The sequence below is a fragment of the Natrinema sp. CRL1 genome (assembly GCF_059162405.1).
In genome coordinates this window covers 1-56,102 of sequence record NZ_JBLVOY010000005.1, presented here as the reverse complement: position 1 = coordinate 56,102, position 56,102 = coordinate 1, and the positions used below count along the sequence as shown (strand labels likewise).

Here is a 56,102-nt window from a genome sequence, read left to right as displayed (position 1 = left end):
ATGCAGCGCAGGATATCATTGAGCGACTCGACTCCTATACGGAAATCTCCCCATCGGGAACTGGGTTTCATGTGCTCATCGAGGGAGAGCTCCCAGACGGCCGGAACCGGCGTGGAAGTATCGAACTGTACGACACGGCCCGGTTTTTCACCGTGACTGGTGACTCCCTCGAGGAGATGCCCGATTGCGTTGCTCGTCGACAGGATGCACTCGAGGCGATTCATCGTGAATACGTCCAAGACAGTGAGAGCAAGCAGCAATCCGAATCAGGCCAACATGAGGTGACTGACGAGCAGGCTTCGACCGGCACAGCAGTCGATACCAACGTTGACCTCGAGGACGAGAAACTGCTCGAGAAGGCCCGAAACGCGTCAAACGGATCAAAGTTCGAGCGCCTCTGGAAGGGGAACATTGCTGGATACGACAGCCAGTCGGAAGCGGATATGGCGCTGTGCTGTCTGCTGGCGTTCTGGACCGGCGGCGACCATACTCGAATGGATCGACTCTTCCGCCAGTCAGGGCTTCTCCGCGAAAAATGGGACGACGTCCACTACGCCGATGGATCGACGTACGGCGAAAAGACCATCGAACGAGCGATTACAAGCACGTCTGAGTTCTACGATCCGGACGCTCGAGACAACTCGAGTGACGCGAATTCCAGACAGAGCGAGTCGTCGACCGCCGGCAGTCGTGACGAACCAGCGGAAAATCATGCATATCTGGTCGAGAAGAATCGACTGTTGACTGACCGCGTCGACGACCTCGAGACAACGCTCGAGGAGAAAAACGAACGCATCGATGCACTCGAGGCGACCAACGAAGCGCTTCGAGAACAACTCAGAGACTGTCAGGAGAGACTCGAGCGTCGTGATCAGGCTTCGAACCCCGAGATGGATGAGGCCAGTGCTAATGAAGGCGACTCGATCTGGGGCCGTGCACGGCGGTTCGTCGGGGATGACAACTGAAGTCCGTTCCAAAGCACTCTGACGGGTTTATCGACTCCCGGAGGGGTGAGGAGTTCAACGATGACTGCAACCAACCAGACAGATGACCACGGCATTGTGTGGTTAGACGAACCACTCGAGGAGTGCAGGCATGATCCGATTCCAGCAACGATTGGTTCAACTGGATCACCAATCGACTGCTCGAGATGCGGTGCATCAGGAATATTAGTCGATTAGGGAGCATACATTGGTGTAGTGGACGATCAGCTTGCCTCCGGAACAACGCGTTCCTTCTGCACGACAGCACCAACGAACTCAGCAATGTGACTGAGAAGCAACCGTTTTGCTCTGTCAGTATTCCCCTTTCAGCCTCGAGTGAACGAGCAGTTCCTCGATTGGAGCGACGGAAGTCTGAAGTACATGAACTTCGAACTAGTGACTATGCCCACCGATCACGATCGTATTCGTCCAGACGGAGGGATCGACGCGCTAGATCCGCCACCAATGGATGTGATTGACGAAGAAACGCTCGAGCCCGAGACGCTGGCACAGAACGCACCCCGATTAGAAACCGTCGTGCAACTGCTTAATCGGCCAGCGCTAGCTCGCGTCTACGTGTACGTCTGCTATTGGGGGCCAGTTGCCCCGCCGGAGATCATGGATACCCTCGAGCTTTCGAAATCGACCACGTACGAGTATGTCGAGACGCTGGTTGACCTTGGGCTGGTCGACCGCGACGATTCGACGCGGCCCCAGCAGCTGACCGCTGATCCGATCATCATCGTCGAACAATACGTCCCAATCGTCATCACGCCGACTGTCCTCCACGCGCTTGCACTCCAAGCGATCGACGAGGATGTCGAGTACTTCCTCGACCGGTACGGTATCGGTAAACTGATTGCCGCGTTGCGCGGTGCCGGACTGCACTTTGCAGGGAAGACAACTCAGCGAATGGTCGCATCCGACATCGACGTTCGCGACACCGAAGCGATGATGATCATCTCTGCGCTTAAGCCCGTGCTAGCCGTCGGTCGGGAACACGATCCGTTCTTTGAGCACCTCTTTCCGGACGTGTACGACGAGATGGAACTCCCCGATATTGACGAGCAGGCAGGTTCTCCCTCGAGCTCGCCGGATGTTGACGGGTGACTCGGTTGGATGAGTCGAAATCCGCTGTTAGCAGCTGATCAAGACGTCCTCGTTGATGCGAACATTTTCTATGCGATCGGGCATCCCACAAATCCACAATACCGTCGGTTTCGAAGTGCAGTCCAGAATGCAGGGGTCGTTTGCAACCTTCCCCGACGTGTAATCGGCGAACTTGGGGGACCAGAGACGGACCGTGTTCGAACGGCACTCGACGAAGGATGGGCCGAGATCATTGATGCCCCGTCACCGACTGATGGGGATGCTGTCGCTGCGAGCGATATTGCCAAGCGGACCATTGCGAATGAAACTGGCCAGGCCGAACACGAGGTCGAAAAGACCGATGCGATTCTTGCCGGATTAGCCATTCAGTATGTCAGAGACCGCTCATCGGAAGGCATCATTGTGCTCACTGACGATAAGCCGGCTCGGAAGGGTATCGAGAACGCAGTCCGAGAACAGGGCTACACGGATACGATAACCGTATATGGATTAGCAGACATCATCGGAGACGACTCCGGTGATTCGATGCAGTTGATTTAGATGGCACTCATGTGGTTCGCATACCAATTGAGCATTTCTTGGAAAGGCTGCAGAGCGGACTTGGTGTCGATCGCTGGGAAATAACGGAGATTCTCACTGAGACCGGTGTCGAGGTTTGCCTTGGCCCATAGATTAGAGGGATAAACTCAAGGAGGAGATTGAGACAGTACCCGACACCGAATGAGCAGTTATCCGTTGTAGTTTTACCATGATCCAAGAGGGTGTCATAGAACTCTTCGCAAACCGTGGGCAGTAGTTGAGCGAGCGACGATTACCAAGCAATCGTTCCAAGTTGTAGGTCCTCTTCATCGAGATTGTCAACGAGTGCATGGTCGAGATCCACCCTCTAACCAACCACGTTCTCTGAAGAAATCAGGCAAGTCCCGGTGGTGATACGGAATAAAAGGCAGTCTCAGAAATCATCGAGTGACGTTGTCCGTGGCTCCGAACCAATCGAGGTCTGTCCCCGTTCGATAGCTGTCGTTGAGTCACTTTCATCTGTACGAGTTTGTTTTTCGCCGCCGAACGCCTCGAGGAACTCCCGTCCAGATGCGGTGAACGGCGGCCGAGCTGGCACCGTTGTATCGCTACCGATCCAGTCTTCGATTGCTTGGACAACTGTTGGAGCGGTTTGTGAACCGATACCCTCAGCGTTGCTGACCAGCCGTTGTTCGAAGCGAACTGAGTTTTCATACTGGACCGCTAACTTCTCGATCGTCGGATGTGACAAATCAATAGTATCAGTCTCCTCACCAAAGTTTTGCCAAGCGTTTCGGATTCGATCGTCGAGGATGATTACTCGCCCTCGAGCAATGCCCTGATAACTCGTCAGATGGAGGTCTTCAGCAGTGACGCCGGTATCCATCTGTCGGGCCATCGTCTCTAGCCACTGTGGTGGCGTATGCGACGTTGCTGTGTACAGTTCGGCAAGCGGCCGAATCGCCTCTGCCAATTGGCTTCCGGTCCGCGAGACGTATGACACATCGATATCGAGTGTTAACTGGATTAGTTCGACGTCGATCCCTTCGGCCCAGAGCCAACACATTACACCTGCTGTGACGCCTGCCTCATCAGTTCCCAGATCATGGCGTTCGAGGAGTTCGAGAAACTCTGGACTCTCATCGTCAGTGACAGTCTCGCTGAGATTGCACTGGTAGAACATCTCAGCCAATTCAGCGACGATCGTCTCTGGATCAGTCGGGGCAGTCGCCTCCAGTGTTTCGACCAACGATTTGATGGTGACGGGCGGACAGTCAAGCCGTATTGCATGATCGTACTCGAACGCAGCCGTCCCGAGATCGGTCGTTCCAAGCATCGACTCTGAAACCATCTCGATGAAGCCATTCTCGACGAGTTCGGTGAGGACGTCACGAACCCGATCGCTGATTTCGTCGCGACCGCTCTGTGCTTCGCCACCAATCATCGGATTTTCCCTAAGCGAGAGTCGGTCCCGAAGCGCGTAGTGGCCGTACAAAGTCGACGAAATGAACTCCATCAGGGCGTCGACGGAATCCCAGCCGTTCTCGACTAACTCGATCAGGAGCCACTCGAGGTTCGTCTTTGCGCTCTCGAGATTCGTCGTGTAGTCGGCGTCCGAGTCCAACCCCTTCGGGTGGCCGAAATGCGATCCGATTGACTCGAGCGACTTCTCCTCAACAGGCGTATCGAACTGGAAAACATTAGCAGCGTCTTCGCGACTGTAGATCGGGTAGGCGTAAGCTTCCTCCATGTCCGATTCCCGACCAGCACGTCCAATCCACTGGATGTACTCCCATCGCCCGACGAAGTTCCCAAAGCGGGTGAGATCGGCAACGATCACTGCCTGGACGGGGCTGTCAAAGCCGTAAGCGAGCGTCGTAGTACACGAAATTGCCTGAATTTCGCCGTCTTTGACGCCCTTTTCGACGATCTGCTTGATGTCGTTCTCGAGTGCTGAATAGTGGAACCCGACTCCTTGTTCCAGGCACGTGATCAGATCCTGATGTGTGTCCGTCAGCGTCGTGTCGATCGCATTCTCGATCTTCTCCCGGTAGTCGGTCTCCGGCCGTTTGAAATCTGAATGAGAGGCAATCTGGACCGCTCGCGAGCGAGTGTGATCGGTCGTGAAGTTAAAGACCATAAACGGCGCTTCATCAAGCCGTTCGGCCATGTGGTCGGCGATAAATACGCCGTAGGTCTTGTTCCCACTTTTCTCGAGTGGTCGCTCGACGATGGGGACACCACGGTCTTCGGGGCTGATGATTAGCTCGGCATCGAGCCACTGGGCGATTTCGTCGGGGTTGCCGATCGTCGCCGACATTGCACAGACTTCGACGTCCCGGCCCATGGCCATCGCGAGACTTTTTTCGATGGTTGGCCCCCGAAAGCCCGAGTACAACTCGTGGAAGTCGTCGTACACGAGGACATCGATCCGTGAATCAACGCCCCGGATTGCAGCCTCGAAGTGCGAATCGAACGTCGCGACAATCACATCAGCATACTGGTAGCCGGCCTCATCGCCCCAGGTTGCGTTTGTCAGCGTATATCGGTCTGTATCGATCCACTGGTTGAGACTGCTGTATTTCCCGTTCGTCAACTGAACACTCGGAACGAGATAACCGACGGTCTGTCCTCGTTCGAGCGCTCGTTTAATGACTGCCTCAGCACAGAACGTTTTGCCGTTGCCGGTCTCAGCGACCAAGAGTGTATTCGACTCCTCGAGGCCGCCTTGCTCGAAAAAGGCACGTTGGGTTTCGTTGATTTCGTCAAACGGTTTTGCCTCGAGGAGGTCTTCGATACAGTGAGTCTCTGTCGCTGACAATGAGTCTGGAAGCTCCGCCATTGTGGGGTCTCGTTCTAGTTCCTGATTTTTCAGTCTGCCATCAAAAATATATTGGATAGGCAATGGTCACGGAGTTTGATCAGTGAGAGAATACTGATGACAGCGAACTCAACTATTAACCAACAGAAAGTAGGTATATGGAGCCGCTGTTGGTTAACGTCTCAAGAAGGGAGACAAGGCGATCAGTCAGCAGCCTCGTCAGAAAACGATGGCTCCAGACCAAACGTCAGCAGTCGCTCTACTTGAGATGCATCGTAACAGTCGCAATCACAACTGTCATATCCTGTGTGCAGTGGCACGCTCGTCACAGCGGGCCACGAAAAAGTATCGGGGAAACTGTAAATATCAAGACCGCAGCGACCGTGGTGGAAACGTCAACATCACCGGGAAAGGTACGTTGGCTGGTTAGCTGCTGCGGGTGCTGCTTGGGCATCTATACTCCAGAAATATTCGTTTTTCGAGGAGACGAGAGAGATGTGCTCTCTCGAACCATCCAAGATATCTGCGCTCGGACACTCCACCTCGCGATTGCTTTGGCTTAGAGGTCGCTGACATCCGACCGTGTCGACGACCTTGAGGCAACACTCGAGGAAAAAGACGAACGTATTGCCGACCTCGAGGCGACCAACAAAGCGCTTCGAGAACAACTCAGAGACTGTCAGGAGACACTCGAGCGTCGTGATCAGGCTTCGAACCCCGAGATGGATGAGGCCAGTGCTAATGAAGGCGACTCGATCTGGGGCCGTGCAAAGCAATTCGTTGGGGACGGCGACTGAAACCCGATTCATCGCTCCCCGCCGGGTTTATCGACTCCCGGAGGGGTGAGGAGTTCAACGATGACTGTAATCAACCAGGGAGACGAACAACGCATTGCGTGGTTGTACGGACCGGTTGTGAGGTGTGGCCATAATCTGATTTCAGCAATCTCGACGGTACTGTTTTGTGTATGTACTACGAACGTACAAGCGTATGTCCGAAGCTGAAACCAACAATGGTGATCCTGAGATTGAACGAATCAACCTTCGGATTTCCCAGTCTTTCCGCGAGGTCGTTGATGAGACGTGGCGCGAGCGGGGATTCAATAGCCGAAGTGAGTTTATTCGCTACGCACTGCGAGAGTCAGTGAATCATCCGGAGGGTGCTGGGTTCTGGAAGGACCTTGCAATTAGTGAAGCACAGTTTGATGACGGTGAGAGCCGCTCGAGCGAGGAAATCAAAGCAGCATATGGGTCCGACGACGAATGACGACGATTGGGAGTGGGAATTTTCGTCTCGAGCAGAAAACCAACTTGCGCAGTTACCTACAGAAACACAGGACCGAATCATCACGAAACTCGATGATGTCGTGTCCTCAGAGTGGCGCGAGCCAGCTGACTTCCTTGAGCCATTGACTAATTCGCCGTACAAGAAGTTACGAGTTGGGACCTATCGACTGGGGTGTCGGCTTCGATTGGAAGAACGCATCGTACGCGTGGAGAGCGTTCGGAAGCGAGACGGAGCATATTCAACGGATGATTGATAAGTTGTTGAGACTCATAGTGTGGAGAGTTCAACAATAATACCTGAATGAAACGTTCTAATGGCTACTATAGTCCTCGCTTCTTGGATCGATAGCTGAGTTGGGCACTCGTAGTATGGAGTGGCAGCCTCTCGAAACACACTCGTTACTGGCATATTCAGGAATTGCCAGTCAACTCAAATCGACGACGTCAGACGAGGACACACTAATGACGCTGCCGCTCGAGTACACACCTATAACCCATGACAACTGATCGTTGCAGCCCCATATCGACCATACTGAGGAGTTCGCCACTACTATCGGGCTCTACGTGCTCGGTGAAATCTCCCTAGGGAAGGCTGCAGAGCGAGCTGGTATCACCCGCTGGGAGATGACAGAGATTCTCACTGCAGCCGGTGTTGAGATTCGACTTGGCCCACAGACCATGGACGATCTCAAGGACGAGCTCGAGACAGCGCTCGACATCGAATGAGCGAGTCGTCCGCTGTGGTTTTGTCAAGATCTGAGACTCGCTTCTCACGTACATGCTATCCCTGAATCACGTTTTCTTTCACCAGTTCTCGGAACGCTTATAGCTCTATACTCAATAATTTCGATATGTACGATTTGACTGCCTTTCAGCGTGATGTCCTGTATGTAATCGCCGGCCAAGACGAGCCCCACGGGCTTGCGATCAAAGACGAACTCGAGAATTACTACGAAACGGAGATCCATCACGGTCGGCTGTATCCCAATCTCGACGAGGTCGTCGACAAGGGTCTCGTCGAGAAAGGCACACTCGACAAGCGAACGAACTACTACACGATCACTGCCCGCGGCCAGCGCGAGCTCGAGGCCCGTCGCGAATGGGAAGACCAGTACGTTGATGGATTTACCTCGAGCGACGTGTAGTTAGTTCGGCCAGCTATCGGCGGATACAACGTGGCAACTGTGAATAGGCTTACAAACTGGGGAGAGATAGCTATTTCCTGTCAATAGATTTGTCTATTTTGGTTACTGATCGTAGTGAAATTTTGCCCGAATAGGTCGTGAAAGTCACGGAAAGTGAAGAAGAAGTGATACGTACACTCAGCCACCTCTACTGAGAAAACTATTCCTCGAAGTAAGAATTATATCGGTAGCCACGCAAGATCGAGCATGGCCAATACAGAGTCTCCAGATGATCCCCCATCGTTTGAGGATGCGTTTCGTGACGATGACGTTGAACAGCGCATCTATGGGACAATCCTTCAGACTCGCGAGCCTGCAACAGCGAGCGCTATCGCAGAGCAAGCCGAGTGCGATCCAAAGACAGCTCGAAAATATCTAGGCTGGTTCAGCGACCTCGGAATCGTCACCCGCCACGATGGCCATCCGACGACCTACGAGCGCAATGATGCATACTTCCAGTGGCGGCGCATCAACCAACTTGCTGCCGAGCACACCGTCGACGAACTCCAAAAGTACGTCCGCAACCTCACGACACGGATCACCGAGTACGAAGAAATGTACGATGCCATAACGCCGGCAGCCGTCGACGCCGTCGATGCTGCAGAAGCGAGCGACGAACGGACAATCGACGATGTGTATAGCGACCTTGCCGACTGGGCGACCGCACGAGATGAGCGCAAGCACTACGAACGCGCCCGTCAGCAACGTGCTAGCGCCAAGACCGACCAAGCATCCGGGTAATCCCATCGATGACGCCGCCTGAAAGAGATGGACGAAGCCCCGCGCCTATCGACCGCCCAGTTCTCGAGTTTCTCCAGACACGCCTCCAAGCCACTGCTCAGGTCGGTCGAGCGACTATCACGGATACGGGTAGACATCTCGGGCTCCGTGTGACACTTGCACCATCGTACTATCCCGAAACCGTAGAGGAGGCGAGTATCACTGTTCGCTGGTACACGAACGACGATTTCAAAATTCATTACCGAGAGGTGCATCCGGGTCACGCCTGGGAGTGCCGGTGGGACCGGCATCCGAATCCTCACAATACGCGAGACCACTTTCATCCTCCGCCCACTGCCCCGACACCCGGCGAGGACGAATCATGGCCAAGCGATCATCGGGATATACTGCGGCTCGTCCTCGATACTATCGAAGAACGAATTACCAGGTTATGGGATGAGTAAGCAATCAGTGATGGCAGTTTTTCTGCACCAACGTGGACTCCTACCCGCTTCCAACGTGACCTGTTGTATGTGATCGCGGGCGCTGACGACAATCTGGACAGGATGTCAAGGATAAAATCGAGCGTACTATAGTTCAGGGATCAATCATAGTCGGCTGTATCCCAATCTCGACGAGGTCGTCGACAAGGGTCTCGTCGAGAAAGGCCAACTCGACAAGCGAACGAACTACTACACGATCACGGCCCGCGGCCAGCGCGAGCTCGAGGCCCGTCGCGAATGGGAAGACCAGTACGTCGGTGGATTCACCTCAAGCGACGAGTAACTAGTTCGACCGGATATCGGAGGACGGACCCTCCCTCGTACGAATACGCTGTTTCCTCGGGTGCTGCGCTTGGTCGAATCGAACAGATTCTCCCGTCTCGAGTCTTATTGTGACGCTCCTCGAGTCGCTCGCATCACTTGCTCGCTATGCTCGCAGCGGTGGGGACGGACTGCGGGCGTCTCACGGATGAGTTTCGGCATGCCCTGCCGAGTGCTACGGTGAACGTAATTCGCCTACCTCCCGTCGTTTTTCGCTCGAGATGGTTTGTCGCCCCCAGAACGGGTGCGGGGGCCCGACTGAAGCCCGCCGCAGCAATCCATGCGAACAACTGATGGAGCAACAGCGTCGCCAGACGCGGAGACAGCTCAGTTCCTGAAGCGAGGTCTCACCAGATGACCAACTCCAACGCGTGTCGAATGCTGATCTGTTCGGTACTCAGTCGTGACCAGGCAGGATACACTGGCCGGTTCTGCTAGAGCTACTGTGTGGCCCGGTACGACTACCAGCAGGCGGATGCTCGAGACGCGGGTCAGGAGGCTGGGTCTTGATGCTCGAGCAGATCGACCACCGTGGCAAGCATTTCACGATCGATGGCAATGATGTCGCCAACGAAAGAATCGACCCCTGTCGTCGGACAGAGACCCTCGAACGGTAGGTCCAGCGAGAGCGCCGCGAACTCGAGCCTGCGAAAGCGGTCGCTGATCCAACTGGTACGGATCCCGATGGTGAGGTGCTCGACCGATAACACCAGACAAGTCCGATCCCAAGATGTCCCTGAGTTCGACCACGTTCTCGATGTCGACGATCCGGTTCCCGACTCGGTGTACCTAGGGGCATCACCCAGAACATGGTGCCGTGGATGGCGGTCTGATTTCCGTCGACGATCTGCATAAGGCAGTTCTCGAGACGGCTTTGTTGAAATTCTATTTCCAGACATATTCCAGCATGAAACACACGCTCACGACACATGCGAACTGAACAGTCTAGTTCCCGAAAGCACTTGTAGTACTTGTTAATTGAGATGAACATGAAACGACGCCATTTTTGTTCATCTGTTGTCACAGCGAGTATCGCTGGCTGTCTCAATACCACACCGGGTTCGGAATCTCCTACAACAAATTCTGAGAGTTCCATAACGGAACTCAAAAACAGTGAGTACGTCTGGAGACACGAAATCCCTGGTGACAGTATGACTATATCCGGTGGAAGGGTATTCGGAGACGAAAAAGTTCCACGTACAGACCAGCATGGTCTGGATATTTCTGGAGGTGTTTTTTCACTTGATGTTCAGACGGGTGAACATCACTGGACGTATGGATCCTCTGATGAATCGATGTCAGGGTATCGGACGCCGATCGTGAAGGACGCTGTTTATGTTGAGAAGCAAAATGATGTCACCAGTTGGCCTTGCGCAATTGAACTTGATGGAACAGAGCGCTGGTCCAGTTCGGAGGGAGCGGAAGGCCCGCTTAGTGGTAAACTCAGTCATGTTACCAATGGACTTGTCTATCTTGTAGATGGTTCCGAACTCAGAGCGATTGATGCTGTAACTGGAGAACAGGTGTGGGCCGCTCAGGGATCATCTGCCGAATTAGATACTGCTGTTTCGGATGGCCATGAGACGATCTACGTGGGTGGAGATGAATTCATTGCCCGAAATACGGACGACGGGAGTGTACAATGGCGATATGAACACAGTGGTGAGCAAAGCGATGTCGAGTTCGTTTCTGACGGTATAGCGTATGCGACAGTTGATCGTGAGCATGTTATCGCAGTCGCCGATGGTGAACTACTCCAGCAGACTGATTCGCTCTTCCAAGCATACATTCATGCGTTTAATGCTACCGGCCAGCAGTGGAGCCAAGAGATGACTGGCAGGATCTGCGTGCATAACGACAGGGTGTATGTCGGTAAATCAGGAAGCACGGGAAAGCTGTCTACCGTTTCTGCCTTCGCACTGAACGATGGAACCGAGATTTGGTCGATTGAACTCGGAGAGGAGGATGATTACTCACCACTTCAGATAGAAGCGATCGGCAAGGAAAATGGAACATCTGAACCATCACTCTTTGTTAAAATAGGTCGAAATAAACTCCATAGAATAAATCGAGCCGGTGATGTGACTCAGACTTGGACCGCTGAAAGTTGGCTCCACGACTGTATCGTAGATGAATTTCTTATCATCTCGGCAGATTCGGGGATTTACGCGCTGAAGCCATAGTAAGTGCCTTCCCTGTATCTGTCTCTGCCACACCGTCACACAATTCCCAGTCCGTTTGCTAGCGCAAGGCTAGCGATGGCCGCAGTTCCGCCCGCTACCAGTCCATACTTCAGAATCTGGTAGGGAAGACTACGGCTGAATTCATCAAACCCTTGATCGGAAAGCACCAGCGGTTCTTTGTCACTTCCCTGGAGCACGGGAGTACCTTGCTCCATGGAAATTTCTCCGCAGACCGCCAGCATCTCGCCGTCGAGAATGACTCTCGCCTCAAAAAACTCGTCGTCGGGAATCTCTTCGGGTGCATCCACATCGAAGATGTACGCCATAATGGGAATGGGGTTGACAGTCCAATGTTCATCCAGCTGGATGTACGTCGATCTCCAACTACGCTTCGACAGCCCGGTCGATACCGTCCAATCAGGAGACACTGTTGTGATGTCGGCGCTGTCGTGGGTCTCAGTCAACCAGTCTGTGTCGATCCGAATCTCGCGCCGACCGTCGTCAACGGTAAACGTCCCGGACTCAATCCCGGATGCATACGTAATCATCTGCATATCCGCTCCAGGCTCTTCGGCATCGAGATTGTAGTTATACGACTGGTACTCCTTGAGCCGCCACACGTACGCACCGACGGACTCTTCCTCATCGATAGACAGAGAGTCGCTTAGTGGCGGTGGATCTTTGACATTCACCATCCCCTTTATCGCGACTTTCTCACCACCGACGAGCGTTGACGGGCTTCTGTTTCCGGACGTTGACACCGACCGGTAGAGCCTTCCGGTAATAATCGCTCGGTGAACGCACCACAGAGAGCTAGCAAGTAAACCTAGCCCGATGAGAGTACGTACCGCGTCAACCATATTCATCTGAACAGTTTGAATGGCTCTGTTGAAATCCTATTGATTCGTCACTATCACTGCTGGAACAACCGTTAGGTAGGTGTACGTACTGAACACTGAGTTCCACAAAGCACTTACTTTCAATCAGGAGATTACTTTTCAATGAAGTCTAAAACACTTCTGATAGTTTCATTCGGCGTTACGGTTCTCCTCACAGGTGCAATCTTCTATCCCGGTGCCCTTACAGAACCATATGGTCCTGATGAGTATGATCAAATGACTTATTCGGTTGCACATGAATCGACAGAGGCTTTTAATAAAACTGTACGTGAGAAATCTCTTAACACGGAGGCAGCCATCCCTGTAGAAGAACTATCTGAGAGCCAACAAAGAGCATTTCAGGAAGCGAAAGACCAACCACAAGAAATCAGACATAATGCCTCTGGGAGACAATATTTAGAGATACGAACCTGTGATCCCGCACTTATCCTCTGTGATGAATATAGCGAACTTCCAAACCCGTCCAATTCTGGCAGTGAGCATACACTGATAGATGATTCTGATGGAGAACTATATCTCGTAGAAGCACGCTCATTTTATACAGCGGGTCCAAGTTGGAACGGATTTTCCCGTATAGTTGAGCAGGGTGCCAGATTGTTGATCCTTAGTCCATATGTTCTCTTCCTTGCTTATCGAGCGTGGACATCCAGCCCACCCGACCCAACACTCTCATCAGTAGGCTACGGAGCTACTCTCCTCGCAATAGTGCTTGGATATCCATATTTCCTGATGTTCACAGATATCTCATTCTCGTCGCGGCACATTCCTGCCCTAATCGTGATAACATGGTGTGTAATACTCGTTGAGATATGGCGGGGGCGTAACGGAACTCAAACAAAGTCAGGGTAAATCTTCAATGACAACATGGGAGAAGTACTGTTCCACGAATACCACTCTTTTTACACGCTCCGTGTTCAGTACTTTCCCTGCACTGAACGGCAACTACGTATACGAGTTGTTCAGTTTGGGGTTTCAGCTGGTATGTTGAATAAGGCGACGAGAGTGAGACCGAGATAGAAACCAGTTCCGTGAATAAGCGTTTGGGTGAGGAGTTCTTCTGGTGTGCTAATTCCGATAATATGGGTGAGCCACAGATCACTGAGAGATGTAAGAATCGCGAGGGAGTAAGTGAACACCGTCCGGCGAATACTGAAGAGAGGGCTTGCCTGTAGTTGTTCAAGCACATTGTCGAATCTTCATCGGAGCGGTATAGTCTTTCTCTGTACTGAATGCAGGGGTTATGAATATATCACTATTTGAATATCTCAACAGAGCCACTAAGACTGACCAGGCGCCGAGAAAGATCGATGAACAACTTACCGACCAATTCTGAGCAACGCAATGGTGGGGACTAAGTCACTGTGCATAGGTAGTCGCTCGTCAGAGGTAGATCCCGGTATCCCGAATTTGTGTTCTCTTCTGCAGTAGTGAACTTGTCTTAACCAACGTCCCCGAGGATGAACTCAAATTGTTGGTTAAGACTCCCAAAGCTTGGGACCTACTTCACTATCCCACCAGCTACTAACGGTGAGTCTGTCGGCGCCATAAGGCGCGAGGCGCGCTCTCACGTGCCTAGCGCGATTCACTATGCCTGATCCAAATCCTCGCAACGACACAAGTTCCGACTACGAACAGTTCGAGAAAGCGCTTCTCACCCAAGATCGTGATGCCGCCAGCGTTGTGACGGCGGACATCGACGACGCGACGGCCCGCAATCTGGTCAGTGATCTCGTCGACACGGATGTCGTCACACCTGTTCCTGAGAGCCGAGTCCTCGCCCACGAGCCGAGCGGTACCACCTTTGACTCGATCACTCAACTAGCTGTCTTCCACCGCGGCTGGACGGCTGCCCGCGACGCCGACGCGGAGGACGAGTGACGTACGAACCCTCGTTGGCTGTGCCTTCTGTGACGCTCCGCCTGGCGCCGAGACTGGCGAGGCGCACACTTGGGGCTAGGATGAGCGGTCACCCGTGACCTTGACCCGGTGGGATGGCCCAACCGAGTCCGACGCGGGACCGGCGCTATTGGGTGATCGACGAGAAGGTCGAATCGAAAGAGATCGAGTTGCCAGCAACAGTCTACGAAGACTGTAGAGGACCGAATGCTTATCCATCCACCACCCATGCACACGACCAATGAGTACCGAGACCGATCGGAACGGTAACCATAAGGTCCGGACTACGATCACGCTCACCAACGATGGTGAGTGGTGGGTCGCAAAAGACGAGGAAACAGGCGTGTCCAGTCAGGGGACGACCCGGATCGAAGCGCTCGAGAACCTCGATGAGGCTGTCGCTGGCTATAATGGAGAGGGGAAGGGAGCCCACCGAGGAAGAACTCCGAGAGATCGGCATTAATCCCGAGAACAACATCTCCGGAGAGTCGCTCCCCAACGAGTTTCAGTAGAGTTCGTTTCTCGAAATGGCTCGACGGACGCAGGTGGTTTCTTTCCAGATCCACTGTGGTGAACTGTATCAACAATCTACTACGGAAGAGAGTGTGAAAATAATAAATAGAGAAATAGCATTACCAGACGCTGAGACGACGCAGGTTCTGAATTGAGGCATCGCCAGATGATCAGCCACAACGAGTGTCGATTATCGACCTGTTCAAGACTCGCTCGCGATCGAGCAGACTCCTCGCTATCGCTGTAACAAACATCCCAAACAGATATGGATCAACGGCACCAACATCAATCTATGTCGAGCGGCACCATCGATATCGACGAGTTCGAGAACGCCGACGACGACGAATTCGAGGATCGAAACGACACCGAGCGGATCGTGCTGTTCCTCGACGAGAACGACGACCGGGCGTGGAAAGCAGCGACGATTGCCGACCAACTCGAACTGGATACGGACGCCGTCAGTGCGATCCTCTCGCGACTAAAGGAGCGAGGTCTTGTACGGCACAAGCGCCCGTACTGGGCAATTACGGATGACGAGGATCGGCTCCGAACCGCCTACCGACTTCACCAGCACCACCAGACTGCAGACGAACAGTACGGCGAAGAGCATCTCGAGGAGTTGAAAACTGACAAGATGGAGGAAGTGCGGTGACGGCATTCGATGAACTGGAACGCGGCGACATCATCTGGGGACCGATCCGCTCTCGGACAAAGGTCGTCCAATGCTCGTTCTGGGAACACCTCGGTTCCCGAACCACGGTATACAGCTCATCACCGTCCTAATATCCACGAGGGCGTATCATGAAGAATCACTCACGCTCCGCGACGATGACTATGAGGGCGACCCACTCGGAGAACGGAGTCACGTGCTTCTGTGGTCGCTTGTGACTCTCAATAGTGCTGTAGAAGTGGAATTCCATATGACTGCCCCCACCGACAAACGCATCGCGGATGTGACGACACAATCGATCGGCTACATCTCCTCCTAAGGGAACTTGCTGCCATCAACGATCGTACCGGAACCACATGAACTGCTCTGCCAAGGGCTGGGGAACGCTCCGCAGCAAGTACAAGCAGTTTATCAAGACCCGTGCGTCGCTACTAGACTCACAATATTAACGGGTTTCTGGCTGACGAGTTCCCGGGGGAGCAGAATTTTTCCGGTGATCGAGACGGTCTCGCCCTCTTTGAGTCCGCTAGGCATCGGTTGTGTGGCCGAGCGTCGAATCCGGATAGACAGTGTTTCTCAACGGCTCGCCCCGCTCGCCGCTGCCGCCTGCCGGTGAGCAAAGCTCACCGACGTCTCGTTCGCTTCGCTCACAAGACCTCCGCGTCGCTCGCGACCGACCATTCCGGGCTGCCTGCCTGCAGTCGCGGGCGGGCTGCCGGGCTAAAATGCATGTGCCCTCGGCGCCAGCACCAAGCGCGCTTTCGGTTGCGTCTCTCTCGCTCCTGACGTCGCTCGCTCGACGGACACGAAACCGGCTTGTGTGCTGGCCGCTCGCTCCGGGCGGACGGCGCGCGGTGCTGGTTGGGTAGCCTCCCTGAGGCGCGCTCTCGCTCGCGCCCAATAGGGCGCTCGCGAAGGCGCGAGCGAGAGCGCGCAGATGGGTCTGTCGGTCGGTGTCGTCGGAAAACCGCGATGTAGTAGCATCGCGGTGGCAGGCGCTGAGCGCCTTCGGATCTGTGTGATCCAATGTCTAGTAACAACTCGAGTAGCAAGGTCGTTACGGTCGATGAACAGGCACTCAAACAGGCGGACGAGCAGGCAGTCGATGACGAGAGCTTCCCGGTCGTCGACGAGACGCCGGCATTCGAGGCAACGGTCAAGCAAGAAGTCCAAGCAAAGGTAGATGCGAACCACCCGGACGGGATCGTCGATACAAACGACGACCGGATTCACGGCGTGACCCTCGAGCAAGAAGAGCGGATTCGGGCTCGAGAGGAGGAACTCGAGCGGATCAGTGCACAGGCCGAGTTCGGACACCAGCAGGGACGAGCGAAGCGGGCGCGAGACATCGCTGCACGACGAAGTGCGGAGCGGCGTGAACGGTTCCAGAAGCGGGCAGCGAGCGTGGACCCAAGAGCAGACCCAGAGCGACCGGATCCCCGGACAAATCTCACACACTCGGAGCTGGCTGCTGTGAACGAGCAGTCGATGCGGTTAGCCGAACAGCTCGATGGCTGGTCTCGAGCGGCGATCAGTCGGCGGCTGGCCGAGGCGGTCGTCGACGGGCAGGATCTCACGAGTGCGGTCGTCAGCGTGTTCGAGGAGTTGCAGACAGCACCAGGACAGATCGTGCCGATCGGGACACTCGAAGAGGTGAACCGACAGAAGGTGAGCATCGAAGGGCGTGTCGAAACGCTCTGGGATCCATCGCATCCAAGCATCGCACAGGTCGGACTCATCGCAGACGACAGTGGCCAGACTCGAGTGACGATCTGGGAGAAATCAGGCGCGCCGTGGATCAAGGAAGGCGAACGAGTGCGCATTCGTGGGGCTGCACGGAACTGGTACGAGGGACGTGTCTCCTTGGCCGTCATCGGATGGTCGACTGTTAATTTCCCTGAACGCGGTCGGTGGTGGGAGTAGCCGGTCACTACGACCTTCTTTTTTGCTACGTGCCGCCCGACCCAGATCCCTCCTCCCCACCCTCCGCTCCGTGCTCGCTACGCTGCGCGCGCAGCCACAACCTCCAAGAAGTTAATTAACCACGTCTATGGTCAGTACTATTAGAGTTTGCGCAGTCCTAGCTGATTGGCTTCAAACTAGACCATTTTCGGATCAAACCCTGCAGCGCCCATTCGTTTTCTGGATGGTTGGAATCCAAAGGTCGGCAGCAGCCGGTTTATAACGGAGTCGCTATGCACACTGTCGAGTTCGTTCGTTTGTCGAATGGGGTCGTCGAGCGCAATGACCTCACACTCGAGCAACACCGGAAGATCGCCGAGACGCTGTCGACGCAAGCGGTGACCTTCGAGGCCAGTACCAGGATCGTCACCAAAACCGCGTGAGTGTTTCCCTCAGAACTGGTCGCCAGCTATGGGTAAGCGTACCGCTAGGGGTTCGATGTCTCGAGAAACGCCGGCCAGAGACCGGCATTAGAGCCCCATCTTGCAAGTGGTGTGTCAATTGAGGGGAATCTGCCTAAAATCAGGTATCGATATCACGGATTCTTCTACTGACTCTGGAATCGACTAGTGGTGTTTATTGCCCCAGAAGCAGTGAAGGGGCTGATCAGTTGTCCCTTCGGAGTTATCGATGGCAACGAGAGACATTTCCACGACTGCGTTTGACGAAGACGTCCAGACGACTGCAACTGACTGCCCCGACTGTGGCGGCAGCGTTCGAACAACTAATTGCGAGACGATCTGTGAGGACTGTGGACGTATCCTCGAGGAGACCCAGATAGACCGAGGACCAAACTGGGGTCGAAGTGACGAGCAAGGATCCAATAGACGAACCGGCGCACCGCTGACACCCACACGCCACGATCGCGGCCTCTCCACTGAAATCGGATACAAGCGAGACGCGAACGGAAACACCCTCTCGAGTAGGAAGCGCCGACACCTGAACCGACTGCGTCGCGAACAGTCCCGTGCTCGGTGGCAGTCAAAAGCCGAACGGAATCTCGCGTATGGATTCAGTGAAATCCGGCGAATTGTTGCGAGTCTCGGCCTCGCACAGAGTATCCGGGATCAGGCGTGTTCGCTCTTCCGAACGGCACAGTCCGAACAGTTCTGTCGCGGACGATCACTCGAGGCGGTGGCCGCAGCCAGTGTCTACGCAACAGTTCGGTGTAACGGACTCGGACGATCACGGGCAGAAGTCGCAGCCTGTGCACGCTGTGATCAGCAGAGACTCACCACTGCCTACAACGCGATGAACGTCGAACTCGAGTTACCGGCACAGCCGATTGCAGCAGCAGATCGCATTCCGAGGCTTGCGACAGAACTCGAGGTTCCGAACTACGTGCGTCGACGGGCACTCGAACTCGCACAGCAGGCACGCGAACGTGGACTAACGATCGGCTGTCGGCCGAGTGGCGTCGCAGCGGGCTGTCTCTATCTCGCTGCCCAGCGAGTCGGCTTATGTCTCTCGCAACAGCAGATTGCTGATATCGCAGGAACATCCCCGAACACGCTCCGTAGTCGCCGGGACGAGTTACTCGAGATCGAAGCCGAAGCCTGATCGGAGCAAACCAGATGGGGCGCTTGTACCCAGTAGCTGGTAGCTCAGTTCCTTTATTCAGAATTCAAATCGGAAATAAAGTAGATGATTCAATAACTACATATGTGGACTGGTCGCTGAGAGTATTGATGACTCCCGTATGGTTTTTGCCCTCTCAGAAATCGACGCCATGGAAGCTATATACTGAAATTTATTCGTCTTGTGTCGTCCACTGGATATCGATACGGGACATGTTGGTGTCGCACTGTTTGAAGTGAATCACGATAGGGAACAACCCGTGAGGGTCTTTCGTATTTCAAACTGGTCTGTTACAGAATCGACGTTGAAAATCCATCTCCGTGATTCCGGTTCACGAGAAACGACTCCAGAACTCGTGCCTGGCCGCGGCGAATCGTCTCGCTCGCCGTCGATTTATCTACGTCCAGTTCCATCGCAAGCTCTGCCAGCGTACACTCCCGTGGCACCTCGAAGTATCCCCGTCGCAGAGCAGCTTGGAGGCACTCTCGCTGGCGCTTGGTGAGCAAACTATCGTCTTCGTCGGTGTGGACCAGCGAGAGCAACTCGTACTGGCGGTCACGCTCGTCGAGTGCCGTGCCAAAGGCCTCGAACTGCGCCTGTGTGGCGGTCAAGTCGAACTCCATGACCCCGTCCTCAACGACGATGGGGAACTCCGGTGGGAGCGAGGACTCCCAGAGGAACTCGTAGAGGCTCTTCTCGTCGGCCTCGTACTGGGCAATTGCGCGCCGATCGCTTACGAACACCTCGTCGTACGCGGTGATATCGGGGTGGTCTCGAATCGCGTCCGTGACCTCTGTCGGTCGGTCGGTGCGTATCTCACCGAGTTCCAGCGCCCGGTCGCCCTTCGGGACACCGGTCAGCAGTCGGAACGTCGCCCCAGGAAAGGTCGTGGACAACTCGTTGATCCAGATAGTCTCGACCAGACTCATCCGGAAGCGCGCTCGAATCACGGCCATTGCCTCCGGTCTACGTGTTGCTGTACTAGCATCATACCTGCGTATCTCGTCGCTGACTTCGATAAAAGCGTCGGGGCCGTAGACTTCGTCAGTCATCCCGTTCCTTCGGAGACCTCTCGACGGAACGGTTCGACGGCTCGTTCTCGGAATCCGGATCGTCACGGTACCAGAGGACTGCTCCATACACTGAACCGACGACGACCGAACCGATGAGCGCAAGGACAATGGCGAACGCGACGTACCCGAATAGGGGATTGGTGTAGGGGACCATCACGTCCTGTGGCGGTTCAACGGCCCACGGGCTGATGTGGAAGTACGCCAGCATGGCGGCGCTGAACGCAAAAAAGCCAGCCCAGTAGCGCGCAGTGACCCGTCTGGTCAACGTCAAATAGAGACTGATTCCGAGCAGGGGATAGATAGCCAGACTGTAAGTGAAAGGATTTACCTCAGCTGTGATCGGCCACCCGACGTGGTTTCCGCGGATGATATGATCGACGTGGTGAGCAATCCCCAATACCGTCGGAATCAAGACGAACAGGTAGAATAGCGGAGTCAGGTTGCTGTTCTCGGTGGGAAGTTCGACTGGAAGTCGATCGTCGATTGCCATATCAGGGGATAGCAGGCTACCGCTGTCAGCGTTTACCCAACATGTTGGAAACAATGCTGCGACTCTACGCGACAGGCCGTCAGGCCGAGGGATAGTCGCGAGCGGGTTGCAGTACTTCGGGGCAGGTACCGACGGCGTCAGTCGCCGTTGAACGTGATCGAATCATCGTGCTGCCCAGATGACTCTGTTTCGAGGAGTCGTTCGACACGCTGTTCGAACTCGGTCTCTGAGAGGTCGCCCTGTGCATATCTCCTTCTGAGTGTCTCTAATGCAGCATCCTCGTCATGCGCTGTTCGTGTCTGCGTGTTCGTGCGCGCATCGGCGTGTCGGTCTGTCGTGTGGATGTACAATCTGATCCCGACCGCAGTCGGAAGGACGGCGCCGAAGCCGAGCGGGAATGCGATCCAAAAGTAATCGAACCCGACCGCCATGAGCGTGAACGCAACGAGCAGTGTTGCCGCCGAGACACCTCCCGGGAGGAGTGTCAGCATCGGATCGGTAGGGACTCGATTATCGGTCAACCGTTTCATCGGAATCATACGCCAGTGTTGTCCTGACGAGGGGAGGAGTTTTTTCCAACATGTTGGGCCAGCGGCCGCTGCTGACGTGAAGAGGCCATATTCTGTCGCTCACTTGAGCACAATGTATCGAAGCGAAGCCTGTCTGAGTATGGCGGGATACTCACACAAAACCCGATGCTGTTGCGCCGAACTCGTCCGAGATGGACATTCTAAGTCTTGCACGGCAATCCCGATAACATTCTTATAAGAAGTACATCTCGCCGGTCACTCCTTGGCCTGTACGTAACATGACTTTCGTGCGCCCCTCTGAAGAAAGAAAGCGGGCAACTATCTACTGTAACGGAGTGGCTCAAGCACGCCCTCGAGTGTGTTTTTCTTCCCCCGAAGGGGTGAGGGGCGTTCCAGAATGGAGCGTCTGTCGTCACAAATGATGACTCCGAGTGACTGTTCGCAGGTGTCCTTCGACGATTCGGACACCAGACGTGAGGAGATGCAACGTACGATGGAAACATGGGTCGAAGACCTCGTCGCCGAGGTTGACGACGCCGTCTCGAGCGACGAGTTTCAGCGATGGCTCGATGTGCAGAGCCGCTTTCACGACTATTCACATCGAAATACACTGCTGATCACTCGCCAGTATCCAAATGCGACCCGGGTCGCCGGCTATCGGACGTGGCAAAACGAATTCGACCGTCATGTGAAAGAAGGCGAGAGCGCGATTTGGATCTGGGCACCGGTCATCGCGAAGCAGTGTCCCGTGTGTGAGAACTCACCGTCGTACCACGATCGAAGTGACTGCGAATACAACGAGACACCGCCCGAGGAGTGGTCAAAAGGACTCGTCGGCTTTCGGCCAGCGCCAGTCTTCGATATTTCGCAGACGGACGGGGAACCACTGCCCGAACTCGAGACCGAAGCGGCTGGAACTGCCGATGAGCTACTGCCAGCGCTGCTCGAGGCAGCCTCGTCACTCACCGTGGAGGTAGATATCGTTTCTCGAGACAACTGGCCTCACGGCGATGCCAAGGGCGTCTGTCAGTACCGATCGCCTGCAGAACGACCACTCGTCGAAGCACGTGACCGTGAGAACAGCGCCGATCTCGCTGTGACGCTCGTCCACGAGTACGCTCACGCGCTGTTACACAGTGGCGTCGACGACGAGACTGAACGGTCAAAACGTGAACTCGAGGCGGAAGCAGTCGGCTACATCGTTGGACGATACTTCGGACTCGATACGAGCGGCTCGGCGTTCTATCTCGCTGCGTGGCAGGGCGAAGAGCCGGAAGTGATTTTTGACCGACTCGAGCGGATCAGTTCGACAGCAGCGGAGATTATCGACACCGTCGACGAGGTGATCCCAAATGAGTGATCAGGAGCTCCTCTTCGAAATCGTCGACACGCTCGAAATGGCGGGCCTCGATCGTGACGAGTACCAACTCCACCGGGTGCTCGACATCGAAGCACTCGAGCAACTCGTGAACTCAGCGAACGATGACCTCGAGATTAGATTCTCGGTCGGAGAGTTTCGTGTCCTCGTCACGCAGTCCGATGTACGGGTCCTCACGGATCCGTAGCTTCAAAACGGCGACACTGATATGGATGCGTTCCGTGTCGTGTTGCTATTAGTAGAAATCCCTATAGTATAAGTGTCTGCCAACTCACAATCAGTATGGAAGCCGCGTTCCACCTCGTCGCGGGGGCATGCGTTGAAATGCCCCGGGTGCTGGAACACCCGAGACGTGGCTTCCAAACACGAACCGTTTGCAAGCCATGTTTCGCTTACTTCTAACGGGATATAAACGTCCCGCACGAGAGTCGTATCGCACTCGAGTAGCCGTCGGTCCAGACAGTCGCCGCTCGAGGTGGCTATGAGCGAGAAGCGACGGTCGGGAGAGGAGGACTGGTCGCTGCCGCCGTGTCCGCACTGTGGGAAAGTAGTGATTCTGATACACACGCGCGGTCCGATGGAGCATATTGCGGCACCGTGTGGTTGTCACGTCGCGTCGCCTGACCTCTGAAGAAGACGCAATCGGTGACGCGATTGAGACCACCAGTACCACATCTTTTGAAGTGGTGTGATCAACGCGGGTTTGACCCGTATTCAGACGTTAGTCTTCTGGCGTCGTCACACGGAGGTCGCCGTCAACTTCGTAGAAGTAGCCTCGATCGATCAACCGGGAGAGTGCATGGGTCGCGTCCTCGGGTTCGAGGGCCAATTCATCGGTACTGTGGAGAACCTCGAGCGCTTGCTCTCGCGGAATCGACTGGATGTCTTCTGTCTCAACCGAGTTACGACTGTGAGTACAGAGGACATCGTACGCGTCCAGGATCCACTCTGGAAGCGGTGGCCGTGGATCAGAGAGATCGTTCATCTCGACGTCGTACCCCCATTCTTTGCTATCGGCTTGCTTAAGCGTATTCCTCAGCGAGGAACAGGTCTGACTCGTGAGGAACCACCAGTCTCGGGGACTCCGTCGAACAAACGGAGACTGAGAACCCTGATCAGAATCAGCTCCTCACAACCGATTCCCTGACTTGAAATCTGAGTTGTTTTTCGCGCTTGACGGGTGAGGCGCGACGATGTGTGCCTCGAGAGTACCCATGAGTACAGATCAACCGATCCATCGCGAGCAGCAGCAACCCCACCATGACCGCAGTAACACAAATGACCGAGAGCAAAGGTATTCCGGAGACATTGCTCGACTAAACGGGCACGAACTCATCGCAATCGATGAGTGGCTCCCAGGAAGGGAACCGACACAATACGATCTCGATCTCACCGATAGCGGCGAGTATCGCACACGCTACTGGCGCTGCCGGAACTGTGGCCAAGAACGCAATCGTCGCGAGGAGTTTAGAGGCCAGTGTGAAACACCAGCACCACCGACCCCACTCGAGGCGGAAGGGTACTCGATCGACGACGTGCGAACACGCTGCGCACTGAGCGAGGAGATGGACGTCCGCTTCACCGCGGCGGGACCGGTCTACAAAGTCGATAGTGAGAGCGGGAACACATACGAGATCAATATCGAGGCAGAGACCTATAACTGTCCAGACTTCGAACAGCGCCAGCCAGAGAGTGGCTGTAAGCATCTTCGGCGTGTCAATCTCGAGATTCGAACCGGGCTCGTTCCTGCTCCGGATGGGACATTCGTTCGATAAGAGAGGGACTCGCTCATTCGAGACAGTTTCTCTCCCCCAGAGGGGTGCAGGGGACGCGAACACAGTCCACTGTACAATGCATGAAATCAAGATTCACAGCAACAGCGCCCGGCAGCGCTGAGACGGTTCAATTCCTGAAACGAGGTCTCACCAGATGACTGACCGCGACGAGTACCGACCTGTACGAGACTTGCCCGTGATCAGGCAGGGTACGCTGGCCGCTTCTGTTCGAACAGGTGTGAGATCCGCTATGAACACCTCCAAGCGGACGCTCGAGACGCCGCTCAGGAGGATGCATACTAATGCTCGAGCAGATCGATCACCGAGGCAACCGTTTCACGATCAGTGACGATGACGTCGTTGCCGACGGGAGAATCGACCGCTGCCGTCGGGCGGTTGCCCTCGAACGGCAGGCCCAGCGAGAGCGTCACAACTCGAGCGTGCGAAAGCGGTCGCTGGTCCAACGGTACAAATCCCGATGTCGAAGTGCTCAAACGATAATGCCGAATGAGCCTAATCCATAGGACATCCCAGAGTTTGACATGCTCTCGGTATCGGTGATCTAGTTCCCGACTCGGAGTACGATAATCAGAGGTATCGCCCAGAACGTGGCGCCATGGATAGCAGTCAGATTATCATCGACGATCGGTATGAGGACTCCTTGAGGCCGAACAGGCCCTGCGAGAGATCGACAAAGCTTCTCGAGTGCTGATTCTCAACGGGTCACTCACTGAACTACGCGCCACTGCAGACGCGTATGCTTGGCTTGATTCTGAGCACCGCAATGGATTCGACAGTTCTGAGAAGCGCACGACTGTCTTAACCAACAAAACTATGGATTGGCGTTCCATGTTGGTTAACACAGAGTAGCCGATGTCCTACGAACCCCCGACCCCACCGGTAAGTTTCCCGACGGATTTAGTCAATACGCTCAATGAATCCACTCCGGATCGCCTCCATGACGTTGCTACGTACGCCGAAGAGCTAGCCGAACACAAGGAACGTGAGGCTCGTTTTGAGGGGGATTCAGCCAACGCCGACATCAAGGAGCGGTCCGATGATCTCCCGGACGGTGTCCCGGCGAAGGCGACGATCACGATCAAGGAAATCAACGACAACCGCTACTATTACTGGCAGTGGAGGGATGGAGACAAAATCAAGTCCAAGTATAAGGGACCAGTCAGCCCCGACGAGTAGGAGGGGTAGCTGGCGTGGTTTCAGAAAATCACCCCGTGTGCGAAGTGAATTGGCCAAGGAGCGTCACGTCAGCACACTCCGTGTGCGAAATGAATCCGTTGGCGACGTTGAGGATTATTCTAGTTAGTTTCCCTCGAAGAAATCATCTATCTGGGCGTTGACAACAGATTGGATTAAATCTCCGTCATGTTCTATCTCTTCGAGTCGAATGTCGGTTTGAAGCGTCTCGGCAACCACTTCTGGATCATCAACGAAAGTATATTCTTTGTGGACACCACTCCCGTAGCCTCGCCCTCGTTTCTCCGACGTAACGAAGTTGTAGGTTTCGGCCTCACTCATGTACCGTAGATAGGAGTCTCGTGACTTCTCGTCTGCATCCAGCAGGTCGGAGAGGTACTGATATACACGGTATGCAACCGTACTGGGAACAGCGTTCAGGTTGCGTTTGGAGTAGACAGGGACGATCGCGGTAGCGTAAAGTGAGAGCTTCTTTTGCGTCGATAGCCCCTGCATTTGGGTTAGCGTTCGGTCACGTTCGGCTTCTTTCTGGGCATCACGAACATGCTCTTCACAAATAGTGTCTTCACCAGCTCGATCCGCGATCTCACCGGCTTTCCTGAACAGATCAATTGCTTTTCGAGCATCGCCATGATCCTGAGCGGCAAATGCGGCACTGAGTGGAATGATACCGTCCTCTAGAACATCGTCTTGATATGCGTCACGACGTCGCTCGAGAATCGACTGCAATTGGTTCGCGTCATAGTCCGGGAAAACGACATCCTGAGGATTGAACGAACTCTCAGCCCGCCCGTCGAGATCTTCCATAAACCGGGGATCGTTTGTGAGTGCAGCAACAGACACGTGTCCCTCAATCCGACTGAGTTGTGACGCCCGAGACAGCTGGTAGAGTAGTTTTCAATACGCCGGCTCGTCGTTTGGATCTCGCTGCCGGCCTACTATAGAAGATCAACATTATCCAGAAGATAATGACTGAGTCGAAGTTGTTGCTCAGTATGTCGGCATCGACACCGGCTTTGTCAACTGCATTCTGTTGTCGCAGAAACGATCGATGCGCTCGAAACCGAAGAATCGGTGTTCTTTGTGACATCGACGTTGAGGAAACGCTCAAAAGAATCCCAGACGTGACGCTGTCGGACTACCTCGAGTCCGAACGAGAGTAGTCAACCCGGTATCGCACACACCCCACGGTGCCGATGTAAGTCCGCCGAAAGCGACCGGAAGACAGATTCTCCCCGTAAAACACCAAATTCTAGCTACTGATTCATAACCCATCCACCAAAGAGTATAAATAACATACCTACATTATCGGTCATACGGGAGTCACAGTAACTAGTTAGTGACCTCGGTCACGGTATGCGCAGTTGAACTGCATGTGACCGCGATTTCTCTCTTCCGGTTGGTTTGTCGATTCTGGATTTGTCTTTCCAGCGTTTCACGTCCACACTCTCGGAGCATTTACATCGGCACTCCGAGGGGGGTGTGTCTGTGCCAATCTTTCTCGGACTGAATCCAACTACATCGGCACTCCGGGGTGTGCCTACTCGCTTTTTCTCGCTTATCGAGTCCATCTACATCGGCACCGTGGGGTGTGACTTAACGGCGAAAATCGAATTACATCGGCACCTTGGTGTGGTTACATCGGTTCTCCAGGGTATAGATATGCCGTAGAAAGGTCCTCTATCTCCAAAATAAGGATTTTACATCGGAGCTCCAGGGTATCTACATCGGAATTGAGGCGGTACTATTAAGTAGAATGTCCGACATTCCTGACGTATGTCTGGCACGGAGTCCTTTTTCAATAACCAAAACCACATCTTTGCAAATAAGGACTTACTACGGATCTCCCACCTTGTCGACGGTGACCGAATCATCGGCAGACAGGACGAACTCAGCAATCTTGCACAGGCTCTCAAAGATGCAGTGCATGGACAGACGCCGAACCACGTCCTGATCTACGGCAAGACCGGGACGGGAAAATCTCTCTGTTCGAAGTACATCACGGAGGATCTCCGGACAAGCGCTGCGGAGAATGATGTCACGATTGGCGCAGCCTATATCGACTGTCTCCAACACGGGACTGAAACGCAGGCTGTCCGTGCGATCGCCCGCGATCTCAACGATGAATCCGAGACGGGTGTCTCGATTCCATCCACTGGGCTGAGTACGGGCGAATATTATCGCCGGCTCTGGAACGTCCTCGATAGCCGGTATGATGTTGGAATCATCATCCTCGATGAAGTGGACAAGATCGGCGACGACAACGTCTTGATGCAACTCTCTCGAGCGGTCGAATCCGGGAAACTCGAGGATAGCACGCTCGGGATTATTGGGATCAGCAACAAGATCAGATACAAAGACGAACTGAACGAGCGGGTCAAATCCAGTCTGAGCGAGCGAGATTATGTCTTCCCCCCGTACGATGCGACTCAACTCCGGGATATTCTCGAGTCACGGACAGACGCCTTTCAAGATGGCGTACTCGAGGACTCGGTTATTCCGAGAGTTGCAGCGCTCGCCGCAAAAGAACACGGTGACGCACGCAAGGCGATTGACATTCTCCGGTATGCCGGCGAAATAGCTGACGAGGACGGTTCGGAAACCGTCACTGAAGAACACGTAAACCAAGCGCATACGCGAGAAGAACAGAACCGACTCGCAGAACTCATTTCGAAACAGCCGCCACACTCGAAGCTACTCCTGCAGGCGCTCGCGTTCCAGGTCCAGCAGTCCTCCGACAAAAACCCAGCAATCCCAACCTCAGAAATTTACTCGACGTACGAGGTTCTCTGCAATCAGGAGGGAGTCGATCCACTTCGGATTCGTCGCGTCCGGGAACTACTGAGCGAACTGGCGTTTCTATCGATCATCGAGCAAACGCGGAAAGGCCGAGGCCACGGAAAGGGGGCGCATACGATTCATGAATTGGTTGATGACCCGGAACTGGTAATCAAAGCCTGCAAATCGGTCTGAATACCCCGTAATGCGAGTCTTCATCTGCTGAATACCTTCTACAGTAGCTGCCTCTCGCCACCTTGCCAGTCCGTCTCTTTATGGATGGATCGTGACCACTGAACGGTCGTCCACAAAGAGAGGTATGTATCGCCTGGCTGCGTCCACATTAACCAGGCTGAGTGCCTGTTTTCGCTCGCCCAACCGTGGCTGCGAAAGTTCCGCGGCCTGTCCAAGCAGAGCTTGGAACAGACCGCTTACACGTTCGGCCTCATTCGATTGTTGAATTTGAACGACCGATGTGAAATATCTGGCACCAGCTATTCTCTGGAGTGTGTAACCACACCCGGCTCTGTTGAAATCCTCAGAGGGTTACAAGTTGTCCCGGTAGTCTAACCGGATGGAAGCCCTCCCGAAGTCGCGGTTACTCCGGTTCGTTGAGCAAGCGATGCACTTGTCTCGGCGAGCTGTCGCTCGTTACTCCTCGAAGTTCTCAAAACGGCGGTACACACTTCATCAGCACATTGTCCTGTTGTGTCTCAAGGTGCGGAAGAATACGACGTACCGGACGCTTCTTGACGAACTTATCGAGATGCCTCGTATTCGAAGAGCAATCGGCCTTGAGGAGCTTCCCTCTCCTTCGACGTTGTGTAAGGCGTTCAATCGACTCGATATGGCGGTTTGGCGCGTTCTGCTCAACCTTTCGGTCAAACTCCTCCCAACTAACGGTGTCGTCGGGATCGACGCCTCCGGATTCGACCGTAGTCACGCGTCGAAGCACTACACGAAGCGAACGAAGTTGACGATTCAGCAGCTGAAAGTCACTCTCCTCGTAGACACGAGGTCGAACACGATTATCGACTTACACGTAACGACGACACGAAAACACGACTCAAAAATTGCGCCGTCACTCATCAAGCGGAATTCCGGGAAAGTAGCTGTTCTTCTTGGCGACAAGGGATACGACGACTAGAAGGTTCGCGCGTTAGCCCGTGAGACTGGTGTCCGACCGCTCATCAAGCACCGCGAGTTTTCGTCGCTTCACAAGGCGTGGAACGCTCGACTGGACGCCGACCTCTACGGTCAACTGACTTGTCTTCCGAAGGTGAAGCGAGAATCCAATCCCAGAACGAGTCGGCTTAAGACAGTTTCGGGTGCGTCACGACTCGAAGTTGTCACAGACGAAGCGAATCCGGATCGCTCGGAATCGGCCTCCGGAACCGTTCCCCTCGGGCCTAGCCCTGAACGCCTGTTGATGCAACGCGGGACGAACGCTGAGAGGTCCATACTCGACGTTAATGCCACTCTCGTTGCGCTCAAGCAACTCGAACGCGAATGCTACCAGAAGGCTCCTGCTGGTGACACTGGTTGACCAGTCGCTGGGGCCGACTCCCATCTGGACGTATCGAAAAGCAGGGACCGTAGTCTGGATGGGGTCCCCGAGATATCTTTCAAGCGTTGACAGGTAATCTGCTAAGCGAACCTGCTACCTACATTGACTTGAACCAGTCCTACGCTCGATCAAATCCGCCAATCCGCAACAGACGGTTTGTAATGATTTGCTGTTCAGCACGCACCCCACCTAACAGCTGTTTCAGCGGGAAAGTTATCGAGATAATAGGATTTCAACAGGGCCTAACCGCTGTAACCCATTTAGCGATCCCAGCCTACCTGATCCACGCCTCAAACAATCTTTTCCACACAGCGATCGTGGAAGGCATATTCACCAGTGAAACCGTGATCGTGATCGTATTGGTCGGATCGTTGCTTGGAGGTGGATCACTCTGGGAAAATCTGATTCGAAAACTCCAATAACAACGTCAAGATCTCTGTTCAAGGGCAAATCCAAGTACTTCCAATGGTAACACTTGTCTCAACTAGCCATGAGTGAGGATGAGCCTCCAGAAGACGCGGACATCATTACAGCTGAGGAACTGGAAAAGCAGTTCCAAGAGCGCCGAGAGCAGAACTTAGATCAGATCGAGTTCGGGAAATGCCGTCAGGCAAGAGAAGCTGGTCAAGTATTTGAATCGTCAATTGAAGAGGCTCCCGTTGATGCAGTAGAGCAAGTAGCCAGTGAACTCGAGGTTGATAAGGAGATGTCCCGAGAACTGCTGTCGATTTATACAGTAGTATACGTAGAAGGAGCAGGACGTGAAGTTGGTTCGCGATCGGCAGAGATTGGTCGAGACTACTTTATCGGATCATCTATTGAGGAACTGGCTCAGGAATACGAGCGTACACAGGAAGAGATCCAAAGAGATATTCGAGCATTCGTAGGTTCCAGGCTACGTGAGACGGACCTGGAAGATGTTGATCTGAGTCAGGAGTTGCCAGAGGTTCCACCAGATCCGATGGTTGAGGCGATGAAGGAAATCGATTTCGAGCCCCAGTTACAGAAGGTTGCTGCACTACTCAACCCTAAAACCAACCCCGAGATACAGTCCGCTCTCTCGCGTTTGACATCCGATTTGAAGGCGGCGAACATGGTGGCAGCGTAGATTGCACCGTTCAAGGCGATGCAAGAACAGTATCAAGAGCAATTAACTGGGTTGAACGCTCTTTTTAAGACTAATCTTGAGCCGTTTCTCGAGCTGAAACAGCAGTACGATGAGATCAGGGAATCTGATTTCGAGTTCAAATGGCTGCGGGATGTGCGGCATGGCACGTTCATGGAGCTGTATGAGGTCTACAAAGAACATGGGAACGAAGCCGCTGGTAAGGTACTGGCAGCACAGCTTAGGGACGAGGAGGACATTGAGGATTTCAAAGAGTTCTTCGCTTCGTTCGACGAGTATTCTGACCGACAATCGATCGTCGATGAAGCATTAGATGCACACGTTGAGGGACGGTACGCTCTTTCTATCCCTGCGTTGCTCTCCCAGTTGGACGGAATCTTCATTGACATAGCACTGGAACTCGGTTTGTACACTGAGGACGACGACCCAACAGGAGTCCAGATCGTAAACAAAGGTGAGGGAAGCCCGCAACACATTCCTGAGATTCAGGACGAGTATAGACGGTACTACGCCAGCCAGCTATGGGGAAGACGAGTCGAAATACTGCACGGGAAGGACACCGACTTTTCTGACAACGAACTTCTCTCAGCCAAACTGATCTGGTTCTTCTTCCAGACCCTGCACACTGTCGAGAACATCCGCTCTGCAGAGGACATTGGAGACTACCATATCATTCGGGTGATCCGCCAACAGGACGGGTGTAGCTTAGAAACAGTTGCTGACGAACTACCATACCAGGAAGAGTACGTAGAAAGCCGGGTAGAGGTGCTGCAAAGGATCGAAGTTGTGGAACAGGTTCCGGAAGAACAGTACACAGTGACTGAGCAAGGAGTGGAGTACCTGGAAGGCGAGCGAAGCCTGGATTACGAGGAGGTGTAGCTTATAAAAACCCGTCGGCCAGCGTGTACGGAGCCTGCCGGTGCAACGGTCTCTCGCGGTTGCTGGGCGAGGTCAGCGAGCTGGCCCGCGTCGCGGAGTCACGGGTCACGAACGCGTACAAGACGCTGAACGAAGAGCTGGGGCTCCCCGCTGAGCCCGTCTCCCCCAGTATGTTCGTGCCGCGCCTGGCCTCGGACCTCGAGTGCCCGGACGAGATCCAACAGCGTGCCCGAACCCTCGCAGAGCAGGCCGAGGAGCGCGGCGTCACGACGGGCGTCCATCCGGCCGGGTTCGCAGCGGCCTGTCTCTACAAAGCGGGGCAGGAACAGGGAAAGTGGGTGACGCAAAGTGACGTCGCGGAGACCGGGAACGTCACGCCAACGACTGTCCGGACGCATCACGAGACGTTAGAGGAACAGGTAGTCTGACAACGCTCGCCGACAAGCACCGCCATTAGATAATTTCCTCAGGAAACTATTTGTTCTCTGACTGCGTAACACCCAGTATGACCGAGACGTGGGATGACGTCAACGAACAGGTCAAGACGGACTGGAAAGACGACACCACACCGTTCGAGCGGGTGTACGAAATCATCGAACAGACACACGATGGGCAGTCGGCCGCCGAGATCGCCGACCGCGCCCTTGTGAGCGAGCCGACAGCGCGCCGCCACTGCAAGACGCTCGTGAACACCGGGTTCGCCGAGACGGAACAGGACGGCCAAACGACGCTGTACAAGCGCAACAGCGACCGGGTCTTGATGTCCCGGATCCGCGAGCTACGTGAGGAAGTCGATCGTCCAGAGTTGCTTGACAGCATCCAGGACATGAAAGCTGAGGTCCGGCGTTACGAAGACCGCTACGACGTGGTGTCACCAGAGGAACTCGTCCAGCAACTTGACGCCGACGAGACGGAGGGCTGGGACGACCTCACGGCGTGGCGAACGACGCGGCAGAATCTCGCCGTCGCGCAAGCCGCACTCGCCTACGACGAGGCCAGCCACCAGCTTGCCGTATGAACGACGACGACCGTGCCGGCGAGTTCGGGCCGATCTATCTTCCGGCCCTCCAGCGGATACGTGACCTCTGGCTCGAACTCGAGCCGCTCGTCGACGAAACAGGGTACGACGATGTCGTCGCCCCCACGGAACTGCAGATCAGTCTCAGCGATGGGTTGGGCGATGCCGAGAGCGCTCGGCTCGATATCCAGTGGAGCGAACTGGGGATGTATTCGTTCCACTACGTCGATAGCGACGACGTCAACTGGCGCTTCGATCGCCACCCGAATACGCACTCGCCCGAGATCCACTTTCACCCTCCGCCCGAGGCCGCGACGACGGCCGCCGAGCCGTCCTGTATCAACGTGACCGAGGTCTCACTCGTGACGCGTGCCGTCCATGCGATGTGGCGGGCAGCGTACGAGGATGATGCACTGGATCGGCTGAATAGTGCGTCAAACCCACCGTAAGGATGGACGCAACCGAGGACGCAGTTCGGGACATCTGCACGGACGCAGTCTTCAAACGGGGCGAACGATATCGTGCTGAGGGACGTATCCGCGAGATTCACCGCGTCGACAGCACCGTCACCGCCGTCGTGAGTGGCAGCCGTCAGTACGATGTTCGTGTTGACCTCACCACTGACGGGTTTTCCCCGTGGTGCGATTGTCCATACGACAGGCCGGGAGCATGCAAGCACGTCGTCGCCGTGTTGCTTCGGTGTGTTGACGACCCACCGCCAGACGACGGCGATCAACTCGACGCCGCACTCGACTGCGCCGACGCCGACGACCTCCACGCGTTCCTGCGTGACGAACTCGCGACCAATACGGATCTCCGTGATCGGTTTCTTGCCCGCGTTGGCGAGCCGACGAGACAGTCGGTCGACGAGTTTCGCACCGCGATCGATCGGCGGTTCGAAGAGACGAACCCTGAGTATTACGTCGTCTTCGAGCCGATCGACTTCACGCAGTGGTTCGATCTCGCGAACGAGTACCGCGAGCAGGGGCGGGCCGCGTCGGCGGCGACCGTCTATCGGGCTCTCGTCGAGTCGCTCGACGACAACATGGAGCGCGTCGACAGCGCGTACGACCACTTCTCGCGTGCGTTCAGTCAGGCACTCGACGGATATGTCGACTGTGTTGCGACCGCGGAGCGCGACGCTGATGCGATCATTGACGCCGTCGCGTTCCTCAACGAGCGGGCGACATCGGGCACGCCGTTCCTCGCGGAACACTTCGAGAAGGCCGCGGTCGAACTCCAGGAACAGGGAGCCGAGCAGTCTCGCGAGTAGCTGTGTCGACCTCGCTAACGCCCGCACGTTCACAGATTACGAAAATTAGTTTCTCACACGGTCAGCCACGGTGACCCGCTGTTCGCGAGCGGCTTCGACGTCGGAGTAGAGCGCCAATGCGTGCTTGATTAAGCGGCGGTCTTCCAAGTTTTCCTCCCAGCGCGTAATCACGTCATGGCGGTCGCGGAGCTCAGCACTTGCGAGGTCACCGTCGGCGAGCGACTGTTCGAGTTCCTCCCACGTCTCAACGTCGTAGGTGGCCTGCCACTCCTCTATCTCGTCGGTGATCGCCGCCAGTTCATTGCGTAGCTCCTCGCGCGTGTTTTCCTCGATGAGCGTGCGGATCTCCTCGAAGAGCAGTCGCGTGTAGTCCGGCTGGTAGCGCGTCGTCTCGCCAGTCTCGACGCGGCGCAGCTGGCCCTGGTCGACGAGATCTTGGAGCTCCTCGTTGGTCGTGCTCCAGGCGGCGTCAGCCTGCTCACTGATCCAGTTGACCGACCGCGGTTCGCGAAGTCACTTTTGTGTCGAATTACGCACCCTCTATGCATCGGTGCATTGTCAGACGTCGTTGTCGTTGCTCATCGTCAGATATCGCCGTTGATGATGTCCGCGACCCGCTGGCGGTCGAACAGTTGCTCGTCTTCGGGCACGTCCAGTGGCGCGTCGAGGTCGAGTTCCCCGAACTTCTCGGGGAAGAAGAGCCGGGCGATCAGTTCTGTCTGGAAGGCGTTGACCAGCGGGCCCTGCTCCGCAGTGGGACCGGGCAGCACGCGCCCTTCCTTCACCGCCGTCAGTTCACTGCCAACGTCGTGGTTCTCCATGGGCTCGACGAACTGCGAGCGGAACTGCTCGGCGTCGAACGCGCCGTCGCCGTCGAACGTGACCGAGCCGGTCGTGATGCCCCAGTGGACGATGATGATATCCGGGTCGACTTCGAGCATCGTCTCGTAGTCGGTCAGTCCGTACTGCCCAGTCTCGACGCCGGCGAAGGCGTCGTTGTCGACGAGTCCGAGGTCGCGATACGGCTTCATCTCGTAGCCGTCGTCCTCCAGAGAGAGGGCGTAAAACTCGCCTGTATCCGGGGTGGAGCCGCTGTTGATGAGTCCGATAGACGGGGTGTCCCCGTCCGACGGGAGCCGCGACTGGAGCTCCGACTGCAGTTCCTTGTGGAGGGCGAGCCACGCCTCGGTCCGCTCCCGTTCGTCGAGAACGGTGCCGACTTTGTCAAAGGCTTCGAGCATCGACGGTGCGTTCCCGGGGTAGCCGAGTTCTCGTTGCCACTGGCCGCGGATCCGGCGATTGTGACAGCCGAAAAATGGGCCGACGCCGGTCGCGATCTCCTCGGTATCGTCCTCGCTCCAGTTGTCGTCCCAGTTGGTCAGGAGGTTCGGATCGATGAGGAATACGTCCGAGTCTCGCTCGTAGAACGTCTCCTTGGACCAGCCGCCGTCCTGCCACAGCGCCGGATAGTCGTTGTCGTAGTCGATGTTGAATCGGTCGTAAAACAGGGACGGTGCCGTGTACCGGTTCGTCTGTAGTTTCTCGGCCTGACCTAGGGAGACGACCATGTCCGCCCATCCCATATTATAGGTTGTGACCGAGTCGGGGGCAGCGCCGAACTCGACTTCTCCGACTGGAAACATTTCGACGGTGTAGCTGCCGGTTCCAGTTGGAGTCCCCGCTCTATTTTGTCCGGCCAAGTCGGAACAGCCCGCCAGTCCCAGTGTGGCCGCCGCCGTGGCGCCATACTTGAGGGTATCCCTGCGCGTTCGTGGTGTATTTTCGCTAGTCATTGCATTTTAGGGTTGCCTAAAAAATATAAAAAGACTTCGATTATTAGGCAAGCCTAAAACATGGCGCGGTCCCCTCGGGGAACATTTCCCATCCCGATGAATTCGAGGAGTGGTCGTTCGCCTATCTGCGCACACATAGTTCCCCGACGGCGATTTCAGGCGGGACTCGGTCGACGACTGCATGAGCAGCTGACGTAGACGTACTCGTCGAGACCAAGCTCCATAGTAGCCGGAAAACGGATCTCGCTAATGCCCTCGCTGCAATTCCGTCGATCGACTGGGATCTATAGTAGCCACTGAAACGATTTACACACTGGTCGCGACGCCGTCGTTCGATTAGGTGTGCACTGACTTTCAGTGGCTACTATAGCCTAACTAGACACTGCCCGCCGGATGAACCTCGAGAACGGCGAACTCGAGATGACGATCGTTCTCCCCCACGAGATGGTGGTGATCTCGAGTCCGGGGACGATATCGAGGTGCACACCACGAAAATCCACCAGATCAGGTTCCTCTCGTTCGATACGACCTCCGAACCGTTCGACGACCAGCGTGTTCGGCGGGCCGTCCACCACGCCGTCGACCGCGAGGCCATCACCTCGTCATTGTGGATTCGGACTTTCAGACGGCTGCTCTCGAGTCCGAAATGGAAGTGACGAATCCTCGGGACGATTGATCCCTGTCCGCGAAGCCGGTCCTCAAGGACTGTGATAAGACAGAGCGTCCAAAGCCTTGAGATCCACTCCCGGTGGTTAGGAACCAAGGGCAGATTTGGGGGGTGACTAGATTACCCTCTTTGGGAAGACTGACGAAGATTCGCCTCATATCTTTCTCCTGTGGATTGTGCGATCAAAGCGCGACCCGGTCCCAACGAGCGCGACCACTACTCCTGTGACGGGTGCGGGCTCGTCGTCGACGCGCTCGCAGCGCTCACGCGAGTCCGCGTGGAGGTCGGCCATCTCGAAGGCCCGTTGCAGCTGTGCGAGCGGTGTCGTCCAGGCGGGGTCGCGACGTACTGGACGCGTAACCTCGAGGAGCATCTCGTGGACGAGTGACGCTCAGCCGAGTGAGACTCACATCGTACACACGAAAACGGCTAAGTCCGTTGGCTCACAATGTACACATCATGAGCACCGATAAGAAGCGCGTGCAGTTTCGAGCCCCCAATCGGCTCATCGACCGGGCCGACGCACTGGCTGCAGTCCTCGGGGAAGACCGAACAGACATCCTCGTGACCGCGCTTCGGGAGTACCTCCAAGACGCCGCCCACGACGACGCACTCTCCCAGGAGATCGCCGCCGCCTATTACGACGATGAGATCAGCTTCGAGCAGCTCAAAGCGCTCGTCGGCGCTGAGGAGGCGGCAAACCTCCGAGTGTTGAAACAGCAGTTGGATGAGGACTTCATCGACGAGGTCGCCGACGCATAGATGTCATGGCTTATCGCAGACGCCTCCGCCCTCGTGAGTCTCGGGATCGTTACTGACGGCGACCCCGTTCCACTTACACTCTGTCTCTCCCGGTACGAGGTTGTCGTCCCAACAGCGGTCATCGATGAACTCCAAGAGATCGCCTCCTACGATGATGTCCATGGACACGCCGCGTCCGCCGTACTCAACCAAGAAGAGTCATTCACGACACAATCGGTCGACCTCGATGCCGAGTTTCCGCTCGATGACGGTGAAAACGCGGCGGTCACGCTCGCGAACGATCTCCAGGCTGCGCTTTTTCTCTGTGACGAGTTTAACCAACTTGGCTTGATCCACGCCTCACTCGCTGATACCCGACTTGTCACGACACCGACGATACTCTCGGTTCTCGTTCGAACTGGGCAACTATCTGCTGCTAATGCGCGGGTACTCCTCGATGAGATTAGCGACGCCCGTAGCTGGGACGCGAACAGCTACGTGCAACGGGCTCGATCGTTGTTCGAGAAGCCCTGACACCGAGGAGGATACTTCGGAGTGAACAGGAATGCCCGATAACGACGCTCTCTACGACGTTCGTGAACGAACCAAGAATCTCGAGCACGTATCAGTTGACGATGTGGTCGAATTCGTCCTCAAACGCGCACAGCATCCCCGGACGGAGCATCGGGACGCGCATCTCGACGAGATGATGGCTACTGTCACCGACAGATACGGAACGGATCCCGTCCGAACCGTTATCCATCGCATCCTTGTCGACCACTACCCCTTTCGGACTGCCACACAACCTCGAGATGCGCAACGTCGACGGTGTTCGTATCGGGACGGCAGCCAGCCAGTTCCTGACAGAATTGAACGCACAGGACGACGGCTGAGACCGGTGTGAACGATTCGTATATCCAAGAGCGACACCGCACCCGTCCGGGTTACGGCCATTCGAGGCCGTCTGCGCGACCGATGGCTACCTCCAGACCCGTATACTGGGATGCTACGACAGCTATGGCGTCAAAAACCACTCGGCTTAGCTGAATTGAGGCGCTAAGCCCCCTTCCTCAGCGAGCACCGAAGGTGCGAGCAGGGAGGGGATACAGCGTCGCTCGTTTTTTCATACACTGTTCTACGACAGATTCACAGGCCCACGAAATCGGAAGTGTCTTGTATGCAAATTACGTAAGTTGTGATATGGCGACGCGCAAAACAATCTCGATCCGAGACGATCAAGAAGAGTGGATTCAGGACAACCACCTGAATCTCTCGTCGTTCGTTCAAGAGAAACTCGACGAGCTCATTGAGGAACGCGAGAACTGATGTACTACGCCTACAAGTATCGCCTCAAGCCGTCCAACACCCAACGAGAGGAGTTGGACCGTCACCGCGATATTTGTAGGCAATTGTATAATCATACCCGATACCGTCTCAACGAGTACCGAGAGAACCACAGGGAACTCCCGTCCATGACCACACTTCGGTCGGAACTACCCGACCTCAAAAAGTGGTGGGATGACCTAAACGACGTGTACTCGAAGGTTCTCCAGACCGTTGTAGAACGGTTGTTTAACAACCTCAGTAGCCTTTCTGCCCTCAAAGAGAACGGCTACGACGTCGGGATGCTCAAGTGGAAGTCACCACGCGAGTTCCGCAGTTTCACGTACAACCAGTCTGGCTTCAAGCTCGACAAGAAGGGCGGTCAGACTGTGTTGTCACTCTCGAAACTCGCGGACATTCCAATCCAGCTCCACCGCGCCATCCCCGATGACGCAAAGCTAAAGCAGGTTACACTCAAGAAAGAGCCGACGGACGAGTGGTTCGCCACGTTCGGTGTCGAAGTGGATCGAAAGCCACCAGAGAAGCCCGAAAACCCGAAGAAGTCTGTCGGGATCGACGTGGGAATTCTCAAGTACACTCACGATACTGACGGTCACGCAATCGAATCAGTCGATCTTTCGGACGAACGTGACCGACTGGAACGAGAGCAACGAAAACTCTCACGTAAAGAACACGGCTCGAACAACTACGAGAAGCAACGTCGTCGCGTGGCCGAGTGTCACGCCGATCTTAAGCGAAAGCGCCGAGATTTCTTGCACAAACTCTCGAACTATTATGCTCGAGAGTACGATCTCGTCGCTGTCGAAGATCTCGACGCGAAAGGATTGATCGAACTCGACGGCAACTCTCGAAATCGTGCAGGTGCAGCGTGGGGAACGTTCCTTCAGATGCTCGAATACAAGTGCGAACGTGAGGGGACGTACTTCGTGGCCGTGGATCCATCAGGGACGACTAAAGAGTGTGCAGCTTGTAGTGTCTCGACCGACAAACCCCTGTGGAGACGTGAACACTCGTGTCCGTCGTGTGGGTTCACAGCAGATAGGGATTGGAATGCAGCGTGGAACATTCTTTCTCGCGGTATCAAGCAAGTAGGAGCGGGATGCTCCGAATCAACGTCCTCAGAATCGCTCTGCGATTCTGATGTGCGAACGAGAGCTTTGCTCTCGTTAACGCCTGTGGAGACTGCGCTCCCTACGGGAACCCATTCGGTTCCTGCAAAGCGCGTCATCGAAGCAGGAAGCCCTACCCTCAAGGAGCGAACCGCGTTAGCGGTGAGCGAGTAGGTAGGGTAGTTCACTTAATACGGAACCGGAGGACCGCTCCAAGACCCCCGAATGCAGTATCGAACTGGGAACCTCGATGGGTGTCAGTCGACACAACCAGACACTCACCGCCTTGGTCGGTCGTCGCTGCCTCCAGCTCACGAATCTCCGCTGGTGGCCGTGCATCGTGTTTATAGTAGCCACTGACAGTCAGTGCACACCGATCGCACGAGTGCGTCGCGATCAGTGTGTACATCGTTTCAGTGGCTACGATAGTTGAGCGAACTCCACCAGACGACGAAGGCTTGCAACCACGTTTCTGCGGTCTCCGGATCGACGTTGCTAAAAACATCATTGAACGATGAGGTGCGCTGTTTTATTTCTTGAAAGACATGTTTGGCGCATTTTAATTTCCATGACGAACGGTCTGAAATCGGAGTCCTGCTCGATGCAGTGCAGTCGCTAGATGCTTGGCGTGATCGACGAGAAACACGATGTCGAAGACGCCGTGTTTCTCACGAAGCTCGTATAGAAACTGCTGGTCAATTCCGTCGTTGTTGTCGTAAATAGCCGTAAATGAAGAATTCTTTGTCCCCAGATCGACCGCGGCGTACAGCCAGAACTGCTGACCATTGACCCGGATCACCGTCTCGTCAAGCGCAATGAGATCCGGACTCGCATCACTTGCTGGCTGTAGATCGGGCTTCTACACTCAATCGTGAATGGCCTTTCGCGACTGTTTGACACCGAACTTCTAAAATTCTGAGATTGTATCCGAAAGTGAGTGTCCAGACAAATGGAGTCGAATACCGAACGCCATCAGCTCGCGCGGTGTCCGTCTCGCTCTACAAAATCCAAGTCTATTCAGTCGCTACAACCGCTGAAGCGCATGATGTCTATCATAGACTACCACAAAATCGACACCCCTCACTTTTCAGCCTTAACTAAATACGGCCCTGGTAATGGCGAATACCTTTTCAACGATTTTATCGGACGTCCGCTCTCGCTGTACAAATCCCACCCAATCCAGTCAGTAGGTCCGTTGAGGCGGTTAGTTTCGTCATGAGTATCCGAATCTTCGACCCCCTCATTCCTCACTTAACACCGCCTCGTAAGGTCGTCAATTTCTTATTCGATGGGATGTCCGAGCCATCTCGTTGGCAACGATTTGATACCCTTCGTCGACTCCCATTCCGGGTCTGGCCAGTATTTGTGCCGGTTGCGTTGCGAGTGCTACCTGTGCACAGACTCGAGCAGAGACATCCGTTTCCGCGCAACTTCCGCCTAAGTATGCACGCGTGTCGGTGTTTTCGCAGTACTGGACAGCATCGATACTTGCAGTAATTTCACCGAGATCGGGCGTCTTGATTTGGACAATATCGACAGCGCCAGCATCGACAAAGGCGGTAACATCGTCATAGGTATTACAAAACTCGTCGGCGATGATGTCTACAGGTACCGAACACTCGGTTAGGCCGTCTCGGAGTGCTCCGAGCACGTGGATCTGTTCGTCGCGTGATCCCGCTTCTATCGGGCTCTCTATTTGAAGCGAATACGGCGATGCGGCGTCGTCGAGCGCTGCGAAGTAGTCTATCACCTCGTCGCGATCGTACGGAGGAGCAAAAATCTCGCCAACTGTCCCGTAAATGTCCACGTGAAACGTCGGGTCGTATTCCGGAGAACCGAGTTCGGTCACTCGATCGCTGAGCCAATCTAGATACTCGAGGAGCTGTTCTCCCTCTTGGCCGATCTCGTCGACTGAATTAAACAGCCCGTGGGGAAGAACGGGGACCTCTTTGAGAATCATTTTTTCGGTGTTTCGACGGCGGTCGCTGCCGCTTTGGCAGAAGATTGGAACCGGTTGGGGTGTGCGGTCGATGCCATATTCGGTACTGATTACCTCGGTCATCGTCTGTGCAGAAGCCGTTGCTGCGGCATCCAGTAACGCTTGGGAGACCCCGTATCGAACTGCCGTGTGTAACTCTTCTGTGTCAGCGATGTCGCTCAGGATCTCGACATTGGTCGTAAACGCACTGGCATCTCGACCGACGAGGGCCTCCGAAATCGTCGTCTCGATTTCGTCAAGGTGGTCCTCCGCAGTGAAAAACGCATCGCGACCACCGAACCCGGAGTATTGGACCGCTGTACAATCCCCGAGAGCGGTTCGGCCATCTTCGAGTTCGATTATTACACTCACTGCTTCGGCCGGTTGACGGACATCGGTATACCCCGAGGTAACTGCCTGTCCGTTGTACAGAAATCCGTCTTGTTCTGCGTTCGCCACGATAGCTTCTTTATCGTCGAAGTAGTAGCCACCTGTCGTCACTACTGCGGTTACATTAGCTATCTCTATCATATATCGTCCATGTCAGTATTTATTGGGGGATTATATATAAATTCCTATTATAGGATAATCGTTGTTTCAGGTTATATCCAATCCGAGGCTCGCTTATTCTACTATATATGGAACTTCCCTACTGCATTTCTTTGCTGGTCGACGAAGACAGCATTCGATTACACACATATGGCTGTAATGATGGTGGTGAATCGGGGAACGGTACGAGGTGGCTGCATTGCCCATGTTCCGCTTCAACGACTCGGATATGGTGGGTGAAGACGGGACTGCCTCTCCAAAGAAGCGGCAGTGAAAATCATGACACGCAATTCCTAGGATGTCTGTATTAAACAAGGGATGAGTACCCCACTATTAATGTAATCAGTGGGAAATCGCTACACGGAACGACGCATTCTATAATACGTGGATTTATGGGGCTTGATGAGAGTGAGAACGTATGACCGAGAGCCAACTTCTGATGACGACCGAAACGTCGTTAGCGGTGATCGAGACAATTCAGGAACTCGATGGGGCAACGCCGGCCGAACTCGCGGCGGCGCTCGAGCTATCCGAGAGTACTGTCTACAAACACCTCTATACCCTCGCGAAACACGGCTACGTCGTCTCCAACGGAGACGAATACCGCCTCGGAGCGCGGTTCTATCACATCGGGATGTACGTCCGGAACCGCAGCAAAGTGTACGAACTGGCGGGCAAATACGTCATCGAACTCGCCGAGCAATCGAACGAGGAATCCGACTTCGGAATCGAGGAGAACGGTCGCATCGTGACGCTATTTGATTCGGTCGGTAGTTCCGCCAAGCCAAGTTCTCGGCTCAATAACTACGAGTACATGCATACGACGGCTATCGGGAAAGCGATCCTTGCTCGATTGCCGGAGTCACGCGTCGACACGATTGCCGATCGGTGGGGTTTCCCGGAACTCACTGAGGAAACGATCACGTCGCGATCGGAACTCGATGCTGAACTTGAGCGCATTCGGGCACGGGGCTATGCGATCAACGATCAGGAGTCGATTCCAGGGAAACGCGTTGCCGGCGTCGTCGCCGAGGGACCCAATGGGGCTGTTATCGGCGGCTTCACAGTCTCCGGTCCGGCATACCGGATCGAAGACGCCGACCTCCACCAGGAATTTCCCGATATCCTGCAGCGAGTTGTGCCGGATTTCGAGTCGGAATTGGTCTCACAAGGGCTCCTGTAGTCGGCCTCGAGTCGACGAAAGACCGATAGTCGTCCGATTGTGGCCGCCTTACTCACAAATAGAAATGCTGTACGCATCTATTTTTCTGGTTATATCTATTGAAGATCTGGCAGAGAACGACACTGCGTGTCTCCATCTACTCGCTTCCCCAATATCCAAACAAAAGATTAAAATAGTGTAGCTCTCACATTGAGTGTGTATGTCATACGAATCCCTTCCGGTTGCGGCACTGGCATTGGCACCACCGCTTCTCGCGATTGTACTCGCGATGTATACGCGGCAGGTGCTTGTGTCGTTGTTCGCTGGTGTATGGATTGGCGCGTTGATGATCGCCGACTGGAATCCGATCGCGGCGACGGCGCTGTCGATGGATTGGATCGTAGAAGTCGTCAGATCACCATTTGACACCAAGTTCCTGATCCTGATTATGTTCATGGGTGCTGGTGCTGCGTTCGTTTACAAATCAGGCGGGATCATCGCGCTCCAGAACTGGATCGGCCATCGTGTGAACACGGCTCGGGACTCCCAGATCCTCACATGGCTCATTGGGATTTTCATTTTCTTCGACTCGTATACGAGCACCATCGTGACCGGGAACGCAACTCGCGAACTCTCTCAGGAAAACAACACTTCCCGAGAGATGCATGCCTACGTGCTAGATTCGACGACCTCGCCGGTTACGACCTTTGGACCCGTCTCGAACTGGATCGGATATCAAGTATCGATGATCATCGTGGGGTTCGAAGCTGCCCGGTTCACGGCTGACGAAGTCGGTATCACCGCATTCGGGCTCTTCCTGCAGAGTATTCCGTGGAATATCTACTGTTTCCTCGCGTTCTTCATGGTCGGATTCATTTCGATTACGCAGCGGTTCTACGGTCCGATGCTGAACGCGGAATGGCGTTCGCGCAAAAAAAAGAAGACTCGCCGGGACGACGCGACGCCGCTCTCAGACATCACGACCGATGTCGGTGAGCCAAGCGAGAAGAACCCGACGCTGATCAATTTCTTCGCGCCGATTCTGTCGCTGCTGGTCGTTGGACTCATCTCGATGTGGTGGCTCGGTGGCGGCCACCAGTCCGGCGTCGATATCGCGACTGCGTTCCAAGAAACCGATGTTGCACTCGGTCTCCTATACGGTTCGTTCGCGTTCATGGCTGTCGGCATGCTCGGTGCCGTCGGATTCGGCACCATGGACATCGAGGAAGCGAGCGATACCGTGATTAGTGGGTTCAAAACGATGATGATCGCGGCTGCGATCATCGTTCTCGCGTGGAGCATTGGCCACGCAGCCGAACAGGTCGGAACGGCACAGTACATCGTCGACCTGATGGTCAGCAGCGGCGTTCCCGGCTCGTTCCTGCCGCTCATCATCTTCGTTGCGGCGATGTTCATCGCGCTCACGACCGGGACATCGTGGGGGACTATGGCGATCCTGACGCCGCTCGCGATTCCGCTCGGCTACGAACTGTCCGGACTGTCGATCCTGCCGGTCCTCATGGGCGTCCTGTTCGGCGGGGCGATCTGGGGCGACCACGTCTCACCGATCAGCGATACGACCGTCATGTCCTCAATCTTCGCCGGTTCGGACCACATCGATCACGTGACGACGCAGATTCCGTTCGCGATGACCGCAGCCGGTGTGACGGTACTGATGTTGCTCCTGTATGCAGTCGGTGTGACGTCGCCACTGGTGTTGCTCCCACTGTCAGTCGTCCTTACCGCAGGCACCGTCATCGCGCTGAACAAGTTCGATGCTCGCCGCAAGAATTTACCCGAAATCATGCCGACTACCGAGGCCATCGACAACGGTGAAATCGATGTCGATGCGATCGAAAACGGAAACGAAGCCGACACAACGCGGATCAACGGCCAGTACAATTTCGTCGAATCGATCCCGCTGACTGCAGTCGGGATCGTTGTCGCCTATCTTTGCCTGGTCTTCGGGTTCATGACCCTCGGCTTCTAGTGGACAGACAGTCACTACCCTTTCAAGATTTTTGACGAAGAGAGAAGCTGAAGTGTGGCCAGATACGCATCTGGATACTGTTACAACGCGAATGATTCGTCGCGATATTCTCCACGCCGTAAACAGCGACGACCCTCTCGCTGACAGGAGTGAGTCATGGCCGATATCAATCACAACGGATATACGTTTTGTACGGATAGTACAACGTATGTCGACTGTGTACGTCATTGCCACCGGCGGCACGATCGCAAGTACCTCGAGCGATACCGGAACGGTTCCAACCGAGTCTGTACAGAAGTTAGTACAGGCCTATCCGGAGAGTTTCGAGCACGTTGATATCGAACTGGAGCAACTTACGCAAACTCCGAGTTCGGAGTTGATTATTGATGACCTTGTGACATTAAGTGATCGCGTACGAGCTGTCGCCGACGATATCGACGGAGTTGTTGTCCTCCACGGGACCGATACGATCGAAGAGACCGCGTACTACCTCGATCTCGTGCTTGACGTTGACGTACCGGTCGTTCTCACTGGCGCACAACGGCCGTACGATAGCCGTAGTCCCGACGGGCCAGCAAACCTTCGTGGGGCCCTCGCGGCAGCGAGTCACGATCACGTTCAGACGGGTACCTACGTTTTTTTCAACGATTGTCTTCACGCAGCACGACCAGTGACGAAAGACCACAGCAGCAATCTCGACGCGTACGATTCGGGCAACTACGGGCCGGTCGCCGATCGGACACCGAACGGTCTCTGGTTCTACCGTCGACCCGAGAGTCTATCGGTGACGATTCCCACACGAGAGATCACGGCAACCGTTGAGGTTGTGCCGACATCGACGGACACCGATGGGAGACAGATCGCTCACGCCGTTGACCGTGGCGTCGATGGGATTGTCGTCGACGCGCTCGGACTCGGAAATGTTCCCGCGGGCGTTGCAGATTCCATCAGTGCCGCCGTTGACAACGATGTTGTTGTCGTTATTACGACGCGGTGTCGCAACGGAGTCGTCTCGCCAGTATATGGTTCAAAAGGAGGCGGCGCAGCTCTCGAAGAAGAGGGTGTGCTATTTGCATCGAACCTTCCCGCCCACAAGGCCCGAATTAAACTCCTAGTAGCCCTGTCACAACAATCAGGGGATACGGTTGTAGAGGCATTTGATTCCAGTCAAATCAATGGTCATGGGTATGTATGATATATTGATCTTAAATAGATTGAATATACTATGTGGTTAGAGGTTGGAACGAATCTGTGTAGCCAACCGCTCCGCGACGGCAAATTCCTGTGACACGGATAGTGGGGTTGGATCTGGCTCGATAATTTCGGCCACGAGCTTGCTCGCTTTCGCTGCCGAACCCCAAGAGAGGGTCACACCTGCTCCGCCGTGGCCACAGTTGTGAATAACTGGACGATCATCGAGAGAGGTGCGTTCAATTCGGACACCATGACCATCCGGGTCCCGAACCGGCCGGAAGCCATATCGGCCCGTCAAATTTCCCTCCTTGATGGAAATACTCGCGTACGTCTTGAGCAATTTGTCGTTGAGTTCGACGATCCGTGATGGCACTTCTACCCCTCCGACTTGTTGGGAAGCACTAGGTATGTGTCCCATCCACTCTTCACTAGGAGAAACGGGAATTCGACTCCCCCCAAGAACGACCGTATCCATTCGAGGATAGGCGTAGATCTCACCGGTGTATCCGTCCGAAATAGTACCAGGGTTTGGCGTATAGTTGTAGGAGAACAGCTCACCGCAATCGGTACGGAGGAGGGGGAGTCCGTCAGCGATGACTTGATGGCCAACATAAATCATCCATGGCCGCGGATCATCAAATAGGTCCTGCGAACCAATTCCAGCACAGTTTACCAGAACTTCACCCGGTAACTCATGGCATTCGTCGCGGGTAAGGGTACGCTTGTGAACGGTCCCACCGAGCGAATCGTAAAGAGCGTAGCAGCGAGCGATATACGTCGGTAACTCAGCGAAATACGCATCAAATTGCCACCCAAATACGGAAGTAGCGCCCGGTCGGTGAGGATACTGTTCGATGTCAGAAATACGCCGAAAACCACTCACTGTATCCGCATATCCTGGATCTGGTTGATCCTCTTCGTACAGCACAAAATGTGGCTGCTGTCGGACGCCCATCGATCCCGCGTCAGCAAAGAGTCCGAATATACTCTGCGAAATCGAAAGAGCGCGTCGCTGTCCGGAGAACGTAACCGACGCTGGCTTGATCGATGCAGCTGCGTACGGCGTCGCGAATTCTGGCGACGACTCATCAACGAATGGTACCTTTTCCGCATAAATTGCAGTATCGTATCCCTGGAGTTCAAGATAGATTGCAGTCGTTATGCCGATAACACCACCACCGATTATAGTGGCATCTATGTGTCGTTTGGTTTGCATAGCTTGCTGTATATCTGACCAACGACGCCTCTTACGATATTCGTTTTGATGCTCTAGGTTGAGCTATAGTAGCTCCTGAAATGATTTACACACTGGCACTATCTAGTTAAGCACCTCCGCTGGTGTCTGTCTGCTAAGTGACTGGTTCGATCGTTATGTGTTGTAGTAGTGTACAAACTGTTCAAGATATCCTCTGACTATTGCCTGACTGCTCACCCATGAATTATGGAATCAGTCAACTCGTATTTTGAACATGTAAAACACGTTTCAATGAGGTTTCGATCAACGTAGTCGAGTTGACCGCTCAACCCTACTCGAGAGAAAGCAGTCAGATAGTCGTAGCTATCGACGAGAAACACTGTGTCGTCGAGATCGTGTCTCTCGGTCACTCTATGGAGGAACACAGCGGCAGAATCGGTACCTCGTCGTCCAAACACTGCGATATCGAGAATCAGCTGTGAGTCTATGTCTATTGCATCGTATGACCAAGACCATTTTCCGTTGATCTTGACAGTACTTCACCAATAGCGATCCGAGCTGGCCCGTCCTCGAGTCGATCCGAAAGCGACACCTCGTCACCGGCGGTGCTCGGAAGCGTGAAATCGGGTGCTCGTTTGCCTTCTAATCCCATACGCTACCGAGGGCCTGCAGCAAAAAGTGCCTGTAGGACGGGGAATTAGTGGACATGTTTGTATCACGGTGAACGAATCGCACTGCCGTCCTCGACTGAAACGTGTCATCGTAACGTTCCGGAAAGCACCTTCGCTGCGACGAGCACGGGATCCCACGTGGTGTTGAACGGCGGTGCGTACGCGAGATCGTAGTTCTCGAGGTCGAATACGGTCGCCCTTTCGTGGAGGGCCGCGACAACCGCATGACTGCGATGGACAGCGCCCTCGCCGTATTCGCTGACGAGGCTCGCACCGAGAACGCGGCCCGTCTCCCGATCGGCGGTCATCGTGATCGTGACGGTGCCGCCCTCGGGATAGTACCCGGCGCGCGAGTTCGCCGTGATGGTCTTGCTGACCGGGTCGAACCCCGCTGCTCGAGCCTCGGTGTGGTCGATAATTCCGGTTCGGGCGGCCTCGACATCGAACGCCTTGACTGCCGCCGTACCGGCTATTTCGCCCCCTTCGGTCGGTCGGCCGGCAACGGTCTGGCCGACTGCGCGGCCGTGGCGGTTGGCTGTCAGCGCCAGCGGAACGTACGCCGGGTCACCCGTGACGACGTGTGTCGTCTCGGCGCAGTCGCCTGCCGCGTAGATGTCAGAAACGCTCGTCTCGCGATAGGCGTCGGTCTCGATAGCCCCCGTTTCTCCGAGTTCGATTCCGGCATCGTCGGCGAGAGCGGTTCGCGGTCGAACGCCAGTTCCGAGGAGTACCATTTCGACCTCGATCCGGTCGCCGTCAGTGACGACGGCCTCGACGCGGTCGTCACCCGAAAGCATCTCCACTTCAGCGCCGAGATGTACTGCAACATCCTGTTCTCGGAGATGATCGGCGACTGCTTCGCTCGTCGCCTCGCTGAACCCCTTCAGCACGCGGTCGCCCCGCTGGAACAGGTTGACTTCGAATCCATTCGCGGACAGCGCCTCGGCCATCTCGACACCGATGTAGCCGCCACCAACGACACCGACGGGTCCGGTACAGTCCTCGAGATACCGACAGGCCGGCCCCCTGTCGGGCTGCTGGAGCGATTCGCCGTTGCGTGCCCGCGCGACGTACTCGCGGAGTTCCTTCCCGTCGCTCATCGACCCGAGCGTGTAGACGCCTTCCAGATCGGTCCCGCCGATCGGCGGCACTACTGATTCCGATCCCGTCGCGACGAGCAGGTGATCGTACGACTGGACAGTCTCGCCCGATTCGTGCTCGGCGGTGACCGTTTTCTCGTCAGGGTTGATCGCGATGACCTCGTGGCCCGTCCGCAGATCGATGTTACGTTCCTCGCGGAACTCCTTCGGCGTTACCGAGATCAGGTGTTCGAGCGACTGGATCTCGCCTTTGATGTAATACGGAAGTCCACAGGCACCGTAAGAAACCCACTCTCCCTTCTCGAAAACGACCACCTCGAGATCGGGATCATCGCGTTTCGCTTTACTTGCGGCAGACATTCCGGCTGCGTCTCCGCCGACAATAACGAACGTGTCAGTCACAGGTGATCAGCCACCTGCCAGTAACTTAAACGAGTGCTACTCGTCTCAGCGAACGCTTCTATTGGATGGGGTTCGCCGGTAGCGACATCGAAACGAGGTTCAGGACGCGGGCATCGTCCAACTCGATGAACACGACGGCTACCCAAGCATCCGCTCGCTCGTCGACGACGACTACGAGATTATCACGTTCTGACGTGACGAGACGCCAATAAGATCAATTTCTTTCCGGCGTTTCCTCGCCAGCAGCCCACGAGTAGTAGTTCGAGATGCGTTCGGCTCTCGCTACCGTCCGCCAGCAGCGCATACTCGACACGTGGCGGATTTCGTTGTACTGCATTCGTGAAACGAGCCCGGCGTCTTCGAATTCGTCGAGGCGCTTTGAGGCTGAGAGTATCGTTTCGTGATACTGGTGGGCGGCTATAGTAGCCACTGAAACGATGTCCACACTGATCGAGACGCAGCCATCCGTCAGGTGTGCACTGACTGTCAGTGGCTACTATAGTAATTGTCTGATGACGAACATTCTGTCTATAATTTCGATAACTCGACACCAACGTCTACTTTCGTCTCGAGATTCTGAGCCGACTCTACGACACCCCGTGGCCAGTTGATAGATGTCAGGCAAGATCAACCGTTGCCTATTGCCTCTTCGATAATTCGGTACAGTCAGCATGAGTTGCCTGAAATCAACGATGGATCGGAAGTTAACACATATATCTGCAACCGTGTATTCCTACTTTATATGCAATTCTGTGACGAGTGTGGTTCGATGATGCATACGGAGGGCGACGCGTGGGTGTGTCGTTCCTGTGAGAACGAGGAGTCGCGGGACTCGCAAGCAGAAGCGGTGATGACGACCCAGGATGGACAGCGGGACGACGGGGCACCTGCCGTGGCCGACGGGACTCAGGGCTCTACCGAGACGATGCAAGAGCCCTGTCCGGCGGACGACTGCGACAGCGACCGGGCCTACTGCGAGATGATGCCGAAGCCGGGCGGCTCCTACGAGGTTCGGCTGTTCACCTGCATTGAGTGCGGCCACAAGTGGCGCGGGTCCTGACGGTGCATCTCGGAATCCCGCCGCTTAAATATGCACAGACCGCCATATCAGACTCTCAACTCCCACAACACAAGAATCCGTCCGATGAGTTGATCTCGCTACCGGAGTGCTCGCTTTGCGGGCAGTCGGTCGCAACTGTGACGATCCGAGGACCGATGGCGGCCGTCGGGGCTCTTGTGGCTGTCGCGCGCCGCCCGAGGTTCTGCTCGTCGATCCCGACGCTCGGCCCGAACGATATCGTAACCGACGGCGCTCGCACCCGACACGGCTGACGACGGGAACTGAGACGCGCAGCTTACCTGTCTCGCTTCTCCATCGCGTCCTCGAACATCGCCTTCGCCCGCAGTCCGCCCGCCTTCACGTAGTCGATGTCGACGCCGGCTAGCACGAAGTCAAAGCCGCGGTCGACCCACCGTTCGATCTCGTCCTCCTCGAACGCGAGCGTCGCGACGGGCTTGTCGACGGCGTGGCCCGCCTCGAGCACGCGATCGACGGCCTCGACGAACTCGTCACTGTCGGTTTCGCCAAAGATGTCGAGCGCGGCGGAGAGGTCCGCGGGACCGACGAACAGACCGTCCAGGCCGTCGACGGCGGCGATCTCCTCGACGTTCTCGAGGCCGGCTTCGGTCTCGATCTGGGCGATCGTGACGAGGTTCTCGTTCGCGCGCTCGAGATACTCGGGAAATGCCTCGCCGTACTCGGTGCCGCGGCCGTAGCCAACGCCGCGGATTCCCTCGGGCGGGTAGCGGGTGGCCTCGACGAGCGCCCGCGCGTCCTCAGGCGTGTCGATCATCGGGGCCATCACGCCGTTGACGCCGGCGTCGAGGACGCGTTTGATCTCCGTCGGATCGTTCTCCGAGAGGCGGACGATCGCCCCGGGGGTGGGATCGACGTTCGCGGCGTCGATCGCGCGAGCCATCTCGGTGATCGTCTCGATCGAGTTCGTCGAGTGCTCGCCGTCGATCATCACGGCGTCGAACTCGAGGCGGGCGCTGAGTTCGGCGATCGCGGGATCGCTCAGCGCGACCCAGGTCCCGACGAGTGGCTCTCGGTTTCGCAGGGCGGAGTAGAACGTCATGCCACCCTGTTCGCCAATTCGTGAAAAAAGGTTCCGGTACCGAAATTGTAACCGCGTGCGGTCGCAGTCGGAATCCTAACTCCGCCGCCTCCGCACTCACATTGAACCGATTCGAACCGGCAATCGGACCTGGCCGCCTTGGCGATATGTTATGCCTCCCGAACTCCTACACGGAACCATGCGTGAACTCGTCTTCGCCCTCGAATACGGGCCCGGGTGCAATAGGGTAGCGGACACGCTCGCTACCCATCCCGACGCCCGGATTCGCTCACTCTCGTTGCACGCCACTGCCGAACGGCTGTGGCGTGTCGATCACGTTACCGGGTCAGCCGACGCACTCGAGGACATCGAGGACGCCTTCCTCACCGCAGACTACTATGCGGACTGTCTTGCCACCGAGGACTGCGGCGCGACCCAGACGACCCAGGTCCTCGATCACACCGACGACACGCTCGTCCTCTACTCCGACTGGGAGCGCACGCCGGACTGTGTATCCGTCCCCCACATCGCCCGCGACCACCTCGGTAACGGTGTTCTGTTCGAGACGCGCCACGAGAGTCGCCATTACACGTGGCGGATCATCCATTCCGGCGAAGGCAATGTGGCGTCCTTCTTCGACGCACTCAGAGACGCGATTGGCGACTGTGCCCAAATGGAGATGCTCCGAACGGCAGACACGACAGCAACGAACGGCGACGTGAACGAAGCAGACGGCCTGTCAGCGGAACAGGAAGCCGCGCTTCGTGCTGCCGTTGAACACGGCTATTACGAATCACCGCGCGAAGTGGACGTGGGTGAACTGGCCGACCATCTGGATGTCCCGCGATCGACGCTCACCTATCGGCTTCGGCGGGCGGAAGAACAACTGGCGAAACACCACGTTGCTAGCAAGCAGTTGCCACAGGAGCGATCGCCCCATATCTGACTCCGCAACCAATTGGAATATTCCAATGAAGGCTTATCGAACTAACGCCCCTCTCTCGAGGTGATGACTACAGAAGCGGATACAACGGGGAACACGGGTGATAGCGGTCAGAAACAGGAACTGACTGCCCGCCTCGCCGTCCCCGAGATGGACTGTCCCTCTTGCGCTCACAAGGTCGACAAGAGCCTCCAGCGCGTTGATGGAGTTATCGACGCCACGCTCCAGCCGACTACTGGCACAGCCAACGTCACGTACGACCCCGATCACACCAGCCAAGCCGATGTGGTCGAGGCGATTGAAGCCGCCGGCTACGAGGTAGTCGACGGCTCGGATGCCAACGGCGATGATGAGCGACCCCAGTCGGCCAACGGTGTCGACATCGCACCACCGTCGGAAGTATGGACGAGTTCTCGTGCGAAGAAGACCTGGCTCGGCGCGGCGTTCGTCACTTTCGGCCTCCTCTTCGAGTTCCTCCTCACTGCCCAGAACGTCGCGGTAGCGACCGTCCTCGACTATCCGCTCTACGTCGCGGACGTCCTATTCCTCGGTGCCGTCGCCGCAAGCGGCGTCCCCGTCGTCCGTAGCGGCTACTACTCCGCGAGGAACCGGAGTCTAGATATCGACCTGCTGATGGGGACGGCGATCATCGCCGCCACCGGCATCGGCTACTTCGTCGAGGCCGCCACCCTAGCCGTCTTGTTCAGCATCGCCGAGTTGCTCGAGGACTATGCGATGGATAGGGCGCGGGACTCGCTGCGCGAATTGATGGAGCTGTCGCCCGACGAGGCCACCGTCGTGCGTGACGGGACGGAGGTGACTGTGCCCGCCGATACGGTGGAAATGGGCGAGACCGTGGTCGTCCAGCCCGGTGACAAGATCCCGCTGGATGGGACAGTCGTTGCGGGGAAGAGTGCGGTCGATCAGTCGCCGATCACTGGCGAGAGTGTCCCCGTCGACAAGACTACCGGCGATGAGGTGTATGCCGGCGCGATCAACGAGGAGGGCTATCTCGAGGTAGAAGTCACCTCGACGGCGGGCGACTCGACCCTGTCGCGGATCATCGAGATGGTACAGGGTGCACAGGCAAAGAAAACCGAGACCGAGCAGTTCGTCGACCGATTCTCGGGGTACTACACGCCGGTCGTGGTCGTACTGGCGATTCTGACAGCCATTATTCCGCCGCTGGTCATCGCCGACCCGGTGTCGGTGAACGTGGCCGGGTACGGGGTCAGCTTCGCCGGTGACTGGCAGACGTGGTTCATCCGCGGGCTCACCCTGTTGGTGATCGCTTGTCCGTGTGCGTTCGTTATCTCGACGCCCGTCTCAGTGGTCTCGGGCATCACCAGCGCCGCGAAGAACGGCGTCCTCATCAAGGGCGGTAACTACCTCGAGGCGATGGGCGAGGTAAACGCCGTCGCAGTCGACAAAACGGGCACGCTCACGAAGGGCGAACTCGCCGTCACGGACGTCGTCCCAGTCGGCGACACCGACGAAGCAACGCTGCTCCGCCACGCCGCTGGGCTCGAGCGGCGCAGCGAACACCCCATCGCCGCCGCGATCCTCGCTCGTGCCGACGAGGCAGGCGTAGGCGACCTCCCTGACCCAACGGCTTTCGAGAGCCTGACAGGCAAGGGTATCCGCGGCGAGATTGACGGCGAGACCTACTACGCGGGCAAGCCCGCACTCTTCGAGGGGCTGGGCTTCGACCTCTCCCGGGCCCGCTCGGCGACCGATGGCGGTGTGCCGGCGGCAGACGCGGTTGAGACTGACGACGGCGCATTCGCCGAGGACGCACTCGCCACGCTCGAGCGGGCGGGCAAGACGATCGTCGTCGTCGGAACGGAGTCGGAGGTACTGGGCGCTATCGCAATCGCCGACGAGGTGCGCCCGGCCTCGAAGCGGACCGTCGAACGCCTGCACGAATTGGGCGTCGAGCGCGTGGTGATGCTGACCGGCGATAACATGGGCACTGCGCGGGCCATCGCCGAGCAGGTCGGTGTCGACGAGTACCGCGCCGAACTCCTCCCCGACGACAAGGTCGACGCGATCGAGGAGTTACAGGCCGAGTACGGTAAAGTGGCGATGGTCGGCGACGGTATCAACGACGCACCCGCACTCGCCACCGCGGAGGTCGGCATCGCGATGGGCGCTGCCGGCACCGACACCGCCCTCGAGACTGCGGACATCGCACTGATGGGCGACGATATCGGGAGACTCCCCTACCTGTACGACCTATCGCATACGGCCAATAGCGTGATCCGGCAGAACATCTGGGCGAGCCTCAGCGTGAAGGCCCTGCTCGCGCTCGGCGTCCCGCTGGGGCTAGTGAGCGTCGCCCTCGCAGTTGTGGTCGGCGACATGGGGATGAGTCTTGGCGTAACCGGTAATTCGATGCGACTGTCACGACTCACGCCCGACCGGTTCTTCGACTCCTGATTGAATACCAAAACTGGCGATAGTTTCCCCACCTATCAGAAAGATACTTATCGATTGGTGGTGGGGATTCTTCCGAACGTTCTAATGAAGAAACACATCGAGGGGGATTCTATACGTCGAGTCCGTTATGACCCATCGGAGTCCAACGCAATGGCATACGCAGTCACGACTCTGGTTCTGGGTGCCCATGATCGTCGCCTCATCGAGTATGCTTCTCGGCGTGGTCGTCTCCCTCTCAACGAAAACGAATGGCTCGAGGGCGGCTTCCAGTAGCTAATTCGAACAAACTCACTGCATACACAATGACAGATGATAGATTGATGCTACAAACGGCCGTGGTGAATCGCCAGACGGTGCTTGATTTCACTGGTTCACGGCCTGCGTGATGTTGTAAACTGCACACATCAAGACGAGTTCTCGAAATTCGCCGTACCAGGTTCGCGCACGCACGGCGTCGC

General features: G+C 55.7%; 50 protein-coding genes and 17 pseudogenes (1 of these 67 running past the window's edge). 49 read left to right on the top strand and 18 right to left on the bottom strand.

The genetic code is table 11. The features are described from left to right. The 3 genes from ACJYUO_RS17015 to ACJYUO_RS17005 form a co-directional block, all read left to right on the top strand. Nucleotides 1–965: the 3' portion of a phage NrS-1 polymerase family protein gene (locus tag ACJYUO_RS17015; protein ID WP_494346529.1), read on the top strand. The gene continues 292 nt to the left of window position 1, outside the view; the window shows 965 of its 1,257 coding nt (coding positions 293–1,257); its start codon lies off the left edge, out of view; the stop codon is at nt 963–965. Nucleotides 966–1,385: 420 nt separating this feature from the next. Further along, nucleotides 1,386–2,093, top strand: a complete 708-nt coding sequence (locus ACJYUO_RS17010) for a DUF7437 domain-containing protein (RefSeq protein WP_494346528.1) — start codon at nt 1,386–1,388, stop codon at nt 2,091–2,093. Nucleotides 2,094–2,102: 9 nt separating this feature from the next. Further along, the gene (locus ACJYUO_RS17005; protein WP_494346527.1) at nt 2,103–2,633 is read left to right on the top strand and encodes a PIN domain-containing protein; all 531 of its coding nucleotides are present in this window, start codon (nt 2,103–2,105) and stop codon (nt 2,631–2,633) included. 412 nt (nt 2,634–3,045) lie between these two features. On the opposite strand, the gene ACJYUO_RS17000 is transcribed toward ACJYUO_RS17005, so the two are convergent. Then, nucleotides 3,046–5,454: a DEAD/DEAH box helicase gene (locus tag ACJYUO_RS17000; protein ID WP_494346526.1), complete on the bottom strand. Its 2,409-nt coding sequence runs from the start codon at nt 5,452–5,454 to the stop codon at nt 3,046–3,048. 969 nt (nt 5,455–6,423) lie between these two features. On the opposite strand from ACJYUO_RS17000, the gene ACJYUO_RS16995 reads away from it, so the two are divergent. The 7 genes and pseudogenes from ACJYUO_RS16995 to ACJYUO_RS16965 all read left to right on the top strand — a co-directional run bounded on the left by ACJYUO_RS16995 (nt 6,424) and on the right by ACJYUO_RS16965 (nt 9,409). Next, nucleotides 6,424–6,699: a ribbon-helix-helix domain-containing protein gene (locus tag ACJYUO_RS16995; protein WP_006182422.1), complete on the top strand. Its 276-nt coding sequence runs from the start codon at nt 6,424–6,426 to the stop codon at nt 6,697–6,699. After that, entirely contained in the window at nt 6,680–6,973 is a 294-nt protein-coding gene (locus ACJYUO_RS16990; protein WP_494346525.1) for a type II toxin-antitoxin system RelE family toxin, read from the top strand. Before ACJYUO_RS16995 ends, ACJYUO_RS16990 begins: the two co-directional genes overlap by 20 nt. 256 nt (nt 6,974–7,229) lie before the next feature. Beyond that, the gene (locus ACJYUO_RS16985; protein WP_494346524.1) at nt 7,230–7,445 is read left to right on the top strand and encodes a DUF7317 family protein; all 216 of its coding nucleotides are present in this window, start codon (nt 7,230–7,232) and stop codon (nt 7,443–7,445) included. Between the two features lie 125 nt (nt 7,446–7,570). After that, complete coding sequence (locus ACJYUO_RS16980; protein WP_494346523.1) at nt 7,571–7,864, top strand: PadR family transcriptional regulator; 294 nt, start codon at nt 7,571–7,573, stop codon at nt 7,862–7,864. A gap of 246 nt (nt 7,865–8,110) precedes the next feature. Further along, complete coding sequence (locus tag ACJYUO_RS16975; RefSeq protein WP_494346522.1) at nt 8,111–8,644, top strand: DUF7342 family protein; 534 nt, start codon at nt 8,111–8,113, stop codon at nt 8,642–8,644. Between the two features lie 8 nt (nt 8,645–8,652). After that, nucleotides 8,653–9,087, top strand: coding sequence for a toxin-antitoxin system TumE family protein (locus ACJYUO_RS16970; protein WP_494346521.1), 435 nt, complete (start codon nt 8,653–8,655; stop codon nt 9,085–9,087). 3 nt (nt 9,088–9,090) lie between these two features. Beyond that, nucleotides 9,091–9,409 (top strand): annotated as a pseudogene (locus ACJYUO_RS16965) (helix-turn-helix transcriptional regulator). Between the two features lie 529 nt (nt 9,410–9,938). Here the strand turns inward: ACJYUO_RS16965 and ACJYUO_RS16960 are convergent. Continuing rightward, nucleotides 9,939–10,157, bottom strand: a complete 219-nt coding sequence (locus tag ACJYUO_RS16960; protein ID WP_494346520.1) for a hypothetical protein — start codon at nt 10,155–10,157, stop codon at nt 9,939–9,941. Nucleotides 10,158–10,436: 279 nt separating this feature from the next. Here ACJYUO_RS16960 and ACJYUO_RS16955 point away from each other — a divergent pair, with 279 nt between their 5' ends. Then, a complete protein-coding gene (locus ACJYUO_RS16955; protein WP_494346519.1) occupies nt 10,437–11,630 on the top strand; it encodes an outer membrane protein assembly factor BamB family protein in 1,194 nt (397 codons plus the stop codon). Between the two features lie 35 nt (nt 11,631–11,665). On the opposite strand, the gene ACJYUO_RS16950 is transcribed toward ACJYUO_RS16955, so the two are convergent. Next, complete coding sequence (locus ACJYUO_RS16950) at nt 11,666–12,490, bottom strand: hypothetical protein (RefSeq protein ID WP_494346518.1); 825 nt, start codon at nt 12,488–12,490, stop codon at nt 11,666–11,668. Nucleotides 12,491–12,631: 141 nt separating this feature from the next. Between ACJYUO_RS16950 and ACJYUO_RS16945 the strand changes: the two genes are divergently transcribed. The 10 genes and pseudogenes from ACJYUO_RS16945 (at nt 12,632) to ACJYUO_RS16900 (ending at nt 19,130) form a co-directional block, all read left to right on the top strand. Continuing rightward, nucleotides 12,632–13,378: a hypothetical protein gene (locus ACJYUO_RS16945; protein ID WP_494346517.1), complete on the top strand. Its 747-nt coding sequence runs from the start codon at nt 12,632–12,634 to the stop codon at nt 13,376–13,378. 738 nt (nt 13,379–14,116) lie between these two features. Continuing rightward, entirely contained in the window at nt 14,117–14,407 is a 291-nt protein-coding gene (locus ACJYUO_RS16940) for a DUF8069 family protein (RefSeq protein ID WP_494346516.1), read from the top strand. Continuing rightward, nucleotides 14,376–14,483, top strand: a pseudogene (locus tag ACJYUO_RS16935) (DUF7558 family protein); the annotation flags it as partial. The gene ACJYUO_RS16940 and the pseudogene ACJYUO_RS16935, both read left to right, overlap by 32 nt. 183 nt (nt 14,484–14,666) lie before the next feature. Further along, nucleotides 14,667–14,937, top strand: a pseudogene (locus ACJYUO_RS16930) (type II toxin-antitoxin system HicB family antitoxin). A 293-nt stretch (nt 14,938–15,230) separates the two neighbouring features. Further along, nucleotides 15,231–15,590, top strand: coding sequence for a MarR family transcriptional regulator (locus tag ACJYUO_RS16925; RefSeq protein ID WP_494346515.1), 360 nt, complete (start codon nt 15,231–15,233; stop codon nt 15,588–15,590). After that, nucleotides 15,587–15,927 (top strand): annotated as a pseudogene (locus ACJYUO_RS16920) (PemK-like protein). The gene ACJYUO_RS16925 and the pseudogene ACJYUO_RS16920 overlap by 4 nt, the downstream one beginning before the upstream one ends. A 707-nt stretch (nt 15,928–16,634) precedes the next feature. After that, nucleotides 16,635–17,531, top strand: coding sequence for an SOSS complex subunit B family protein (locus tag ACJYUO_RS16915; RefSeq protein WP_494346514.1), 897 nt, complete (start codon nt 16,635–16,637; stop codon nt 17,529–17,531). A gap of 272 nt (nt 17,532–17,803) precedes the next feature. Continuing rightward, nucleotides 17,804–17,953, top strand: a complete 150-nt coding sequence (locus tag ACJYUO_RS16910; RefSeq protein WP_494346513.1) for a hypothetical protein — start codon at nt 17,804–17,806, stop codon at nt 17,951–17,953. 247 nt (nt 17,954–18,200) lie between these two features. Beyond that, nucleotides 18,201–18,812, top strand: a pseudogene (locus ACJYUO_RS16905) (transcription initiation factor IIB); the annotation flags it as partial. Nucleotides 18,813–18,821: 9 nt separating this feature from the next. After that, on the top strand, nt 18,822–19,130 hold the full coding sequence (locus ACJYUO_RS16900; RefSeq protein WP_494346748.1) for a transcription initiation factor IIB family protein: 309 nt from the start codon (nt 18,822–18,824) through the stop codon (nt 19,128–19,130). A gap of 308 nt (nt 19,131–19,438) precedes the next feature. Here the strand turns inward: ACJYUO_RS16900 and ACJYUO_RS16895 are convergent, their stop codons facing one another. From ACJYUO_RS16895 to ACJYUO_RS16885, 3 genes are all read right to left on the bottom strand, one after another. After that, nucleotides 19,439–20,266, bottom strand: coding sequence for a helix-turn-helix domain-containing protein (locus tag ACJYUO_RS16895; RefSeq protein WP_494346512.1), 828 nt, complete (start codon nt 20,264–20,266; stop codon nt 19,439–19,441). Beyond that, complete coding sequence (locus ACJYUO_RS16890) at nt 20,193–20,711, bottom strand: hypothetical protein (RefSeq protein ID WP_494346511.1); 519 nt, start codon at nt 20,709–20,711, stop codon at nt 20,193–20,195. Before ACJYUO_RS16890 ends, ACJYUO_RS16895 begins: the two co-directional genes overlap by 74 nt. A 137-nt stretch (nt 20,712–20,848) precedes the next feature. Next, nucleotides 20,849–21,202 (bottom strand): SHOCT domain-containing protein, encoded by a 354-nt coding sequence (locus ACJYUO_RS16885; RefSeq protein ID WP_494346510.1) that lies wholly within the window; start codon nt 21,200–21,202, stop codon nt 20,849–20,851. A 460-nt stretch (nt 21,203–21,662) separates the two neighbouring features. On the opposite strand from ACJYUO_RS16885, the gene ACJYUO_RS16880 reads away from it, so the two are divergent. After that, a complete protein-coding gene (locus tag ACJYUO_RS16880) occupies nt 21,663–22,601 on the top strand; it encodes a DUF955 domain-containing protein (protein ID WP_494346747.1) in 939 nt (312 codons plus the stop codon). Next, entirely contained in the window at nt 22,594–22,806 is a 213-nt protein-coding gene (locus tag ACJYUO_RS16875; protein ID WP_494346509.1) for a HalOD1 output domain-containing protein, read from the top strand. Before ACJYUO_RS16880 ends, ACJYUO_RS16875 begins: the two co-directional genes overlap by 8 nt. Before the next feature lie 534 nt (nt 22,807–23,340). On the opposite strand, the gene ACJYUO_RS16870 is transcribed toward ACJYUO_RS16875, so the two are convergent. Next, entirely contained in the window at nt 23,341–23,604 is a 264-nt protein-coding gene (locus ACJYUO_RS16870; protein WP_494346508.1) for a hypothetical protein, read from the bottom strand. 229 nt (nt 23,605–23,833) lie between these two features. On the opposite strand from ACJYUO_RS16870, the gene ACJYUO_RS16865 reads away from it, so the two are divergent. The 3 genes and pseudogenes from ACJYUO_RS16865 to ACJYUO_RS16855 all read left to right on the top strand — a co-directional run bounded on the left by ACJYUO_RS16865 (nt 23,834) and on the right by ACJYUO_RS16855 (nt 25,591). Continuing rightward, the gene (locus tag ACJYUO_RS16865; protein WP_494346507.1) at nt 23,834–24,394 is read left to right on the top strand and encodes a hypothetical protein; all 561 of its coding nucleotides are present in this window, start codon (nt 23,834–23,836) and stop codon (nt 24,392–24,394) included. Between the two features lie 302 nt (nt 24,395–24,696). Then, nucleotides 24,697–24,895 (top strand): annotated as a pseudogene (locus ACJYUO_RS16860) (hypothetical protein). Nucleotides 24,896–25,267: 372 nt separating this feature from the next. Further along, the gene (locus tag ACJYUO_RS16855; RefSeq protein ID WP_494346506.1) at nt 25,268–25,591 is read left to right on the top strand and encodes a DUF6788 family protein; all 324 of its coding nucleotides are present in this window, start codon (nt 25,268–25,270) and stop codon (nt 25,589–25,591) included. 123 nt (nt 25,592–25,714) lie between these two features. Here ACJYUO_RS16855 and ACJYUO_RS16850 read toward each other — a convergent pair. Then, nucleotides 25,715–26,642 (bottom strand): annotated as a pseudogene (locus tag ACJYUO_RS16850) (Cdc6/Cdc18 family protein); the annotation flags it as partial. Between the two features lie 743 nt (nt 26,643–27,385). On the opposite strand from ACJYUO_RS16850, the gene ACJYUO_RS16845 reads away from it, so the two are divergent. The 9 genes and pseudogenes from ACJYUO_RS16845 (at nt 27,386) to ACJYUO_RS16805 (ending at nt 34,250) form a co-directional block, all read left to right on the top strand. Then, the gene (locus tag ACJYUO_RS16845; RefSeq protein ID WP_494346505.1) at nt 27,386–28,582 is read left to right on the top strand and encodes a Cdc6/Cdc18 family protein; all 1,197 of its coding nucleotides are present in this window, start codon (nt 27,386–27,388) and stop codon (nt 28,580–28,582) included. 102 nt (nt 28,583–28,684) lie between these two features. Then, nucleotides 28,685–28,957 (top strand): annotated as a pseudogene (locus tag ACJYUO_RS16840) (hypothetical protein); the annotation flags it as partial. A gap of 4 nt (nt 28,958–28,961) precedes the next feature. Further along, nucleotides 28,962–29,720 (top strand): annotated as a pseudogene (locus ACJYUO_RS16835) (IS5 family transposase); the annotation flags it as partial. Between the two features lie 724 nt (nt 29,721–30,444). Then, on the top strand, nt 30,445–31,062 hold the full coding sequence (locus tag ACJYUO_RS16830; protein ID WP_494346504.1) for a hypothetical protein: 618 nt from the start codon (nt 30,445–30,447) through the stop codon (nt 31,060–31,062). An 18-nt stretch (nt 31,063–31,080) separates the two neighbouring features. Further along, entirely contained in the window at nt 31,081–31,959 is an 879-nt protein-coding gene (locus ACJYUO_RS16825; RefSeq protein WP_494346503.1) for a hypothetical protein, read from the top strand. Nucleotides 31,960–31,973: 14 nt separating this feature from the next. Beyond that, nucleotides 31,974–32,387, top strand: a pseudogene (locus ACJYUO_RS16820) (transcription initiation factor IIB family protein); the annotation flags it as partial. Nucleotides 32,388–32,464: 77 nt separating this feature from the next. After that, nucleotides 32,465–32,977: a winged helix-turn-helix domain-containing protein gene (locus tag ACJYUO_RS16815; RefSeq protein WP_494346502.1), complete on the top strand. Its 513-nt coding sequence runs from the start codon at nt 32,465–32,467 to the stop codon at nt 32,975–32,977. Beyond that, on the top strand, nt 32,974–33,426 hold the full coding sequence (locus tag ACJYUO_RS16810) for a toxin-antitoxin system TumE family protein (protein ID WP_494346501.1): 453 nt from the start codon (nt 32,974–32,976) through the stop codon (nt 33,424–33,426). The genes ACJYUO_RS16815 and ACJYUO_RS16810 overlap by 4 nt, the downstream gene beginning before the upstream one ends. Nucleotides 33,427–33,428: 2 nt before the next feature. Beyond that, the gene (locus ACJYUO_RS16805; RefSeq protein WP_494346500.1) at nt 33,429–34,250 is read left to right on the top strand and encodes an SWIM zinc finger family protein; all 822 of its coding nucleotides are present in this window, start codon (nt 33,429–33,431) and stop codon (nt 34,248–34,250) included. A gap of 45 nt (nt 34,251–34,295) precedes the next feature. On the opposite strand, the pseudogene ACJYUO_RS16800 reads toward ACJYUO_RS16805, so the two are convergent. Next, nucleotides 34,296–34,763: pseudogene (locus ACJYUO_RS16800) on the bottom strand (DUF7342 family protein); the annotation flags it as partial. A 71-nt stretch (nt 34,764–34,834) separates the two neighbouring features. Then, nucleotides 34,835–35,818, bottom strand: coding sequence for an ABC transporter substrate-binding protein (locus ACJYUO_RS16795; protein WP_494346499.1), 984 nt, complete (start codon nt 35,816–35,818; stop codon nt 34,835–34,837). 704 nt (nt 35,819–36,522) lie between these two features. On the opposite strand from ACJYUO_RS16795, the gene ACJYUO_RS16790 reads away from it, so the two are divergent. The 7 genes and pseudogenes from ACJYUO_RS16790 (at nt 36,523) to ACJYUO_RS16760 (ending at nt 40,078) form a co-directional block, all read left to right on the top strand. After that, nucleotides 36,523–36,699 (top strand): ABC transporter substrate-binding protein, encoded by a 177-nt coding sequence (locus ACJYUO_RS16790; protein ID WP_494346498.1) that lies wholly within the window; start codon nt 36,523–36,525, stop codon nt 36,697–36,699. A gap of 180 nt (nt 36,700–36,879) precedes the next feature. Next, a pseudogene (locus ACJYUO_RS16785) lies at nt 36,880–37,098 on the top strand (DUF7558 family protein); the annotation flags it as partial. Nucleotides 37,099–37,169: 71 nt separating this feature from the next. Further along, nucleotides 37,170–37,472, top strand: a complete 303-nt coding sequence (locus ACJYUO_RS16780) for a hypothetical protein (protein ID WP_494346497.1) — start codon at nt 37,170–37,172, stop codon at nt 37,470–37,472. Next, nucleotides 37,473–37,985: a PIN domain-containing protein gene (locus tag ACJYUO_RS16775; protein WP_494346496.1), complete on the top strand. Its 513-nt coding sequence runs from the start codon at nt 37,473–37,475 to the stop codon at nt 37,983–37,985. It abuts the gene before it with no gap. A gap of 31 nt (nt 37,986–38,016) precedes the next feature. Further along, a pseudogene (locus ACJYUO_RS16770) lies at nt 38,017–38,344 on the top strand (DUF8158 family protein). Nucleotides 38,345–38,651: 307 nt separating this feature from the next. After that, on the top strand, nt 38,652–38,777 hold the full coding sequence (locus ACJYUO_RS16765) for a hypothetical protein (protein ID WP_006430615.1): 126 nt from the start codon (nt 38,652–38,654) through the stop codon (nt 38,775–38,777). Beyond that, nucleotides 38,777–40,078 carry an RNA-guided endonuclease InsQ/TnpB family protein gene (locus ACJYUO_RS16760; protein ID WP_494346495.1) on the top strand — a complete coding sequence of 434 codons (1,302 nt, stop codon included), beginning with the start codon at nt 38,777–38,779 and terminating at the stop codon, nt 40,076–40,078. The genes ACJYUO_RS16765 and ACJYUO_RS16760 overlap by 1 nt, the downstream gene beginning before the upstream one ends. Before the next feature lie 10 nt (nt 40,079–40,088). On the opposite strand, the gene ACJYUO_RS16755 is transcribed toward ACJYUO_RS16760, so the two are convergent. The 3 genes and pseudogenes from ACJYUO_RS16755 to ACJYUO_RS16745 form a co-directional block, all read right to left on the bottom strand. Beyond that, nucleotides 40,089–40,313, bottom strand: a complete 225-nt coding sequence (locus ACJYUO_RS16755; protein WP_494346494.1) for a hypothetical protein — start codon at nt 40,311–40,313, stop codon at nt 40,089–40,091. Between the two features lie 4 nt (nt 40,314–40,317). Then, nucleotides 40,318–40,921, bottom strand: a pseudogene (locus ACJYUO_RS16750) (IS6 family transposase). Nucleotides 40,922–41,177: 256 nt separating this feature from the next. Continuing rightward, the gene (locus ACJYUO_RS16745) at nt 41,178–42,413 is read right to left on the bottom strand and encodes a methylaspartate ammonia-lyase (RefSeq protein ID WP_494346493.1); all 1,236 of its coding nucleotides are present in this window, start codon (nt 42,411–42,413) and stop codon (nt 41,178–41,180) included. Nucleotides 42,414–42,849: 436 nt separating this feature from the next. On the opposite strand from ACJYUO_RS16745, the gene ACJYUO_RS16740 reads away from it, so the two are divergent. The 3 genes from ACJYUO_RS16740 to ACJYUO_RS16730 all read left to right on the top strand — a co-directional run bounded on the left by ACJYUO_RS16740 (nt 42,850) and on the right by ACJYUO_RS16730 (nt 46,778). After that, a complete protein-coding gene (locus tag ACJYUO_RS16740) occupies nt 42,850–43,614 on the top strand; it encodes an IclR family transcriptional regulator (RefSeq protein WP_494346492.1) in 765 nt (254 codons plus the stop codon). 199 nt (nt 43,615–43,813) lie between these two features. Beyond that, the gene (locus ACJYUO_RS16735; protein WP_494346491.1) at nt 43,814–45,583 is read left to right on the top strand and encodes a Na+/H+ antiporter NhaC family protein; all 1,770 of its coding nucleotides are present in this window, start codon (nt 43,814–43,816) and stop codon (nt 45,581–45,583) included. Between the two features lie 208 nt (nt 45,584–45,791). Next, entirely contained in the window at nt 45,792–46,778 is a 987-nt protein-coding gene (locus tag ACJYUO_RS16730; protein WP_494346490.1) for an asparaginase, read from the top strand. Between the two features lie 36 nt (nt 46,779–46,814). Here ACJYUO_RS16730 and ACJYUO_RS16725 read toward each other — a convergent pair whose 3' ends face one another. The 3 genes and pseudogenes from ACJYUO_RS16725 to ACJYUO_RS16715 all read right to left on the bottom strand — a co-directional run bounded on the left by ACJYUO_RS16725 (nt 46,815) and on the right by ACJYUO_RS16715 (nt 50,145). Next, nucleotides 46,815–47,993 carry an FAD-dependent oxidoreductase gene (locus ACJYUO_RS16725; protein WP_494346489.1) on the bottom strand — a complete coding sequence of 393 codons (1,179 nt, stop codon included), beginning with the start codon at nt 47,991–47,993 and terminating at the stop codon, nt 46,815–46,817. A 153-nt stretch (nt 47,994–48,146) separates the two neighbouring features. Next, nucleotides 48,147–48,624: pseudogene (locus tag ACJYUO_RS16720) on the bottom strand (DDE-type integrase/transposase/recombinase). 105 nt (nt 48,625–48,729) lie between these two features. After that, nucleotides 48,730–50,145, bottom strand: coding sequence for an FAD-dependent oxidoreductase (locus ACJYUO_RS16715; RefSeq protein ID WP_494346488.1), 1,416 nt, complete (start codon nt 50,143–50,145; stop codon nt 48,730–48,732). A 97-nt stretch (nt 50,146–50,242) separates the two neighbouring features. Here ACJYUO_RS16715 and ACJYUO_RS16710 point away from each other — a divergent pair. Both ACJYUO_RS16710 and ACJYUO_RS16705 read left to right on the top strand, forming a co-directional pair. Continuing rightward, a pseudogene (locus tag ACJYUO_RS16710) lies at nt 50,243–50,338 on the top strand (DsrE family protein); the annotation flags it as partial. 549 nt (nt 50,339–50,887) lie between these two features. Next, nucleotides 50,888–51,205: an RPA12/RPB9/RPC11 RNA polymerase family protein gene (locus tag ACJYUO_RS16705; protein ID WP_494346487.1), complete on the top strand. Its 318-nt coding sequence runs from the start codon at nt 50,888–50,890 to the stop codon at nt 51,203–51,205. Between the two features lie 295 nt (nt 51,206–51,500). Here the strand turns inward: ACJYUO_RS16705 and ACJYUO_RS16700 are convergent, their stop codons facing one another. Further along, nucleotides 51,501–52,283, bottom strand: coding sequence for an HpcH/HpaI aldolase family protein (locus ACJYUO_RS16700; RefSeq protein ID WP_494346486.1), 783 nt, complete (start codon nt 52,281–52,283; stop codon nt 51,501–51,503). A 178-nt stretch (nt 52,284–52,461) separates the two neighbouring features. On the opposite strand from ACJYUO_RS16700, the gene ACJYUO_RS16695 reads away from it, so the two are divergent. Continuing rightward, nucleotides 52,462–53,208, top strand: a complete 747-nt coding sequence (locus tag ACJYUO_RS16695) for a helix-turn-helix domain-containing protein (RefSeq protein ID WP_494346485.1) — start codon at nt 52,462–52,464, stop codon at nt 53,206–53,208. A gap of 63 nt (nt 53,209–53,271) precedes the next feature. Next, nucleotides 53,272–55,644, top strand: coding sequence for a heavy metal translocating P-type ATPase (locus ACJYUO_RS16690; protein WP_494346484.1), 2,373 nt, complete (start codon nt 53,272–53,274; stop codon nt 55,642–55,644). 363 nt (nt 55,645–56,007) lie between these two features. Here ACJYUO_RS16690 and ACJYUO_RS16685 read toward each other — a convergent pair. After that, nucleotides 56,008–56,102 (bottom strand): annotated as a pseudogene (locus ACJYUO_RS16685) (IS5/IS1182 family transposase); the annotation flags it as partial.

Excerpts from the sequence above, each read along its gene's own strand:
- ACJYUO_RS17010 (WP_494346528.1), top strand. The coding sequence starts at position 1,386 with ATGCCCACCGATCACGATCGTATTCGTCCAGACGGAGGGATCGACGCG.
- ACJYUO_RS17005 (WP_494346527.1), top strand. The coding sequence starts at position 2,103 with ATGAGTCGAAATCCGCTGTTAGCAGCTGATCAAGACGTCCTCGTTGAT.
- ACJYUO_RS17000 (WP_494346526.1), bottom strand. The coding sequence starts at position 5,454 with ATGGCGGAGCTTCCAGACTCATTGTCAGCGACAGAGACTCACTGTATC.
- ACJYUO_RS16995 (WP_006182422.1), top strand. The coding sequence starts at position 6,424 with ATGTCCGAAGCTGAAACCAACAATGGTGATCCTGAGATTGAACGAATC.
- ACJYUO_RS16990 (WP_494346525.1), top strand. The coding sequence starts at position 6,680 with ATGGGTCCGACGACGAATGACGACGATTGGGAGTGGGAATTTTCGTCT.
- ACJYUO_RS16980 (WP_494346523.1), top strand. The coding sequence starts at position 7,571 with ATGTACGATTTGACTGCCTTTCAGCGTGATGTCCTGTATGTAATCGCC.
- ACJYUO_RS16975 (WP_494346522.1), top strand. The coding sequence starts at position 8,111 with ATGGCCAATACAGAGTCTCCAGATGATCCCCCATCGTTTGAGGATGCG.
- ACJYUO_RS16970 (WP_494346521.1), top strand. The coding sequence starts at position 8,653 with ATGACGCCGCCTGAAAGAGATGGACGAAGCCCCGCGCCTATCGACCGC.
- ACJYUO_RS16955 (WP_494346519.1), top strand. The coding sequence starts at position 10,437 with ATGAAACGACGCCATTTTTGTTCATCTGTTGTCACAGCGAGTATCGCT.
- ACJYUO_RS16950 (WP_494346518.1), bottom strand. The coding sequence starts at position 12,490 with ATGGTTGACGCGGTACGTACTCTCATCGGGCTAGGTTTACTTGCTAGC.
- ACJYUO_RS16945 (WP_494346517.1), top strand. The coding sequence starts at position 12,632 with ATGAAGTCTAAAACACTTCTGATAGTTTCATTCGGCGTTACGGTTCTC.
- ACJYUO_RS16940 (WP_494346516.1), top strand. The coding sequence starts at position 14,117 with ATGCCTGATCCAAATCCTCGCAACGACACAAGTTCCGACTACGAACAG.
- ACJYUO_RS16925 (WP_494346515.1), top strand. The coding sequence starts at position 15,231 with ATGTCGAGCGGCACCATCGATATCGACGAGTTCGAGAACGCCGACGAC.
- ACJYUO_RS16915 (WP_494346514.1), top strand. The coding sequence starts at position 16,635 with ATGTCTAGTAACAACTCGAGTAGCAAGGTCGTTACGGTCGATGAACAG.
- ACJYUO_RS16910 (WP_494346513.1), top strand. The coding sequence starts at position 17,804 with ATGCACACTGTCGAGTTCGTTCGTTTGTCGAATGGGGTCGTCGAGCGC.
- ACJYUO_RS16900 (WP_494346748.1), top strand. The coding sequence starts at position 18,822 with ATGAACGTCGAACTCGAGTTACCGGCACAGCCGATTGCAGCAGCAGAT.
- ACJYUO_RS16890 (WP_494346511.1), bottom strand. The coding sequence starts at position 20,711 with ATGGCAATCGACGATCGACTTCCAGTCGAACTTCCCACCGAGAACAGC.
- ACJYUO_RS16885 (WP_494346510.1), bottom strand. The coding sequence starts at position 21,202 with ATGCTGACACTCCTCCCGGGAGGTGTCTCGGCGGCAACACTGCTCGTT.
- ACJYUO_RS16880 (WP_494346747.1), top strand. The coding sequence starts at position 21,663 with ATGACTCCGAGTGACTGTTCGCAGGTGTCCTTCGACGATTCGGACACC.
- ACJYUO_RS16875 (WP_494346509.1), top strand. The coding sequence starts at position 22,594 with ATGAGTGATCAGGAGCTCCTCTTCGAAATCGTCGACACGCTCGAAATG.
- ACJYUO_RS16870 (WP_494346508.1), bottom strand. The coding sequence starts at position 23,604 with ATGAACGATCTCTCTGATCCACGGCCACCGCTTCCAGAGTGGATCCTG.
- ACJYUO_RS16865 (WP_494346507.1), top strand. The coding sequence starts at position 23,834 with ATGAGTACAGATCAACCGATCCATCGCGAGCAGCAGCAACCCCACCAT.
- ACJYUO_RS16855 (WP_494346506.1), top strand. The coding sequence starts at position 25,268 with ATGTCCTACGAACCCCCGACCCCACCGGTAAGTTTCCCGACGGATTTA.
- ACJYUO_RS16845 (WP_494346505.1), top strand. The coding sequence starts at position 27,386 with ATGTCTGGCACGGAGTCCTTTTTCAATAACCAAAACCACATCTTTGCA.
- ACJYUO_RS16830 (WP_494346504.1), top strand. The coding sequence starts at position 30,445 with ATGAGTGAGGATGAGCCTCCAGAAGACGCGGACATCATTACAGCTGAG.
- ACJYUO_RS16825 (WP_494346503.1), top strand. The coding sequence starts at position 31,081 with ATGCAAGAACAGTATCAAGAGCAATTAACTGGGTTGAACGCTCTTTTT.
- ACJYUO_RS16815 (WP_494346502.1), top strand. The coding sequence starts at position 32,465 with ATGACCGAGACGTGGGATGACGTCAACGAACAGGTCAAGACGGACTGG.
- ACJYUO_RS16810 (WP_494346501.1), top strand. The coding sequence starts at position 32,974 with ATGAACGACGACGACCGTGCCGGCGAGTTCGGGCCGATCTATCTTCCG.
- ACJYUO_RS16805 (WP_494346500.1), top strand. The coding sequence starts at position 33,429 with ATGGACGCAACCGAGGACGCAGTTCGGGACATCTGCACGGACGCAGTC.
- ACJYUO_RS16795 (WP_494346499.1), bottom strand. The coding sequence starts at position 35,818 with ATGGTCGTCTCCCTAGGTCAGGCCGAGAAACTACAGACGAACCGGTAC.
- ACJYUO_RS16780 (WP_494346497.1), top strand. The coding sequence starts at position 37,170 with ATGAGCACCGATAAGAAGCGCGTGCAGTTTCGAGCCCCCAATCGGCTC.
- ACJYUO_RS16775 (WP_494346496.1), top strand. The coding sequence starts at position 37,473 with ATGTCATGGCTTATCGCAGACGCCTCCGCCCTCGTGAGTCTCGGGATC.
- ACJYUO_RS16765 (WP_006430615.1), top strand. The coding sequence starts at position 38,652 with ATGGCGACGCGCAAAACAATCTCGATCCGAGACGATCAAGAAGAGTGG.
- ACJYUO_RS16760 (WP_494346495.1), top strand. The coding sequence starts at position 38,777 with ATGTACTACGCCTACAAGTATCGCCTCAAGCCGTCCAACACCCAACGA.
- ACJYUO_RS16755 (WP_494346494.1), bottom strand. The coding sequence starts at position 40,313 with ATGTACACACTGATCGCGACGCACTCGTGCGATCGGTGTGCACTGACT.
- ACJYUO_RS16745 (WP_494346493.1), bottom strand. The coding sequence starts at position 42,413 with ATGATAGAGATAGCTAATGTAACCGCAGTAGTGACGACAGGTGGCTAC.
- ACJYUO_RS16740 (WP_494346492.1), top strand. The coding sequence starts at position 42,850 with ATGACCGAGAGCCAACTTCTGATGACGACCGAAACGTCGTTAGCGGTG.
- ACJYUO_RS16735 (WP_494346491.1), top strand. The coding sequence starts at position 43,814 with ATGTCATACGAATCCCTTCCGGTTGCGGCACTGGCATTGGCACCACCG.
- ACJYUO_RS16730 (WP_494346490.1), top strand. The coding sequence starts at position 45,792 with ATGTCGACTGTGTACGTCATTGCCACCGGCGGCACGATCGCAAGTACC.
- ACJYUO_RS16725 (WP_494346489.1), bottom strand. The coding sequence starts at position 47,993 with ATGCAAACCAAACGACACATAGATGCCACTATAATCGGTGGTGGTGTT.
- ACJYUO_RS16705 (WP_494346487.1), top strand. The coding sequence starts at position 50,888 with ATGCAATTCTGTGACGAGTGTGGTTCGATGATGCATACGGAGGGCGAC.
- ACJYUO_RS16700 (WP_494346486.1), bottom strand. The coding sequence starts at position 52,283 with ATGACGTTCTACTCCGCCCTGCGAAACCGAGAGCCACTCGTCGGGACC.
- ACJYUO_RS16695 (WP_494346485.1), top strand. The coding sequence starts at position 52,462 with ATGCGTGAACTCGTCTTCGCCCTCGAATACGGGCCCGGGTGCAATAGG.
- ACJYUO_RS16690 (WP_494346484.1), top strand. The coding sequence starts at position 53,272 with ATGACTACAGAAGCGGATACAACGGGGAACACGGGTGATAGCGGTCAG.